The following is a 55,784-nucleotide window of genomic DNA, read 5'->3' on the forward strand; positions in this document are numbered from 1 at the left end:
TGCCGCGCGGCGCTGGTGCCTGCGGGGCGGGGTGCCTTTCACCACCGCTTATCACACGCATTTTCCCGACTATGTCTCGCGCCGGACAGGACTGCCCGCGCGCTGGTTCTGGTCCTACATTCGCTGGTTTCATGGCCCGGCGCGGGCGGTGCTGGTCTCCACCGGATCGGTGCGGCAGCAGTTGCGCGCCCATGGGTTGGCGCAGGTGCGGCCATGGGGCAGGGGAGTGGACCTGTCCGCCTTCACAGCCGAGGCAACGCCGCCAGCGATATTCGCCAATCTCCCGCGCCCGATCCAGCTCTATGTCGGCCGGGTCGCTATCGAGAAGAATCTCGAGGCATTCCTTGCCAATGATCACCCCGGCAGCAAGGTGGTCGTCGGCGATGGCCCGGCGCGGGCGCAACTGGAACGCGCTTATCCCGACGCGCGATTCCTTGGCGCATTGTTCGGCGAGGAACTGGCGGGTGCCTATGCGGGCGCCGACGTCTTTGTCTTCCCCAGCCGCACCGACACATTCGGCCTCGTCATGATCGAAGCGCTGGCATGCGGCGCCCCCGTCGCCGCTTATCCGGTCAGCGGGCCGGTGGACATCGTGACGCCCGAAACCGGCGCGCTATCCGAACGGCTGGAGGACGCCATCGCCGCTGCGTTGCGCTGCGACAGGGTCGCCTGCGCCGCCCATGGCCGCAGCTTCAGCTGGGAACGCAGCGCCGACGAATTCCTGACCGGCCTTCACTGCATCGATCCCGTCGTCAGAGACAGCGCGGCCTGACGCTTTTCCTTGCTCCACCGGGTTTCTTGCACTATCTCAGGACGGGCGTGGCCGCCCTGCTTGGGCGGCCCTTGTTGTTTTTAGTGCCGGAGAATCCTCGTGTCCCAGCCTCTCATGCCCCATGCAACCGCCAGCTGGCTGGTCGACAATACCGCGCTCAGCTTTGATCAGATCGCGGAATTTTGCGGGCTGCATATCCTGGAAGTGCAGGCGATCGCCGATGACACGGCTGGCACCAAATATACCGGCCGCGACCCCGTCCGCGCGCATGAAATCACGATGGAGGAAATCCACAAGGGTGAATCCAACCCCGACTATCGCCTGAAGATGCTGAAAGGCCCTGAACCCGTCCGCCGTACCAAAGGCCCGCGCTACACGCCGGTGTCCAAGCGTCAGGACAAGCCCGATGGCATCGCGTGGATCCTGCGCAATCACCCCGAAATTTCGGACGGCGCGATCGGCAAGCTGATCGGCACCACCCGCACCACCATCGCCGCCATCCGTGACCGCACGCACTGGAACATCTCCAACATCGTGCCCAAGGATCCGGTGACGCTGGGCCTCTGCTCGCAGCGGGAACTGGACGCGCTGGTGACGAAGGCTGCGAAGAAGCTCGGCATCGAAGCCCCGACGGACTCCGCCTGGACGGCGATCGCGAAGCACTGATCGAGGAATTGCGCCGCGAGCGCGACGACGCTGCCCGCCGGGCCGAGCAAGCGTTGAAGAGCGAGGCGGAGCTGATCTCGGGCGTTGCCACGATCCTCGACCCGTTCAGCAACAATCAGGGCCAGGTCTGATTCTGCCCTGACGCGCCCTGCTTTACGCTTGCGTAAAGCAGGGGCCTGACATACATCTCCGTTAATGGAGAGCATCGAGACGGTCTGGAAAGACCATTATAATCATCCTTTCCCCTGGGATCAGTCCTTCCCTCCCATGTCGATGGTGGACATGGTCGTGGACAGCGCGACGGCCAATCCCGATGCCGTGATGATCGACTTCCTCGGCCGCAAAACGACCTATGGCGACATGCTCCATGTCATCCGCCGGGTCGCAAAGGGGCTTCAGGATCTGGGCGTGCGGAAGGGTGATCGGGTAGGTCTCTACCTTCCCAACGTCCCCCATTATGTCGCGGCTTATTATGGAGCGATGATGGCGGGCGCGACCGTCGTCAATTTCTCCCCCCTCTACACCGCCGCCGAACTGGAACATCAGGTCGAGGACAGCGGCACCAAAATCCTCTTCACCCTGTCGGCCAAAGCGTTGCTGCCCACCGCGCAGGAAGTGCTGGACAATAGCAGCCTCGAACGGCTGATCGTCGGCTGCATCGCAGAGGTGCTGCCGCCCGCCAAATCGCTGCTGTTCCGCCTCTTCAAGCGCAAGGAGACCGCGCCGGTCCCCCATGACCCGCGCATCACCAGCTATGCCGATCTGCTGCGCGACGGCGAGGACTCCGCGCCGGTCGCGATCGATCCGGTCAACGACGTCGCCCTGCTGCAATATACCGGCGGCACCACCGGCCGACCCAAGGGCGCGATGCTCACTCATCAGAACCTGACCGCCAATGCCCGTCAAATCAGGCTCATCGATCCGCATCCCGAAGCCATCGACCGCATCCTCGCGGTCCTGCCCTTCTTCCATGTCTTCGCCAACACCTGCGTCCTTAACCGTACGGTCCTCAACGGCGGCGAAATGGTGATGCTGCCCCGGTTCGAAGCCGTACAGGTACTCGCCGCCATTCAGCGAACCAGCCCCACCTCGATGCCCGGCGTCCCCACCATGTTTCAGGCGCTGCTCGATCATCCGGCGACGCCGAACATCGATTTCTCCTCACTACGCCTGTGCATTTCGGGCGGCGCGCCGCTGCCGCTGGAACTCAAGAAACGGTTCGAAGCCGTCACCGGCGCCAAGCTGTGCGAAGGCTATGGCCTTACCGAAAGCAGCCCGGTCGTCTGCTCCAACCCCTATGAAGGACTGAACAAGCCCGGCACCGTGGGGCAACCCGTCCCCGGAACCCAAGTAAAGCTCGTGGATCGCGAGGACCCGACCCGACCGCCACCGCCCGGCGAACCGGGCGAACTTGTCTTTGCCGGTCCTCAGATCATGAAGGGCTATTGGCAGCGTCCCGACGCTGACAAGGAAGTCTTCATCGACGGCTGGCTGCGCACCGGCGACGTCGGCCTGATCGACGCCGACGGCTATGTGAAGATCGTCGACCGCCTGAAGGACATGATCGCGGTCGGCGGCTTCAAGGTTTTCCCCAGCCAGGTGGAAGAGGTGCTCTACCACCACCCCGACGTGAAGGAGGCGCTGGTTATCGGCATCCCCGACCCCTATCGCGGCGAGTCCCCCAAAGCGTTCGTCACGCTTCAGGAAGGCGCGAAGACAGATGGCGAGGCACTGAAGGCATGGCTTAATCCCCAACTCGGAAAGCATGAAAAAGTCTGCGAGGTCGAGGTCCGTTTGAACCTTCCCAAGACGCTGGTCGGCAAGCTGTCGCGCAAGGAACTGGTCGCCGAAGAACGCGCCAAGGCAGAGGCAGCCGCGGGGCAGGCTGGAACGGCCGCCTGAACATAACTATCTTGTGCCCCACACAGGATAAGGAACAGGCGAATGGCCGAACAAATCGCGACGCTGGCAGGTGGCTGCTTCTGGTGCACCGAGGCGGTGTATCAAAATTTGAAAGGCGTCCGGTCGGTCGAAAGCGGCTATCTCGGCGGTCAGTTGCCCAATCCCAGCTATGAGCAGGTCTGCTCCGGCGCGACCGGCCATGCCGAAGCGATCCGCATCGCCTTTGACCCGGAACTCATTTCCTATGGCGACCTGCTCGACATCTTCTTCGCGACGCATGATCCGACGACGCTCAACCGGCAGGGCAACGACATCGGCACCCAATATCGCTCCGCCGTCTTCCCCCATTCGCCGGAGCAGGAAGCGGAAGCCAAAGCCGCCATCGCCCGCGCGCAACTGGATCATGGCAACCCGATCGTCACCACGATCGAACCGGACGCCCCCTGGTATCCCGCAGAGGATTACCACCAGAAATATTGGGACCGCGTCGGCGACCGCAACCCCTATTGCATGGCGGTCATTCCGCCCAAACTCGCCAAGCTGCGCAAGGGATTTGCGGAACGGATCGAGGGCTGAAAGCCGAAGATATAAGCCCCTCCCTTTCAAGTTCAAACGAGGCACGTGACTCGTTTGAAGGGGAAGGGGTGGGTAGCGAGCGCCAGCGAGCCTCAGCCTCTCCGGCCTCGCCCACTCGACCAAAGTCAACCCCACCAATACCGCTTAGGCTAAGGTTAATCCTGACCATGCCAAGCACGCCAGCAGTTCACAGGGGAATATCCATGCGCCCATTTACGACGATCGCCGCCGCCGGAATAATGCTGACCCTCCCGGGCTGCATCGCAAAGACGGCGCTGGACGTAGCCACCCTGCCGGTGCGCGCCGGATCGCAGGCCGCAGATTGGGCCACCACCAGCCAGGAAGAATCCGACCACAACTATGGCCGCCGCATGCGCAAGCAGGAGGCCAGGGAAGCGCGCGACCGCAAGAAAGCCGAAGAACAGCGCCGCCGCGAATGCAAACGGGCTGGCTATCGGGATTGCGATTGAGGACGGTTCGACGTTCCGCTGACGTTGTATGATCAAATCTAGAGTGTGACCGTCTATACGGAAGTATCCACACTAATGCCCTTTTTCCGTCACCCCGGGCTTGACCCGGGGTCCCGCTGCCTCAGCGGCGCCAGATAAGAAGTGGGACCCCGGATCAAGTCCGGGGTCACGATCACTCAAACATGATCATGCCCTAGGGTGTGTGGGGATTCAGCCCATGACGGGCTGCAAATGGCGACTTTCTGCGCTTCCGGTGCTCACATACTGAAGTACGCTGCGTCGAAGCGAGGCACGTGACTCGCTTCGAGGTTCTCGAAATTCACCATTTTCGCCTCGCCCTGAACTGAATCCCCACACACCCTGGGTTCCGTCCGCACTTAGCCTGTCAAAAGGCTCCACCCGAACGGCGCCAGAGTCCTTGAACCCTCAAGCCGCCGCCCGCCGCAACCGGTCGTTGATCGCCGCCCCAATCCCCACATCCGGGATTGGCGCCACCGCAATATGCGTCGCCGCGCTCGCATCCGCGACATGCAGAGCCGCGAACAGATTGGCTGCGGCCTCCTGCACATCGGCATCCGGGCTCAAATTGATATTGCACGGCATCAAGCCAAAGCCGATCAGATATTCGTCCTTCTCCGCCCGCAGCGCGTTCAGTCGCACCGGCTTGGATGGCGCATAATGGCTTTCCAACTGACCCGGCGCCTCGATCTTCGCATCGGCCGCGCCCGTCACGACCGGAAGGCCCGTCGCCTGCTCCAGCATCGCCGCCGTTACCGGACCCGGTCGCAACAGTCGGATACGGCCATTCTCAGGCGCGACGATCGTCGACTCCAGCCCCTCGCTTGTCGGCCCCTCATCCAGGATCAGCCGCACCTTGCCATTCAGGCTGGCGAGCACATGCTCGGCCCGTGTAGGGCTGATGGCCCCGCTGCGATTGGCCGATGGCGCGGCGAGTGGTCGCCCGCTTTCCCGGATCAGCGCGCGCATCGCTGGGTGGGCGGGCAGGCGCAGGGCGACCGTCGGCAAGCCCGCCGTCACCAGCGACGAAAGGCCGCTGTCTTCCCGTACCGGCAGCACCATGGTCAGCGCGCCCGGCCAAAATCGCGCCGCCAGCTTGTCCGCCACGGGCGAAAAGACCGCCAGCCGCTCCGCCATCTCCTTGTCCGAAACATGCACGATCAGCGGGTTGAAGCTCGGCCGCCCCTTGGCGCTGTAGATCGCCGCGACCGCGCTTTCGTCCGTCGCGTCGGCGGCCAGCCCATAGACCGTTTCTGTCGGCACCGCGACCGGCTCGCCCGCGCGGATCAGCAGCGCGGCCTCGCGCAGGGCTTCGGCGCCATAGCGGCTGATCCGGGTGGAATAGGCAGGATTTGGGATGGTCACGGCCCCGCGATATAAGCTCCAGCGCCGCAGAGTAAAAGTCCATTACGACAGAAGAATGACAGGGCCACGCGGCTTGCCGGGGCGGGGGAGGGGGATTAAGCCCGGCGCATGAACAAGGAAACTCTCAGCCGCATCGCGCAAGCGCTGGAACGGATCGCGCCGCCACCGGCCATTTCCGCCGACCTCGCCGCCGCGCCCGCCTATGTCTGGGACGGCGCCGCGATTCAGGCGGTGGATGCTTTCATTCCGGTAAATTACGACCTTTTGACCGGCATCGACGCGCAAAAGGCGACGTTGCTCGAAAATACCCGCCGCCATGCCGTGGGCCACGCTGCGCATGACGCGCTGCTCTGGGGGGCGCGTGGAACGGGCAAGTCCGCAGTGGTTGCCGCCGTCATCGACCGGCTCCAGCGGGAGGGCGCTGACATCGCGTTGCTGCAATGCGCGATCGATGAACTGAATAGCCTGCCGCGCCTCTTCTCCATTTTGCGCACGACGCAGCGCCCCTTCATCCTTTTTCTCGATGATCTTGGTTTCGACGAAAATGGCGTGGGCGACGCGCGCGCGCTGCGGTCGCTGCTTCAGGGCGGCACGGCGGCCCGGCCCGCCAATGTCCGCCTCTATGTCACCTCGAACCGCCGCCACATCGTCCCGCGCCACCTGTCGGAGCAGGATGATCCCGTCAATCCGCGTGACGTGATCGATGACAAGATGGCGCTGTCCGATCGCTTCGGCCTCAGCCTCGGCTTCCATGCCATTGACCAGCAGGCCTATGTCGACATCGTCACCAGCTATGCGGACAGCCTCGGCCTCAGCTTCGACCCGCTAGAGGCCATCCAGTGGGCAACCCAGCGCGGCAGCCGTTCAGGCCGCGTCGCCTGGCAATATGTGGTTGAACTGGCGGGCCGCAACGGCCGTTCGCTCTGATCCTTTGTTTGCCGCGATTTCGACCAGCACTCGGTTCCGAGCGCTTGGAAATCGCTCATGAGCATGATCATGTTAGTGTTGTCGTCACCCCGGACTTGATCCGGGGTCCCGCTTTTTATCTTACGCCGCCCAGCCAGCGGGACCCCGGGTCAAGCCCGGGGTGACGGAAAAGGAGCCTTGATGCGGATGCGCCCGCGTAATGCGATCACGCTCTCAATCACTTCGCGCCAGTCACCCGCCAGATCACGCCGCCGACATCGTCGCTGACCAGCAGCGCGCCCTTCGCGTCGCCCGCGACATCCACAGGCCGCCCCCGCGCGTCGCCCTTCGCATCCAGAAAGCCGGTCAGCACATCGACCGGCTTGGCCTTGCCCACCTCGCCATTCGCCTCGAAGGGCACGAACACCACCTTGTAACCGGCGGCAGGCTTGCGGTTCCAGCTGCCATGCAGTCCGACAAAGGCGCCGTTCGCGAACGCCCCGCCGATCTTCACCTTGTCGGCAAAGGCCAGCCCCAGCGGCGCGACATGATTGCCCAGCGCATAATCGGGCCGCTTGGTATATTCGCGCACTTCGGGCCGTTGCGGCTGCACGCGGCGGTCCTCATAACCGCCCCAATAATTCCACGGCCAGCCATAGAAGCCACCAAACTCCACCCGCGTCAGATAGTCGGGCACCAGATCGCTGCCGAGCATGTCGCGCTCATTCACGACGCCCCACAGCGCCCCGCTATTGGGCTCGAAAGCCAGCCCCACCGGATTGCGCAGCCCTGAAGCGTAGATGCGATAGTCACCCGTCCTGGGATTGACCTCCAGCACCGCCGCGCGGTTCGCCTCCCCATCCAGGCCGTCTTCCGCGATATTGCTGTTCGACCCGACACCCACATAGAGCAGCCCCGTGGGGCCAGCCACCAGGCTCTTGGTCCAGTGCATGTTGGGCGCGTTCGCGGGCAGGTTCAGGATCTTGCGCCCCTTGGCGGTGATCCGCGTCTCGCCCTCCTTATAGGGAAAGGCCATCAGCGCGTCCGTATTGGCGACGTAAAGCGTCCCGTCCACCAGCGCCATGCCATAGGGCGAGTTGAGCCCGGTCAGGAACGCCGTCTTCACCTCCGCGCGCCCGTCGCCATCCGCGTCGCGCAACAAGGTAATACGGTTGGCCGAAGGAACGCCCGCGCCAGCCTTGTCCATCAAATAGCTCATCACCCGATCGACGATCCCACCGGCTGGGCGGGGCGGGCTGTTCGTCTCGGCCACCAATATGTCGCCATTGGGCAGCACCAGCATCGATCGCGGATGTGCCAGCCCCTCGGCAAAGCGCGCGACGGCAAGGCCCTTCGCCGCGACGGGCTTCTCGCCCGCCGTCCAGGCCTTCACTTCGGCGACGTTGATGGTAGGGATCAGCTCGCTGCGCGGGGCGCTGAAAACCGGCTCCTTGCCCGTGTCCGCACCCGCCGCCAACTGCGCCGTATTCCCTTGCGCCAGATAGAAAATGACGCCCCCCGCGATCAGCAGGAGGATAAGGGTGATGGCGATCAGATGCTTCTTCATGTCGCCTGTCTATGCTGCGAATTCTCGCGCGGCAAGGCGCCCCGTCAGCCCCGTTCGCGCAACCACAGCAGCAGCGCGATTATGCCCCCCAGCGCCGCGCCGGTCAGCAGGCCCGCGCTCGGTTGCCCCATCATGCCGCCGATGATCGCGCCGCCCAGGATCAGCAGCGCGATGATGGCGCCCGCGCCGGTCGGATTCTTCTTGCCATTGGTCATCGGCACCGCCCTTGCCACGGCCCGCCCGCCAAGGCCAGAGTCTTTGCGGATCGCCCCGTCGCGGGACAGCCCAGTCCCGTCGGGAGACAGCCCAGTCCCGTTGCAGGACGACTGTACCGCAACGGGACTTGGCTAACGTCCCATTCACCCTCGAAAGCCGCCGCTACCCGTGGAAGCGGGAAACTGGCATGGCAATTGAACCCTTGGTTTCCATCGCGGCGAGAAATTTTCGGGGGTTCACATGCAGTTGCCATATCTTTCCGACCGCAAAAGCTATGACGACGCGGCGGAGCTGATGGCGGCCTTCGGTGACAATGCGGGCTATGAAGCCGCCGCGCGCGCCGATCGCAGCCGCGACCTCGGCAACTATATCCATTTCTGCCACTGGCGTCAGATTGAGCGGCTGATCGTGCTGCTCACCTACGACGCGCCACTCGGCACGGTTCATTAGAGACTGATCGTCACCCCGGACTTGATCCGGGGTCCCGCTTCTTATCTGAAACCGCCCAGGCAGCGGGACCCCGGGTCAAGCCCGGGGTGACGGAAAGGAGCCTGGATGCGGATGCTTGGGTGCAAGACGATGCGCTTAAACCATCAGCGAGCGCGCCCTAAAGCCGCAACCCAGCCGTCTCGGGCAACCCGGCCAATATATTGAGGTTCTGCACTGCGGCCCCGGCCGCGCCCTTGCCCAGATTGTCGAGCGCCGCCACCAGCCGCACCTGACCAGCATCCTCATTGCCGAACACGAACAGCGCCAGCCGATCCGTCGCGCCGACATGCTCGATCGCGACCTGACCCATCGCCGCGCTGTCCTCAAGCGAAGCAACGCTCACGATCGGCGATCCCGCATAAGCATCAGCCAGCGCCGCATGAATGTCCGCAACCTTCGGCGCCCCCGTCATCGCGCGCAGCTGCAACGGCACTTCAACGATCATGCCGCGATAGGCATTGGCCACCGCAGGCGCGAAGATCGGCGGATGCGACAGCCCCGAATAGCGCAGCATCTCCGGAATATGCTTGTGCGTCATGCTGAGCCCATAGGGCCGGAACGCACTCGGCGCGCCGCTTGTCCCTTCAAACTCCGCGATCATCGCCTTGCCGCCGCCGGAATATCCCGACGCGCCCGACACCGTCACCGGCCAGTCGGCAGGCAGCAGTCCGCCCAGCACCAATGGCCGCACCAGCGCCAGGAAGCCGGTGGGCCAGCACCCCGGATTGGACACGAACCGCGCGTTCGCCAGCTTTTCCCGGTGCCCCGGTTCCAGCTCGGCAAAGCCATAGGTCCAACCGTCCGCAACCCGATGCGCGGTCGATGCATCGATCACGCGCGTCCGGTCATTGTCGATCAGCGCCACAGCTTCCCGCGCGGCATCGTCGGGCAGGCACAGGATGACGATATCGGCGGCGTTCAAAGCCTCCCGCCGCGCCGCCGCATCCTTCCGCTTGTCCTCGTCCAGCGTGATGAAGGACAGCTCGGGCCGCTCCGCCAACCGCTCGACAATCTCAAGCCCCGTGGTGCCGACGCCGCCGTCGATGAAAATCTTTTGGGTCACGCGCCGATCCTCCGCCGCGAAATTATCGGTTCCGCATGGTCCGCCGTCAGCCGGGCGACCACGTCTGCCAAAGGTTCGACAACCACGGCCATCCAATGCGCATTGGCATGCAGCAGATTTTCGCCGTCCGTCATGATGCCGACATGGCCGGGGAAAAAAACGAAGTCGCCGCGCTTCAACGGCTCGTCGGAGGGCAGGGGGTTGCCGATGCCTTCCCGCTGCAAGTCCGTATCGCGCGGTGCCTTGATCCCGCACTGACCCAGCGCGACCTGCACAAGTCCCGAACAGTCGATACCGCGATGGCCCCGTCCGCCCCACACATAGGGCTGGCCAAGGTAGCGCAGCGCCACGGCGACCCAATCGCTTTCCGTCGCGTCGGCGCTGACGGCATGTCGCTCATGGACATATCCTTCGGCACAAGCCACGAATCCGTCCGCCGCCTGCCCGGTGAACAGCGCGCCGCCCGGCCAGTAATCGCGAATGGGCGACTTGATGTCGGCCGCGCTGAATAGTGGCGCGGTGCCAGCAAAAATCCGGTGGTTAGTTTCTTCATGCGTGTCCAGCGCCTCGCGCCGCACATAGCCGACATAGCCGTCATGCCCGCAAAAGCCCCAGGCCCAATCCGTGGTCATGTCCAGCGCATGGAAGCTTTCGCCGCGCAGCAATTCGCTGACGGCCGTAGATGTGACGGCGGGCGAGGACAGCAGCGGCGTGCCCGCCGCAACGCAGGTCAGTTCAATCGAGCGGGCATAATGCGCGGAAAACAGCACGCCTGCCAGCGACAGGTCAGCCAGGTCGCCGCGCGCGGCGTGGATGCGGCTGTCCAGCTTGACGGAGCGGCCGTCAAGTTTGAACCGGATACGTTCAGGCGGTGCGTTCCGCGGAGTTGAAGTCGTGGCGTTCATCGCGGCCGGTTCCTGCGATGAAATGGTGAAACGCGTCAAGGAATTCCGCCCCTTTGGGGGTGCGAGTGATGAAAATATTACGCCGATCGGCCGCATCCCGCTCCCGGCGAAGATATCCGAGCGCCGAAAGCTTGTTCAGCGCGCGGGTAATAACCGGCTTCGATACATGCAGCGCCTCGGCGAGTCCCCGCACGGTATGCGGCCCCGCGCTGATGTAAACGGTCATCATCAACGCCATTTGCCGGTTGGTAAGGTCGGGCCTGCCGGATCGCACATAATCGACCAGCGTGCGCATCCATTGGGCAAGTTGTTTCAGACCTGGGCGGTTCAGCTCAGTCGTCTGTTCCTGTGCAGAAGCGGCATCCATGCCCCCGTAACGCACGATGCACGATCCGGTTGCGTAACGGCCCCGTACCAAAGGTCATTTCTGCCCTGATTTTTCATAACGTTGTTCCAGCATGCGGAAAACAGCGCGGAGGCCCAATGCCTCACCACCCTTCGGCCGCCCCGGCTTTGGCGACGGCCGCCAGGCGAAGGTGTCGAGATGCAGCCACTTCGCCTTGTCCGGCACGAACCGTTTCAGAAACAGCGCGGCGGTGATCGCGCCGGCAAAGCCGCCTTCGCCCGCGTTATTGATATCGGCGATGTCCGACTTCAGCATGTCGGCATAGCCATCCCATAATGGCAGGCGCCAACTCGGGTCGTCCACTTCGCTACCCGCCGCGTCCATCTGAGCTGCCAATGCGTCATCATTGGTGAAGAGGGCAGGGAGGTCGGGGCCGACCGCCACTCGCGCCGCGCCGGTCAACGTCGCATAGTCGATGACGAGTTCGGGCTCATCCTCGCCCGCCAGCGCCAAGGCGTCGGCCAGCACCAGCCGCCCTTCCGCATCGGTATTGCCAATCTCCACCGTCAGCCCCTTGCGGCTGCGCAATATGTCGCCGGGGCGGAAGGCATTGCCTCCCACCGCATTTTCCGCCGCCGGGATCAGCACATGCAACTGCACCGGCAGGCGCGCGCCCATGATCAACCGGGCGAGCGCGATCGCATGGGCCGCGCCGCCCATATCCTTCTTCATCAGGCGCATGGCCGACGATGGCTTGATGTCCAGCCCGCCGCTGTCGAAACAAATGCCCTTGCCGATGATGGCGACGCGCGGATGCTTGGCATCGCCCCACCGCAATTCGATCAGGCGCGGGGCAAAGTCCTTGCCCGCTGCCCGGCCCACGGCATGGATCATCGGGAAACCCTGCTCCAGCGGGTCGCCCTTCGTCACCGTGAAGCGCGCGCCAAAGGCTTCGGCGACCTTCGCCGCTTCCTCCTCCAACTGTTGCGGCCCCATGTCGCCAGCGGGAATGTTGACGAGGTCGCGCACTAGCGCCACCGCCTCCGCCAGCCTGACCGCCGGGTCGATTTGCGCAACCTCGCTGGTCAGCAGCACGCGCGGCCCTGCGCTATTTTCATCGCGGCGATAGCGGTCGAACCGATATTGCGCCGTCAGCCAGCCGAGCATGGCTGGCCCGGCCGTCCCCTCCGCCAGCCGATATTGACCCTCGGGCAATGTTTCGCCCAGCTTGGCGAGGCACCAGCTGCTGAGCTTCGCTTTGTTCGCGACCCCCGCGACCACCGACCAGTCCGAAGGATCATCTCCCGGAATGATCGCATGCTCATATCCCTTGCCCGCGAACTTCTGCGCCGCGACGATCGTCCGGACGCGCTGCGGCTGCGCGGAAAGCCAGTTTTCGAAGCTTTCCGCATCGACGATCTGGATCATATGAGCGGGCTGATTGTTGTCTGCTTTCAGCAGGTCGGAATAATCGGTCATGGGCGGGATTCTGGACAAGGATGATGGGGTTGGAAAGCCCCATTTTTGCGATGTCGGCGCCTCGGCCCGGCCATCCCGCATTTGCCCCTGACCGGCAAAGGGTTTAGATTGACGCCAACGCAAACTGGCAAGGAGAGAGACATGGTAATGCATGGCGATAATGCGCGGCAGCAGGCGCTTCGTGCGCGTGCCTATCAACTCGCCGAAAGCGGGCGATTTGACGGCGCGCATCAGGTTGAACAAGCCCTGATCGCGGAAGGCTGGCCCAACGCCGCCGCCGTTCTTCAGAGCAGCTATGCCCGCAAGGCGATCAGCGAGCGTTGTCTGGCGGCCAAGCCGCACTGATGCAGCGCTTACCAATGCGAATGAAGGCAGGGCCGGTCGCAGGACTGGCCCTCTTTCTCTGTGCCTGTTCTCCCTCGGCTGGCGATCAGGCGACGGATAATGTCGCTGACACCGGCAATGATGTCGCCACGGCGAATTTCGTCAACCGGATGGCGGGCGCGGAACAGCCAAAGCCGCCGTCCCAGCCTTTCCAACAGGCTGAAAAGACCGACCTGCTGGAATTCCTCTACGCTTGGCCTGCGCAAGCCTCCGCCGTGCCACAGATCGCTGAGAAGTTGCGCAAGGACATGGAAAGCGGAAAGGCCGACGCGCTCAAGATGGCGGCTGACGACCGCAAATCGGCGCAGCAGTCCGGCTTTCCCTTCCACGCTCACAGTCTTGAGACTCGTTGGACCGTAGCCGCCGACACGCCGCGCTTCCTGTCGCTACGTTCCAGCCGCTACACCTATACCGGCGGCGCGCATGGCATGACCGGCTATGACGTGCTGCTCTGGGACAAGGCGCGCAAGCGAGAAACGAGCGTGCAGGCGCTCATGACCTCACCCGCAGCCTTCGCCGCCGCGATCCACGATTCCTTCTGCGATGGTCTGGACAAGGCCCGCGCGAAAAAGCGGGGCGGGCCGATCATGCGCGGCGACGATCCTTTCACCCAATGCATCGACCCGATGAAGGAAGTCCTCGTCCCCACCTCGCGTGGCGGCAAGCTGATCAACCGGATCGTCGTCGTTGTCGGCCCTTACAGCGCCGGGCCTTATTCGGAAGGGACCTATGAAGTCCCGCTGCCCGTCGATGCCGCTATGCTGAAAACGATCAAAACCGAATATCAGGACGCGTTCGTGGGCGCTCCGTAAAGATCATGCTCGTCGGCATCCTCGATCACCACGTCGAGGATGTCGCCAGCCTTCCGCCCCTCACCGACATCACGCAGGAACACATTGCCGTCGATCTCCGGCGCATCAGCCTGACTCCGCGCCGTCGCGCCGACCGATCCGTCCTCGTCGGGTTCGCCAACCTCATCGATGATCACCGGCAGCACGCGCCCGACCTTCGCCTGCAACTTGGCGGCGCTGATCGCAGCCGTTTTCTCCATGATCCGCTGGTAGCGTTCTTCCTTCACCTCTTCCGGCACCGCGCCCGGCAGTTCATTCGCCGCCGCGCCCTCCACGGGCTCGAACCGGAACGCGCCCACGCGATCCAGCTGCGCCTCGTCCAGCCACTCGAGCAGATACTGAAAGTCCGCCTCCGTCTCGCCGGGGAAACCGACGACGAAGCTCGAACGGATCGCGATGTCCGGGCAGATGCTCCGCCACTTGCGGATACGATCCAGCACCTTCGCCTCATTGGCGGGCCGCTTCATCGCCTTCAACACATTGGGCGAGGCATGCTGGAACGGAATGTCGAGATAGGGAGTCAACAGCCCCTCCGCCATCAGCGGAATGACATGATCCACATGCGGATAGGGATAGACATAGTGCAGCCGCACCCACGGCGCCACGCCTTCACTGGTCCGCAACTGCCCCAGCTCACGCGCAAGGTCGGTCATATGCGCCCGTACCTCGCGGCCCTTCCAGCTGCGCGGCTCATGCCGGGTATCGACGCCATAGGCCGACGTGTCCTGGCTGATCACCAGCAGCTCCTTCGTCCCGGCATGGACGAGCTTTTCCGCCTCGCGCAGCACCGCATCGATCCTGCGTGACACCAGATCGCCCCGGATCGACGGAATGATGCAGAAGGAGCAGCGATGGTTGCAGCCCTCCGAAATCTTCAAATAACTATAATGCCGCGGCGTCAGCTTCAGGCCACCCTCAGGCACTAGGTCAACGAACGCATTGGGCACCGGCGGCGAAGCGTCATGCACCGCATTCACCACCTGCTCATATTGATGCGCACCCGTAACGGCCAGCACCTGCGGAAACTTGGCGCGGATCACGTCCGCCTCGTCCCCCATGCAGCCCGTAACGATGACCCGGCCATTTTCCGCGATCGCCTCGCCTATCGCCTCCAGCGATTCCTCCTTCGCCGAATCGAGGAAACCGCAGGTATTCACCAGCACCACGTCCGCGCCCGCATAGTCTGCGGACATCAGATAGCCGTCGGAGCGCAGCTTGGTCAGGATGCGTTCGCTGTCGACCAGGTTCTTGGGACAGCCGAGCGACACCATGCCGACCTTCGGCGCTTCAGGAATTTTGGTTGCCATGATCGGCGCGCACATAGGGATTTTCGCGCCAAATGTCACGCCCGCCCGAAAGAACGCTCGGATTAGCGCGTCTCGCCCGCGCCATCCCCCTGAACAATCTCGATGATAAGATCGCCCGGCTCTAGCTTCTGCGCGCCTTCTTCCCAAAAGCCGATGACCCGCTCACCCCGATAGATTCGCACGCCAAGCCCGGTCCCGATCGCCGACAAAGGCCCGCCAATCTCCTCCGCCAGCACCGCCCGCTCATGCAGCTTCACCGCGCCACCTGACGCGGCAAGGTCCGCCATATAATCGGCGATATGCCGCCCGCTCGTGCTCCCCGCCAGCAGCAGCCCGGCAAAGCTCACCGGATTGATCACCGTCGTCGCCCCCGCCTGCCGCGCAGGCAGCTCGTTATCCTCGTTGCGCACGACGATGCTGATCGGCAGGCGAGGGGCCAGATGCCGCGCAGTCAGCGTGATCAGGATCGACGTATCGTCCCGCCCAGCCGACACGATCATCGCCCGCGCGCGGCTGATCGCGACATCCTTCAGCGTCTTGTCCCGTGTCGAATCGCCGCACATCACGTTGCAGCCCAGATCCTCCGCCTCCACCAGCGGCTTGTCCTGCGGATCGACCACCACGATCTCGCGCGGATCGACACCGCGCGCCAGCAGCTCGCGCACCGCCTCGCCGCCGCTGGTGCCAAATCCGGTGACGATGATATGATTATGCAGATCGGCCTGAATGCGTGCCATGCGCCACCTGTAGAAGATGTTGCGGAAAAACAGATTATAGGCCGTCCCCAGAAAGATCAGCCATACGAACAGCCGGATCGGCGTCACCAGCAGCGCCTCGAACAGCCGCGCTTCCGGGCTGACCGGCACAATATCGCCATAGCCTACCGTCGTTACCGTGACGGTCGTGAAATACAGCACGTCGACGAAACTGATCTGGTCGTCCAGATTGTCCTTCAGCCCATCGCGCCCGACCCAGTGGATCAGCAGCACCAGCGCGATCAGCCCAAAAACCAGCCCCACCCGCCAGACCAGATCGGCCCAAATCGGCATGGACGATCGCCGCCGCAGAAATCCGGTTTGCGCCAGGGGAAGGCGGGCAGGATTGATCCTCATGGGGTGCGCGTTTAGCCCTCCAAATCCCAACCCATCACCGTCATCCCAGCGACCCGTAGGGCGGCGTCCGCCAACGCTGGAATCTCAGGAGATGTCGCACAACCTCGCCCGAGACCCCAGCGTTCGCTGGGGTGACGAGATACAAGGCTAGCGTTCGACAATCACCGAGGCTCCAACCGCGTCACCCCACCCATATAAGGCGCCAACGCCTCAGGCACGATCACGCTGCCATCCTCCTGCTGGTAATTTTCCAGCACCGCCACCAGCGTCCGCCCCACGGCCAGCCCGGACCCGTTCAGCGTATGCAGGAACCGCGTCTGCTTCTCGCCCTCCGGCTTGAACCGCGCATTCATCCGCCGCGCCTGAAAATCGCCGCAGTTGGAAATGGAGCTGATCTCGCGATAGGTCTGCTGGCTCGGCAACCACACTTCCAGGTCGAATGTCTTCGCCGCCGCAAAGCCCATGTCGCCGGTACACAGCAGCACCTTGCGATAGGGCAGCCCCAGCGCCTGCAACACGCCCTCGGCCGCCGCGCACATGCGCTCATGCTCGGCCTCCGATTCTTCCGGCTTGCAGATCGCGATCAGCTCCACTTTCTCGAACTGATGCTGGCGAATGAAGCCGCGCGTGTCGCGCCCCGCCGATCCCGCCTCAGACCGGAAACAGGGGGTCAGCGCCGTCAACCGCATTGGTAGGCTCGCCACATCGACAATCTGCTCGCGCACCAGATTGGTGAGGGAGACTTCGGCCGTGGGAATCAGCCAGCGGCCATCGGTCGTGCGGAACAAATCCTCGGCGAATTTCGGCAGCTGCCCGGTGCCGAACAGCGCCTCATCCCGCACCAGCAGCGGCGGGTTCACTTCCTCATAGCCATTTTCGCCCGACTGGCGATTCAGCATGAACTGCGCCAGCGCCCGGTGCAGCCGCGCCATCTGCCCACGCAGTGCCGTAAAGCGCGCGCCCGACAAAGCCGCGCCGCCCTCAAAATCCAGCCCCAGCGCCGGGCCGAAATCGGCATGATCCTGCGGCGTGAAGCCAAATTCGCGGGGCTCGCCCCACCGGCTCACCTCGACATTGTCCGCTTCGTCGGCACCCTCGGGCACATCGGCGGCGGGCAGGTTGGGAATGGCGGACAGCAGGGCGTGCAGCTTCTCGCTCACCTCCCGGTCTTCCTCCTCCCGCGCGGGCATGCTTTCCTTGAGCGCCGCGACTTCGGCCTTCAGCGTCTCGGCCTTTTCCATGTCCTTGGCCGCCATGGCCGCGCCGATCGCCTTGCTCGCTTCATTGCGGCGGGCCTGACCCTGCTGCAACTCCGTCTTGATCGCCCGGCTTCGCTCATCCAGCGCCAATATGTCCGCACTCGAGGACGCAAAGCCCCTGCGGGCAAGGCCAGCGTCGAAAGCTGCGGGATTTTCGCGGATAAAACGGATATCATGCATGGGTCCGCCCTATGCCGTTCTGCGACCAGCCGCGCAACCCTATGCGCCCCTGTCCGTTAGGGACTGCAAGTCACAGGAAAGGAGCCGGGAATGTGGATCGATCATGACGCGATGGTGCTGGTTGCCGACGGTCGCAAGATGCTGTTCTTCCGAAACAAGGGCGACCGCATGGCGCCCAATCTGGAAGCAGAAACGGTGAAGGTGCAGGAAAATCCCGCCGATCGGGATCAATCCACCGACCTATCGGGCCGTGCGCCCTATATAATGGGCGCGCAGGCCACCATGGGCAACACCGATTATCATGAACAGGAAGAGGCGCGCTTCGCCATGGAGGCGGCCGACCTGCTCAGGCGGCGCGCGCTCGCCAACGACTTTGAAAAACTCATCGTCGTCGCCCCGCCGACCGCGCTCGGCCACATGCGCAAACATTATCACAAGGAAGTGCAAAGCCGCCTGGTGGGCGAGATTGCCAAGGATCTCGCCAATCACCCCGTGCCCGAGATCGAGAAGATCATCGCGCAGGCCTGACGCGATCGACCGCAAAAAAGGGGCGGCTCCCCCACGAGCCGCCCCTTCTCACGCCCCCGCGTGAAAGGCTGCATCGGCCCGTCGGTCTATCGGGCCACCTGATGCGCCATCATTCAGGCCGGGCCAAATCCCAGCCCTAAAGCCTTCAAGCCACCTTGGCCTTGCGCTCCGCAAAACGCCGCCGCGCCATCAGCGCCACCGCTCCCGCGCCGAACAGCAGGACCATCGGCGGGGCGGGCACATCATGGCCGCCACTGCTGGTGGAACCGCCCGAGCTGCTCGACGACGTGGACGAGGAAGTGCTCGATGACGTCGAACTGGACGAGGACGTGCTGGACGATGTGGAAGAGGAGGTTGAGCTGGACGTCGATGATGACGAGCTGCTCGTCACGTTGCCGCTCGACGTCGATACATTCCCGCTCGAAGTGGACACGTTGCCGCTGGAGGTAGAGACATTCCCGCTGGACGTGGACACGCCGCCCGTGGAGGTCGATACCCCGCCGGTCGAAGTCGAAACGCCGCCCGTCGTGGAGCTGGTCGAGCTGCTGATGCCCCCGGTTGAGCTGCTGGTCGATGAGATGACCACCGAGCCGCCGCTGCTGCCACCACCGCTGCCGCCGAAGAAGCCGCCGATGAACCCGCCGCCGCCAAAGCCGCCGCCGCCCGCCATCACCACAGGAACGCCGCCACCGCCCGACATGATCGGCATTTCAGCGGCAGCCAGCGGCGCGGGCAGGGGGATGGGCGCCGCATGCGTCGTCACCGACACGGTCTGCGGCGCGCAGGATACCGTCTTCACCACCTTGCGCTTGACCGGGCGAACGGCATAGCGCTTGGGCGCGGCCTTCACGCTCTTGTTGCTGTGGACCCCTGCCGGCCGGGCGGTCTCGGCGACATGGACGGCGCCGCCGCCGATGATCGCGCCACCGCATGTGCAGGCGCATAATTTGGCCAGTGCCATCCGTACCGACATAGCTATCCACTCTTGTTCGTCTTCAAGCTTCTGGCCGCGTCAGTTGCCTTCTGAGACCCGGAAGCTGTTTCCTGCCCTGTAACAAGACAAGATAACCGCTAAACTTCAACGCCATTAACCTTGAATATAGGCTATAAGTTGGTGGCGAATATAGAACAGCGCCAATCTTCATGGTTAACGTCTCGTTTTGATACAAAGGGAGTTAACGGCGGGGCTCGAGTTATTCTTTGTGGTCGATGCCGTCGATCGCGCGCGCAAATCGTCGGGACGTGGCGCTGTCAGCTGTTGCAAATTCTCGCCGCCCGGCTCGCTCTCTTGAATGCGCGCTTGTGTCGCCCCGCGCTGCTCGTTATTAGGCGCCGTCAATCATAAGTCACGGGCTACCGGACCTTTTGAACCGGAGCCCTCGAGTCGGAGAGCCAGATGGCATCGGTCCTGAATTCCGATAAAGACGGCCATAATCCGCCGAAATCGGCTGTTACACTTCCCCCCGACTATCGTCCTTCGCCCGACGAAGAGTTTATGAATCCCCTCCAGCTTGAATATTTCCGCCAGCGGCTCTGGGACTGGAAAAAGCAGATCCTGACGGAGGCGGAAGGCACGCTGGCCGTGCTGCAAAATGAACCCTTGCGCGAACCCGATCTCAACGACCGCGCGTCGAGCGAGACGGACTGGTCGATCGAACTGCGCACCCGCGACCGCCAGCGCAAGCTCATTTCCAAGATCGACGCCGCGCTCCGCCGCATCGACGATGGCGAATATGGCTATTGCGAAGTGACGGGCGAACCTATTTCGCTCGGCCGCCTCGAAGCCCGCCCGATCGCGACCATGACTGTCGAGGCGCAGGAGCGTCATGAGCGGCAGGAAAAGGTATCGCGAGACGATTGATTAACGCTTTATCCACTGGTCGCTGGCAATGTCCCGCCAAATAAACGGGTCATTGCAAGGGATTGGGCATGGATAGCGATCAGGAAATGGCGGAACGGGGACCTGCTCGGTCAGGCCCGCGGGACAGCCTGTTCCTGCTTACCAACCTGACTTGCATTGAAGGCACGCCCCTCGGCCGTGCCCGCGTGCGCAACCTGTCGGCTACCGGCCTCATGGCCGACTGCGAACGGCCGGTGCCTGCCGATGCCGCGATCGTCCTTGAACTGCGCGGAGTCGGGCGGGTCAGCGGCCGGGTCGTCTGGGCCAAGGATGGCAAGATCGGTATTGCATTCGATCATGAGATCGATCCCCAGCTCGCCCGCAAACCCATAGCCTCCGGAGCCGCTCACCGCGCCCCCTCCTATCTGCGCCTCCACCAGATAGGCCGCTGACCAAAACGCGTTCTTCTCGCCATTTCCTTCACGAAAAAACGCGCCGCCTCCCAGCGCCGCGTCAATCCCGATTGTCCGGGAAATAAGGGCGGAGCCGCGTTTTCCCGCGGCCCCGTGCCCTCAATCTTAATGCCGGGTCAATTTCGCGACATTTCCTCTTTCACCCGCAACTTCTGCTTCTTGAGCGAGGCAACCAGGATCGCGTCGGGCATGGGCCGACTCGTCTCTGCCTTGATCCGTGCCTCAAGCCCGGCATGTTTGGCTGAAAGAGCTGAAACGTGGCTGTTTTCCATGACATTCTCCTGATGAGGGTGATGGACGAACGAGTAGATCATGATTCGCCCCGCCTGTCTTTCCGGAATCGGTGCTTTGCGATGGGGCGCATGCAAATTTGCGATGGTCCGATAGTGTCCGGGGAGTTATCAGGAGCCTGTCCGCAACATGGCCGAGAAAGTGGGTAGTGGGTGAGCCGGGAAGACATCATGCGACGGCTGGAACTGCTGCGAATCGAACATCGTGATCTTGACGGCGCCATCGAGGCGCTCGTGGACGCGGGAGGGCGCGACCAGATGCAGATCGCCCGCCTCAAGAAACGCAAGCTCCGACTCCGCGACGAGATCGCGCTTTTGGAGGATGCGTTGGTGCCGGACATCATCGCCTGACCACCCCTGCGTGGCGATTGTTGGTTAACAACGGCCCTGAATGATACAATCTGCCCTCCGATGTCTGCATCGGGACTGACAAGCAGCCGCTTTTATGTCAGTGATTCGGCCTATGTCTCCTGCTGTCACTTTGGACCGTGGCTTGCATCGACGTCTTGTCGATGGCCTCTATCTTGAAGCCATGGTTATGGCCGATGAGGCGCGCGCCTATTTCGACCGCCGCGATATGACGGAAGCCGAGATCGAAGACCCCCTCCGCCGCGTCTCGTTCGCCTGCGAATCCCTCAAGGTGACGACCCGGCTCATGCACATCATCGCCTGGCTATTGAGCCAGCGGGCGTGGCAGCGGGGCGAGTTATCAGATGCCGACTTGATGGACGAGAAATACCGGCTGGGTCGCGCGACGGAAACTGACCCGGATATTGCGGCAGCTTTTCCCTTCGCAGCCCGCGCCTTGATCGAGGCCAGTCAGGAACTGTACGGGCGCGTCGCGCGCCTGCAGGACAGGATGGATCATATGGCTCGTCCGCACGGCCGTGTGGACAGCAGCCCCGCTCGGGCCTTGATGGATCGCCTGAACACCGCCTTCTGACGTCGGCTTGTGAAAGGCGTTTCGTCGCTTCTTCCTGCGGAGGATCATCGTACGGGCTGGCGCTTCCTTTCCCAAATGGGCTAGACCGTTGATATGAACACGGGCTTGCGGACTTTTCGCCGCGTATCAGCCATGTCGCAAGCCTCCCGGCTTTTGATCCTGCCTCTGCTTTTGGCGGCTCCCGCCGTGCATGCGCAAATCGTGGAACCGCCGGCGGATGTGGCTGACCAGGAGCTTCCCCTGGACCCCATGCCTGACCTGGGCGTGGCATGGCCTGACCTGGGGCAGCCCGACGCGGTTGCCTCACTGCCTCCCGATCCGGCCGATACGCCCGACCTTGCTGAGGATGCCACAAGCCCCGCGCTTCAGGATTCCGATGTCGATTTGCCTGATGAAGCTGCGGCCTTCGCGGATTCGGGTGAGGAAAAGCGTTATTCCGTTCAGCTCAATGGTTTGGACGGGATAGCGGACACACAGTTCGATAGTCGCTTCAAACAATTATCCGTGTTGCGTGAAGGAGAAGGGAAGCCCGCAAATCTCGCGCAGATAAACCGACGGATCAAGGAAGATAGCGAGCTGCTCGACCGGTTGCTGCGTGCGAAGGGCTATTATGCGGCCCGCGTTCGTAGCGCCATTTCCGTCTCGCCTGAAAAGGAAGGCAGGCTGGCCGTGCGGTTCGAGATAGTGCCGGGGACGCGCTATCTGCTTTCCTCGGTCGATCTCCAGGGCTTGGCCGAAGCGGGCGAACAGCAGACGACGCTGCGTGAAACTTTCCCTCTCCATGCGGGCGATCCCATCGATGCCGACGCGATTCTGGCGGGGCAAGCTTCTCTTTCGCTTGCCATGAGTGAAAATGGCTTCCCGTTCGCACAGGTTGGCGAGCCGGAGGTGCGGATCGACCATGAAGAACGCAAGGGCGATCTGGATATCATCGTGACGCCGGGTGCCTACCGCACCTTTGGATCGGTCATCCTTAAGGACAACAAGCTGTTCAATGCGCGCCATGTTGAGAGCATCGCCCGCTTCGAGCGTGACGATCCTTACAAGGCGTCGGATGTCGAGGATCTACGAAGCGCGATCGTTGCCACCGGTCTGGTATCGTCGGTCACGCTGACGCCCAAAGACGCTGGTGACGGGAAGCATGTCGATCTGGCCGTCGATGTCCGGCCCGCGCCACTGCGGACCATTGCTGGCGAGTTGGGCTATGGCACCGGCGAAGGCTATCGCGCCGCCGTAAGCTGGCAGCACCGCAACCTGTTTCCGCCAGAAGGCGCCGTCACATTGCGCGGGGTGCTTGGAACGCAGGAACAAACCGCGTCCTTCACCTACCGGCGCAACAATTTCCGGGAGCGTGATCATGTGCTGACCGGGCTCGTGTCGATCAGCAATATCAAGCGCGATGCCTATGACGCGCGTACGATTACCCTTTCGGGGGCGCTGGAACGACAAACGAACATATTGTTTCAGAAAAAATGGGTCTGGCGGGTTGGGACGGAGTTCATCGCGTCGGATGAAAAGGATGCTTTCAGCGGCGGCAACAGACGAACCTTCCTGATCGGCGCGGTGCCGCTCAGCCTCACTTATGATGGCAGCGACGACCTTTTGAACCCGAGCCGGGGCTTCCGGCTGGGCGGTCGTTTCAGTCCCGAACTGTCCTTCCAGAATGGGACCTTCGGCTATTCCCGCGTGCAGTTGGACGGCCGCGTTTATCAGCCCGTGACCGACCGGATCGTGCTGGCGGCGCGCGCCCGCTTCGGTACGATCCTGGGCTCGACGGTGGATCAGATCGCGCCGTCGCGGCGCTTCTATGCCGGTGGCGGCGCTTCGGTCAGGGGCTATGGCTATCAGGACATCGGCCCGCGCGACGCGAACAATGATCCGATCGGCGGCAAAAGCCTTGCTGAATTCTCACTGGAAAGCCGCGTTCGTTTCGGGAACTTCGGTGTCGTGCCATTTGTGGATGCAGGCAATATCTCCACCAGCTTCCTGCCACGTTTTAAAGACATGCGCATCGGCGCGGGCATGGGGCTGCGCTACTATAGCAGCTTCGGCCCGATCCGGATCGACGTCGGCACGCCATTGAACCCGCAGAAGGGTGATCCGCGGGTTGCCGTATATGTTTCTCTCGGGCAGGCCTTCTGATGGCCGAGGATGAGGTACAGCGGCCGCAGCGGCGTCATCGGGCCTGGGATGGGCGATGGCAGCGGTGGATAGTGGGCATGCTTGCCCTGCTCCTGGTCGTCGCGGCGACGGCGCTGGTGTGGCTCGATACGTCGGCCGGGCACCGTTTCCTGGTAGCGCGTGTTGAAAAGATCAACCCGCCGTCCGGCCTGCGTATCCATGTCGATAGGATTGAAGGCAGCATTTACCGCCGCGCCATCCTTCATGGCGTGACGCTGTCCGATCCTAAGGGCGCCTTTCTAACGGCTCCGCGCATAGAACTGGATTGGTGGCCGCTGGCCTGGCTTTCAAACCGTCTGGACATCGACCGGCTGAACATTCCCGTGGCGACGCTGCACAAGCTGCCACGCCTTAACCCCGGCAAGCAGAAGGGGCCGATTCTTCCCGGCTTTGACATCCGCTTGATGCAGTTTTCGGTAGGCCGACTGGTCATAGCCAAAAATATCAGCGGACGTGTGCAGCAGGCGACGATTTCCGGTGACGCCGACATACGTGACCGAAGAGCAGTCATCGACCTTTCCGCGCGGGTTCTGGGGCAGGAGGATGCGATCAACCTCGCGCTCGACAGTCGTCCGGATGACGATCAGTTCGACCTGGATGTAACCGTCAATGCGCCCGCTGGCGGCGTCCTGGCGACCATGGCCGGATTGCGGCAGGACGGCAACCTGCGGATTCGGGGGGAGGGCAGCTGGACTCGCTGGGATGGCAGGCTGGCTGGTACGCTGGACAGTGACCCTGCGGTCGACATGGTGCTTGCAGCCCGCAGTGGCACCTATTCCGCGACCGGATCGGTCGAAGCATCGGCCATAGCAGGAAAAGGGCTGGTACAGCGTCTAGCTTCGCCGCGCCTTTCGCTGGAAGCGCACGGAGAGCTGAAGGACCGCGTGCTGGACGGCAAACTGTCCCTGCGTTCGGAAGCCGTCGCGCTGAGTGCTGATGGCGCCCTCGATCTGCGTAACTCCGCATTTGATAATCTGCTGATCGATGTGAAGGTTGCGCGGCCCCAAGCCTTGCTCAAGTCGATGCGGGGACGCGACGTCACCGCGCGGGTGCGGCTGGATGGCGCCTTTTCCAGCGTCGGCTACGAATATTTGCTGAGAGCCAGACAGCTTGCGTTCGACCGTACCGTGATCAGCGATGTGCGCGCAGAGGGTAAAGGACGCAAGGTCGGCAATGGGCCGTTGCTGATCCCCTTGCACCTGCGTGCGCGGCGGTTGGATGGGCAGGGCGACCTTGTCGAGGGCATCATCCGCAATTTCGTGCTGGATGGCGTGTTGCAGATCAAGGGACAGCAGCTCCTTACCAATCCCATGCCGATCCGGTCGGACAAGCTGAGCGGCAAACTGGTCATGCTCGCTGATCTCAGGACCGGTCGTTATGATTTCGGTCTGGATGGACAGATACGCGGCCTTGCCATTCCTGGTCTCGGCATCGTGGATCTGACGTCCAAGTTGCGGGCAGTGCCGGGAAAAAGCGGCGCGTTCAGCCTCAGCGGCACGGCAATGGCGCGCATGCGCCGGTTGGACAATAGTTTCCTGCGGGGCCTGGGCGGTGGCCTGCCGGTGGTGAAGAGCAATCTTTCGCTTGGCGCCGACAAACGCCTGATGTTCACGGGGCTGCGCCTGGAAGCGCCGCTGCTCAGTCTTTCCGCTGATGGGTATCGTCGGCCCGACCGAAGTTTCCATTTTGAAGGCAGCGGCACGCATAAGCGATATGGACCGGTACGCCTGACGCTTGACGGTAAGATTGAACAGCCGACGATTGACCTGTTGCTTCAGCGACCCCTTGACGCATTGGGCGTCGCCGACATGCGTGTGCATCTGGTCCCGGACGACGCCGGGTATCAATTCACAGCTCTAGGCGGATCGACGCTGGGCGCCTTCAATGGCGAGGGCCAAATCCTGTTGCCGCGCGGCGCTCAGGCGGTGGTGAGGGTGGCGAAGCTCGCCGTGTCAGGAATAACCGCCAGCGGTGATCTGCGTCCTGTGACGGGCGGCCTTGAAGGGCAGCTGAATGTTGCTGGCCCCGTCAATGGAAGCATCGCATTTGTCCGCGTAAATGACATTCAGCAACTGGTCCTGAAACTCGACGCCACGGACGCCAGCTTCGATGGCCCCACGGCAATTGCGGTGCGTCGCGGCAAGCTGGATGCGACGGTTCTGCTCGATCCCGCCGGGACGTCGATCAATGCCGTGGCGCAGGGCAGAGGCTTGCGGGTAGGGGGCATCCTGATCGGCAGACTGGCGGCCAATGCTGATCTGACAGGCGGTCGCGGGACGGTGAAGGCCAGTCTTTCGGGCCAGCGCGGTCGTCTTTTCGACTTGCAAGGTGAGGCGCAAGTCGAACCCGATCGCATCCGCGTCGCAGCGCGAGGTACGGTGGACAAGCGAGCGATCCGGCTGACGCGGCCAGCCCTTTTGACCCGCAGTGCTGACGGTTGGCGACTGTCCCCGGCGACCATCAGCTATGCTGGCGGCTCCCTGCAATTGGGTGGAGAGCTAAGCGGCCAGACGACGCGCATCGAAGGTCGCGTGCAGAAGCTGCCGCTTTCCCTTCTGGATATCGCTTATGATAATCTGGGCTTGGGCGGCACCGCCACAGGATCGCTCAGCTATGTGCATAGCCGGGGCGGCATGCCCACCGGGAAGGCGGAACTACGCGTGCGCGGCCTGTCGCGTTCGGGATTATCGCTCAGTTCCCGGCCCGTCGATGCCGGGGTGAACGCGGTTCTGACCAATGACCGGCTTGCTTCGCGTATGCTATTCGCCGCCGATGGCCAGACGATCGGGCGGGCGCAGGTCTTGTTGACGCCGCTTGGCACGCAAGGGAGCCTGATCGAGCGGCTGAACCGGGCGCCTCTATTCGGTCAGCTGCGATTCCGAGGGACTGCGGATACGCTCTGGCGCCTGACCGGGGTGGAGATAATCGACATCTCCGGCCCCGTGAGTGTGTCCGCCGACGCGCGCGGTACGCTTGGTAATCCGGTGATTTCCGGCGCGCTCGCGACTGACACGGCGTCAATCAACAGCGCCGTGACCGGTATGCGGTTGCACAATGTGAAGGCGCGTGGACGGTTTTCCGGCGCACAATTGGTTATGTCGAGCTTCACCGCCAATGCCAAGAATGGCGGAACGGTCAGCGGGACGGGCAGCTTCACCTTCGCCGGAATTGCCGGGGTCGGCATGGACTTGCGTTTGCAGGCAGATGACGCTGCCCTGCTGGACCGCGACGACATAGCCGCTACGGTCACCGGCCCGATCACCTTGCTTTCGGACGGCGTCAACGGAACCATTGGTGGCGACCTGCTGCTCAATCGCAGCCGTTTCACCTTGGGTCGTGCAGCCGCAATCGCCCAGATTCCGGAGCTTCGCGTCACAGAGATCAACCGTAACGGCGAAGAGATCGAACGGCCCCGCACAAATAGGCCGTGGGCTCTCGCTATCAAGACGCGGGCGCGTAATCGCCTGACGGTCACAGGTTTGGGCCTTGATAGTGAGTGGCGTGCCAATCTGGATATCGCTGGCACCGTGACCAGTCCTGCAATCTCCGGAACGGCAGAGCTCGTTCGTGGAGGCTACACCTTCGCCGGGCGCCGTTTCGAACTGCGTGAGGGCAAGATTCAGTTTGATGGCCGAACTCCTGTAAATCCCACGCTCGACATCGATGCGGAAGCCAACGTCAACGACCTCACCGCGATGATCCATGTGGGTGGTACAGGTCTCAGGCCCGACATCAGCTTCACCAGCGTGCCCGCCCTGCCGCAGGACGAACTGCTTTCCCGCATATTGTTCGGCACATCGATAACCAATCTTTCCGCGCCCGAGGCGTTGCAACTCGCCTCGGCCGTCGGATCGCTCCAGGGTGGCGGAGGGCTTGATCCGATCAACGCCGTGCGCAAGGCTGCCGGACTTGACCGGCTGCGCATTATCGCTGCCGATCCTACGCAGGGGCAGGGAACCTCAGTTGCGGCCGGAAAATATCTGACGCGCAAGACCTATGTTGAACTCATAACCGATGGCCAAGGCTATTCCGCGACGCGGATGGAATATCAGATCACCCGTTGGCTTTCTCTGCTGGCGTCGATTTCCACTCTCGGTCGGGAAAGTGCAAACGTCCGCATATCCAAAGATTACTGACCTTGCCTGCGTTCCTGTTCGTTGCCGAAATACCACAATTTCAGCTGTTTATCTCAGGTTCATGAAACCATTGCCTGCCGTGTGACTTCCACCACTTCCTCCTCAAGGAGGTAAGTGACAATGGAGTATCCTATGCGGAAAATAATGGTCGCAACCCTGCTGGCTGGATCGGCCGTCGCCTCTCCCGCACTGGCACAGGATGCCGGCGCCACTTTCACCGGTCCAAGGGTCGAAGCCATTTTGGGCTATGATCATACCGGCGCAGGTAGCAGCGTGGACAATGACAATAGCAGAGATGATCAGTCGATCGACGGGCTGCTGTATGGCGTAGGCGCAGGCTACGATGTCAATCTCGGCAGCGCTGTCGTAGGTGTCGAAGGCGAATTCACGGATTCGACCGCCAAGAGCAGCAGAAACCCCTTCACCAGCCAGTTTGGTTTCGGCCGTGTCAGCCAGGGCCGTGACCTCTATGTCGGCGCCCGGGCTGGCATCCTCGCCAGCCCCAACACCCTTGTCTATGTGAAGGGTGGCTACACCAACACCAAACTGAACGTGCTTGCAGGCGACACCGACGAAACGACCGATACCGCCTTCAAGCTCGACGGCTGGAGGATTGGTGGCGGCGTTGAACGCGCCTTCAACCAAAATATGTTCGGAAAGCTGGAGTATCGCTACTCAAAATATGACAGCGCGCACATCGACTTCATGAATGGCGCGACGAGCAGCGAATTCGACATCGATACCGATCGTCATCAGGTCGTGGCCAGCGTAGGCTGGCGCTTCTGACGGGACGGGGGGGATCGGTTTTGCTGATCCTCCCGTCACGCCTTTCCCTCTATAAAGTCGCTTCGATTTGCCGTGCGGCCATATCAGGGTTTTCCGCGAGGCTAATCGGCCGGCCCACGACAAGGATGGATGCGCCCCGGTCCAATGCTTCCCGAGGTGTGACCGCGCGCTTCTGATCACCCAGGGCGCCGCCTTGTGGCCGGACGCCAGGCACAACGAAAAAGCCATCGGGCCAGGCACGTTTGGCTAGTGCGACTTCTTCCCCGGAACAGACGATGCCGTCCAGTCCGGCACTCCGCGCCAGGTCGGCAAGCCGTGTCACCTGATCTTCAGCCTTGCCGCCCACCCCTATATCCACAAGGTCGCTATTATCCAGGCTGGTAAGTACAGTTACCGCCACGACCTTTGTATTGACGCCGGCAGCTGCTTTTGCATCCTCCAACATGGCGCGCCCGCCTGCCGCATGCACGGTGAGGATCGCTGGTTCGAGACCATGGAGCGCCTGAACGGCCTTCGCGACCGTATTAGGGATATCGTGCAGCTTCAGGTCGAGAAAGATCGGCAGATCGAATTTCATCATTTCCCGCACGCCGTGGTGGCCATGTGCACAGAAGAATTCGAGCCCCAATTTCAACCCGCCTACATGTCCGCGCACACGCCGGGCCAGATCCTGGGCTTTGGTGAGGTCGGGCGTATCAATGGCGACGTAAATGGGGCTGCTCATGCTGTTCCTGTAGCGGGTAGGGAAGGAGAAGAAATGGAAAGGTCGTCGGCGATGCTGGCAGGCGGTAAGGTGGGAGCAGCCGTGGCGGTTGCCGCGATCAGCGCCCGCTCCGTGCTTTCCAGCTTCCTCTTCATCCGCCAACGCGTGGTGCGGGCCATGATCCAGAAGGGAACGGCACCCACCAGAAAGGCGATGAGTATGGGAAACCAGATACGCGTCTCCCACACGATATCGCCCCATATCTTGATTTCGGTAGGCCGGTTGTTCGCCTTGCAGAACAGGGCAATCGCGACGGCCAAGACAACCCAGAAGGCAGTCCGCAGGAATTGCATTCGGCATGTCCTCTAGCTGATAATCGAACCAGCTTAGGCCATTTCGGCGTAGTTCGGAAGCGCCTCGTCGGATTTGCTGGTGTCGGGAGGACAGAAAGTCGCCGGATTGCATGCCGGAACCCTTGTGCCCGCCTGCGCATTTTCCTTGCGGCAAGGAGGTTCAGGACATGGCGGCTCGCGCATATTGGCAGGGGCAAATCAGGCTGGCGCTCGTGTCCATTCCCGTCGAAATCTACGCGGCGACGAAGTCCGGCGCCCAGATAGCCTTCCACCAGATTCACGAGCCAAGCGGCAAGCGCGTGCGCTACGAAAAGACCGTTCCCGGCCTTGGTCCGGTGAAGCCCGAGGACATTGTGAAGGGCTATGAAGTCAGCAAGGGCGACTATGTCCTGCTTCAGCCCGAGGAGATTGATGCGGTCAAGCTGGAGAGCAAAAAAACGCTCGAACTCACGCAATTTGTGGACGCTGACGAGATCGACGTCCTCTATTATGAGCGGCCCTATTATGTCGTGCCCGCGGATGATCTTGCCGAAGAAGCGTTTATCGTCCTGCGCGAGGCATTGCGGCGCGCGAAGAAGGTTGGATTGGGCCAACTCGCCATGCGCGGCCGGGAATATATCGTTTCGCTAAAGCCTTGCGGGCGGGGCATGGTGCTGGAGACGCTTCGCTATGCCGATGAAGTCAATCGCGCCCAGTCCTACTTCCGCGAAATTGAGGATGTGAAGCCCGATCCGGAACTGCTCGACCTTGCCGAAGCGCTCATCGAAAAGAAGACGGCGCCTTTTAAACCCGACAGCTTCCACGACCGCTATGTCGATGCGCTTGAGCGGCTGATCGAAAAGAAGAAGAAGGCCAAGGGCCGCCGCATCATCGAGGATGAGGATGAGACCCCGGTCAAGCGCAGCGGCAACGTTATCGATTTGATGGCGGCGCTGAAGAAATCCGTCGATACCGGGACGAAAAGCACATCCGCCAAGAAACCGGCCGCGCGCCGCGCCGCCAGCAACAAGGCTGTCACGCGCAAGCGGGCATGACATATGGCCGAAGCCGACCCCCTCAAGGAATATAATCGCAAGCGCGATTTCACCCGAACGAAGGAACCGGCGGGCAAACGGACGCGCACGAGCGGCAACAGCTTCATCGTGCAGAAGCATGATGCCACGCGTCTACATTATGATTTCCGGCTGGAAGTGGATGGTGTCCTGAAAAGCTGGGCGGTGACACGCGGCCCTAGCCTCGATCCCGCCGACAAGCGCCTCGCCGTTCGCACGGAAGATCATCCGCTATCCTATGCGAGCTTTGAGGGCACGATCCCAAAGGGGGAATATGGCGGCGGCACCGTGATGCTGTGGGATGAAGGTAGTTGGGAACCGGTCCCCGGGAAAAGCGCGAAGGATCTGGAGAAAGGACATCTTCACTTCATTCTTCACGGCAAGCGGATGAAGGGAGAGTGGCTTCTGATCCGCCTGAAACCCCGGCCCGGCGACGGGAAGAGGGAGAATTGGCTCCTCCGCAAGATCGACGATGCCTATGCTGGCCCCGCCGAGGATCTGGTCGGGCGTGAACTGACCAGCATCACGAGCGGCAGGACCATGGGCGAGATTGCCGCCAACGCGCCAGCCATCTCGTTAAAGGGCAAGCGCGGAAAGGCTTTCGATGCCGCCATGGACCAAGCGAAGAGGGCGACGCCGGTTCAGCCTTCCGCCAAGCGCCGCCGACAGGAAAAAGTACCGCCATTTCAGGCGCCACAGCTCGCTACGCTGGTCGATGCTGTCCCCACGGGCAATGGTTGGCTGCATGAAATCAAATATGACGGTTATCGCACCTTGGTCAGTGTTTCCGGCAGCCGCGTTCAGCTGTTCACGCGCACCGGTCTCGACTGGACTGACCGCTTCGCCCCACTAGCGAAGGAAATTGGCGGCATGAACCTTCCGCCCATGCTGATCGATGGAGAAGTCGTTGCACTGGGGGCGGACGGAAATCCGGACTTTTCCACATTGCAGCAGGTGTTGAAGGGCGAGGGTAAAGGCGCCCTCCATCTCTTCGCCTTCGATCTTCTTTCACTGGAAGGAGAGGATCTGACATGGCAGCCCAACATCGCCCGTAAGGAAGAGCTAGCGGCACTGCTAGGTCAGGGGAGCGCACATGTACATTTTTCCGATCATATTATCGGCGCTGGCGAAAAGCTGTTCCGGACGATGTGCGAGGCTGGACAGGAAGGCATAATCTGCAAACGAGCGGATGCTCCTTATCGGGGTGCCCGAACGAAGAACTGGCTCAAGGTCAAATGCACCCGTCGGCAGGAATTTGTGATTGTCGGATGGACTCCCAGTTCTGCAAGCGGGCGCGCGATCCGCAATATCCTCCTGGCGCAGAATGATGATCAGGGACTCGTTTACGCGGGCAAGGTCGGGACGGGTTTCAATGCGCGGAACAGTGATCAACTGCTTGGCCAACTGAAGGCACGAGCCCGCCAATCCCCTGCCTTGAACGTACCACGCAGCGAGACGCGGGGTGCCAAATGGGTGCGCCCTGACCTGATCGCCGAAATCGCTTTCGCGGAATTCACCAGCGACAATGTCGTGCGCCACGGCAGCTTCCTTGGGCTTCGCGAGGACAAGAAGGCGGGCGAAGTAGCTCGGGAGAAGGTGATGGCTGTACCTGAACAGGGAAGCGACGTTCATGTCTCAAACCGTGACCGGCTGATCTTTCCGGAGGCGAAGGTGACCAAGGGGCAGTTGGCTGACTATTATGAAGCAGCCGGGGCGATCATGCTGCCCTGGATTGCGCATCGCCCGATCAGCCTGGTGCGCTGCCCACAGGGAAGGGCGAAGAAATGCTTTTTCCAAAAGCATGACAGCGGCAGTTTTGGTGACCATGTGAAGCACGTCCCCGTTCGCGAGAAGGACGGTGATGAGCAGGACTATCTTTATGTGGACGACATCGATGGGCTAATAGCTTGCGTTCAAATGGGTACGATTGAATTCCATGGCTGGGGTTCCCGGGTGGAGGATGTCGAAAAGCCTGACCGACTGATCTTTGACCTCGATCCGGACGAAGGTCTCGACTTTGAGGATGTGAAGAAGGCCGCCCGCGACATTCGCCGCACGCTTGAGGACATAGGGCTCACCAGCTTTCCCATGTTATCCGGTGGGAAGGGCGTGCATGTGGTTGTCCCGCTCACGCCCGAAGCCGAATGGCCGCAGGTCAAGGATTTCGCAGACCGCTTCGCAAGGGCACTTGCCGCCGCCGAACCCGATCGTTTCACGGCAACGATGAGCAAGGCCAAGAGGAAGGGCCGGATCTTCATCGATTGGCTGCGCAATCAGCGGGGGGCTACGGCGGTGCTTCCCTATGTCGTCAGGGCGCGCGAGAATGCTCCGGTGGCGGTGCCCGTCAACTGGAACGAACTGGAGGATATTGATCGGCCGGGGGCTTTCACTATCGCGGACGTGGATGAATTGGTCGTCCGCGCGGCGTCACGAGAGATGCGGGGATGGGGAGAAGCGCGGCAGACGCTGCCCGATTATTGAACTGATATCTGACAGCTATCTTTTCTCCGGCGCGACCTTGTTGCATAAGCCGATTCACCATGACCAAGTCCGACAAAGACGCGCCCGATGCGGGCGCCCCCGAACAGGCAACAGAAGCAAAGCCCGATCTCGCAACGGCTGCACGAAAGACAGCGGGCCGAGGCGTGTGGATGGGCACCGCAGTCGGCATAGGATCGGCTGCCATCGTTGCAGCGCTTCTGTATACGAATAAAAAACGCGGCTGATTGCTTGGCTAAAAGGGAGGCGGCATGGCCTTCGCTCCACGCCGCCTCATGCTGTGACCCATAGACCGGGTTCTTGTCCGCTTCGATAATAGTGGCGCGGTGATTAAGCGGCGCCGCGGCTCAGATAAGTGATGAGTTCGGGCTTGCTCACTGATGTGCTTTTGTCCGCATCGGCTGTCTTGAATGCCCCATCGGCCCAAAGTGTGACGTCAGCGGCGGATAGTTTTTCACCGCTGCTTTTCATCTCCTGATCCTTGAGCGCAACCATCCAACGCGAAAACTCGGCTTTGTCGAGTTGACCGTCACCATTGGCATCATAGGCCGGGAACTCGCTATCGACGATGGATGCGACGGTATCTGTCTGTGTTGCCGCCGGGCTTTGAGGAGATATGCTCGCACCTGCCTGTGGGCTACCGGGCACAGAGCCAACCTGTCCGATGGCCGGAACGGCGGCAGTCAGCGCAACAGACAATATAAGGCCGCGTAACATCACTTTCTCCCTCGGCAGCGGTCGAGCAGGTCAGTTGCTCGATAGCTTGACCCATGAATACATGAGTGACGACTGTGTTTCCTGAATATCCATTCAGAGTCGGCAATTCGCCTGCGAAACCGGCTCATCCCGTCCTTGAACGCTGCGATATTCGGGGTAAAAAGTTGCTGGTACAGACGCGCGAACCAAATGAGGGCGCGATTTGCCCTTGAATGGCTGGACTGCTAGGCGGCGCGCGAACTTTTATCAGCAATCAGGATTCGTTCGATGGTCCCGCGCTACGCCCGCCCGAAAATGACAGCTCTCTGGGAGCCTGAGGCTCGATTTCGCATTTGGTTCGAGATCGAGGCGCACGCCACCGAAGCGCTCGGTGAATTGGGCGTGGTGCCCAAATCAGCTGCTAAGGCGCTGTGGGACTGGTGGGCGACCAATCCGACCATAGATGTGCCAGCGATCGACGCCATCGAGGCCGTCACCAAGCATGACGTCATCGCCTTCCTGACCTGGGTTGCTGAACAGGTCGGCGACGAAGCGCGCTTCATGCATCAGGGCATGACCTCTTCCGACGTGCTGGACACCTGCCTTGCCGTGCAGCTTTCCCGCGCGGCCGACATCCTGCTCGAGGATCTGGATCAGCTGCTCGACGTCATCAAGCGTCGGGCGTTTGAACATAAATTGACGCCGACGATCGGACGCAGTCACGGCATCCATGCCGAGCCAGTCACCTTCGGTCTCAAGATGGCCGAGGCCTATGCCGAGTTCAGCCGGTGCCGGACCCGCCTTGTCGCGGCGCGTGAGGAAATTGCGACCTGCGCTGTTTCCGGCGCGGTAGGCACGTTTGCGAATATTGATCCGCGTGTCGAAGAACATGTCGCGGCCAAGCTGGGCCTGGCGGTCGAACCTGTTTCGACCCAGGTCATTCCCCGTGATCGCCACGCCATGTTCTTTGCCACCCTGGGCGTTATCGCAAGCTCGATAGAACGGCTGGCCGTCGAGGTCCGGCATCTGCAACGCACCGAAGTGCTGGAGGCGGAGGAGTATTTCTCCCCCGGCCAGAAGGGCAGTTCGGCAATGCCGCACAAGCGCAATCCGGTTCTGACTGAGAATCTGACGGGCCTTGCGCGCATGGTGCGCAGCTATGCGCTGCCCGCGATGGAAAATGTCGCCCTGTGGCATGAGCGCGACATCAGCCATTCGTCGGTTGAACGCTACATCGGTCCTGATGCTACCATCACGCTCGACTTTGCCCTGGGCCGTATGACCGGCGTCATCGACAAGCTGCTCGTCTATCCCGAACGCATGATGAAGAACCTCGACAAGATGGGCGGTCTTGTTCATTCGCAGCGGGTGTTGCTGGCGCTGACGCAGGCGGGCGTTTCGCGCGAGGACAGCTATCGCTATGTCCAGCGCAACGCGATGAAGGTCTGGGAATCGGATGGCCAGCTTTCGCTTCTCGAACTGCTGAAGGCCGATCCCGAAGTATCCGCTGCTCTCACCGCTGAGCAGATCGAAGAGAAATTCGACCTCGGCTATCACTTCAAACAGGTGGACACCATCTACCGCCGAGTGTTTGGAGAGGCCTGACGGGCCTTTAAAAGCTCATATGATAAAAGGGCGCGGAAACGCGCCCTTTTTTATGTGCTGTCGGGATGCAGCAAAAAACTACGGGCGGTCGGCAGCAGCGTATATTGCGCGGCTGACGCCTCTATGGTTGAAGTCTGTTGTCAACGTGACCTAGAATCGATCGCGCTGTCGCTAGAACCGCTTCGTCTACGGGTCTAAATGACACCCCCGTCAGTTCGGACACATAGTCGGCATTAGCAATGGAGCGAATACCAACTTCCGCGCGAATAGTTCGCACGCCCGGCACGAACAACTTCGTTAACCTGACCAAAAAGGGAGAAAAGTCTGACTGCGGTATTTTATCCTTAAGCTCTGGATACTCCTTACTAAGAAGCTGGGCTATCTCCCCGAACGACAGGGTTCCGCTGGTTCCAATCAGGCGTCGCCCACCCGCCTCTTTCAATTCCATGGCAACGACATGCAATTCTGCAAGGTCGCGGACATCCACCAGAGGGTTGGCTATCGGGAGCGTCTTCGGCATGGTGCCTTCCAGCATCATCTTGATGATCTCGGTCGATGTGCTGCCATCCTTACCCATAATAGGCCCAACCACGACTCCGGGATTAATGACCACTAACTTTTCTCGCCCTGCCTTCTCTACCCAGTCCCATGCCGCAAGTTCGGCCCTGGTCTTGGAAACACTATAAGGGTGAGTTCCAGACCACTCTGGATCGGTCCAGTCGTTCTCAGAAAAGTGAAACTCCGTTTTCGGGCGTCCGGCACGATACATCATCGCGGCGATTGATGACGTCAATACAACGCGTTTGACATTTGCCTTAAGCGCCGCATTCAACACACGCATTGTTCCGCCAAGCGCCTCTGGCACCAATGCTTCTTTGTGACGGGGCTGATCAAGCGGGAAAGGCGACGCAACATGCTGTACATAATCGCAACCTTCTACCGCAGCCTCCCATCCATCATCTGATGTCAAATTGGCAATAGCAAAGCTGAGATTGTCGACATTCGCTCCAGCTTCAAGCAAATCATTGCGAACGCGATCTTCCTTTGTCGATGAGCGTAAGGTTCCTCTTACTTTATAGCCCTTACGCAGCAAAGCTAATGCCACATACTTGGCAACAAACCCGCTTACTCCGGTAACAAGTACTGTTTCTCTCACTTCACTCTCCGGCCATAATATTGTGGGCCATACCCGCCGTTAACAACATGATTCGACGATAAAGCAGTAAACCGCAATAAAGTCGCTTTACCCCATTCCGTGTTAGGCGGCGTAGCCAAACTGGCTACTTCGCCAACTTCCAAATTAGGTGGCCTGTGAGGAAGTAGGTCGCGATGATGCCGATCGCCGCAAGCAAGCCTGTAAAGCCAGAAACGACCGTGCTGCGGAACGTCCACGCCCGGAAGCGAGCAGGCGCCGCTGCACGATTGCGCTCGTCATGGCTATCGAGACCACCGCGACGATCATAACGAGGATTGCCAGCACTTCCATATATTCATGCTCGCACTGAACCCCGTTCCGACAATGATTGCTGCACGGGTTAGCGGTTGACGTGGTAAACTTCCCCTAATTCAGGCTGCTTTTTGGAGGCCGACTTGAGCCGTGGCGATCTCAACGAGGCGGAGTGGCGCGTACTGAAGGACTTGCTGCCGATCGAGCCTGACAACCGTGGACGGCTCGCTTGCTGATCGAAGTGGATTGTCGGGCGAGCGAGACCGGAACTGGGGGTTGGGCATATGTCAGGGATATGCCGCTGCCATCGCCAACAGATGCTTAATAGAAGGAAGTGCGTGGCTGTCGCTGCATCTGTTTAAAAATAAACAGAAAAAAGAATGTGGTCGGGGAGAGAGGATTCGAACCTCCGGCCCCTGCCTCCCGAAGACAGTGCTCTACCAGGCTGAGCTACTCCCCGACCGATAGCGGCATTGCTTGCAACGCCGCTGGGCAGGCGGGGTCTATAGAGGGGGCTTTTCGGGCTGGCAAGCGGCTGGGGGTGCTTTTTTTGACATGGTCATAATAGGCCTGCCGCGCGAAAGCTGAACTGGTTCGCGGTGCCCCGGATTATATGATCGGCAAGCTTGACCTCCATGGGCCGGAAGCGGCGAGCAATGGTTCGTGACAGGCGAATGTCGCTCCAACATGGATAGGGGGAGCATTGGTCGGGGCGATGCTGTTCGATTGCCAGCCAGTGGCTACCGCGCAGCAGCAGTTCCTGCACGATACAACGCCAATCTTCATTGCCATCCACGCGGTGCACGGGGCGCCAATCATTGTCGAGGAGCAGGAATTGCATGCTTGAGGTTATAGTCATCGCATCAGGATGCGGCCGGGCTGATCAGTGATCACTGCCAACTGTCTCCACTGTGGAGGGGAAGGCGGGTAGAATGATCCGAAGCGAAAGCAAGATTGGCTAGCGGCTGTTCGCTCGGCTAAAGCGGGGGCGGCGAGTTTGGAATCGTCGCAGCAGGAAAGAACCCCCGTTGATCAGTACCCTTACCCCGGCCGAAGCGCATTATGAACAGCAATATCTGGACCTGATGCGCCGTATCTGGACGGAGGGGGACGAGCGGATCGACCGGACGGGAGTGGGCACGCGATCTCTGCTGGGCGCGAGCATGCGTTTTTCGCTGGCTGATGATGCGGTGCCGTTGCTGACGACCAAGCGCGTTTACTGGAAAGTGGCGGCGCGGGAGATGCTGTGGTTCCTGACGGGCGACACCAATATCCGTGAGCTTGTGCGCCAAGGGGTGCATATCTGGACGGACTGGCCGCTGGATGCCTATCGCAAGGCTACAGGCGAGGACATTAGCCGGGACGATTTTGAAGCGCGGATTATCGAGGATGCGGCCTTTGCGGGACGGTGGGGCGATCTGGGGCCGGTCTATGGGGCGCAGTGGGTGAACTGGCCGCGCTATGAAGCGGTTGGTGACGGGCTCTTCCGGCGGGCGGAGAAGGGGCATAACCAGATTGCCGAACTGGTCGAGGGGATCAGGAACAACCCGGGATCGCGGCGCTTGCTTTTTACGGGGTGGAATGTTGCGGAGGTGGCGCAGATGGCTCTGCCGCCTTGTCATATGACCTATCAGTTCCAAGTGTCGAATGGGCGGCTCAACGGGCTGCTGTTCCAGCGTAGTTGTGACCTTGGCCTTGGATTTGCCTTCAACATTTTCGGGCTGTCGATGATCACGCGGATGTTGGCGCAGCAATGTGATCTGGAGCCGGGGGAAGTCGTTTGGCACGGTGGTGACGTGCATCTTTACCTGAATCATGCCGCACTGGTTGAGGAGCAGATCGGCCGGACGCCGGAAGGTGCCCCGAAGCTGAAGATAAAGAGGCGGCCGGAAAGCATTTTCGATTATCGGATCGAGGATTTCGAAGTGGTGGATTATGCGCCGCAGAGTCACATTGCGGCGCCGGTGGCGGTTTGAATTCAAGAAGGAAATAGCGGGAAAACGGAACTCTTGCTTTCCGCAAGCGTTGTAATATAATAATTGCTACAAGCAATAATATTGCAAATGCGAGTAGGAGGCAGGATGGGCGACCGGAACGGTTCGGGCGCTGGAAAGGCCGGGACTCAGGGCGGCAAGAATGCCGGAGAGCAGCTTTCGGCGGGCGGCCGGAACCTGCCGCCATTGCGGTTGCATGTGCCGGAACCTCAATTTCGGCCAGGCGATGAAGCCGATTTCAGTCATTTCGACATTCCCCCCGCCGGAACCTCGCGCAGGCCCGATGAGGCCGCGGACGCGGGCACGATGCGGGAAATGGCCTATGACCTTGTTCGCGTGCTGGATGAGGAAGGGCGCGCGGTGGGGCCGTGGGACCCCAAGTTGCCACCCGAGATTCTGCTCCGCATGCTGCGCGGCATGGCGCTGACGCGGGCGTTCGACGGGCGTATGTTCCGCGCGCAGCGGCAGGGCAAGACCAGCTTCTACATGAAATCGACCGGGGAGGAGGCGGTGTCGATCGGCGCGGCGGCGGCGCTGGCGAGCGATGACATGTGCTTCCCCAGCTACCGCCAGCAAGGCATATTGATCGCGCGCGGCTGGCCGCTCGTGGACATGATGAACCAGATTTATTCGAACAAGGGCGACCGGCTGAAAGGGCGGCAGCTGCCGATCATGTATTCGGCGCGGGAAGCGGGGTTCTTCTCGATATCCGGCAACCTGGCCACCCAATATCCGCAGGCGGTGGGCTGGGCCATGGCGAGCGCGGCACGGGGCGACACGCGGATCGCGGCGACATGGTGCGGGGAAGGATCGACGGCGGAAGGGGATTTCCATTCCGCTTGCACCTTCGCCAGCGTGTATCGTGCGCCGGTGATCCTGAACGTCGTCAATAACCAGTGGGCGATCAGCAGCTTCTCCGGCTTCGCGGGCGCGGAGGCGACGACCTTTGCGGCGCGGGCGATCGGCTATGGCATTGCGGGGCTGCGGATCGATGGCAATGACGCGTTGGCGGTCTATGCCGCGACGCGTTGGGCAGCGGACCGGGCGCGGGCCAATCATGGGCCGACGCTGATCGAGCATTTCACCTATCGCACCGAGGGGCACAGCACGTCCGATGATCCGAGCGCATATCGGTCGGCCGACGAAGGGAGCCACTGGCCGCTGGGCGATCCGATTGCGCGGTTGAAGCAGCATTGCATCGCGATCGGCATCTGGGACGAGGAACGGCAGGCGGCGATGGACAAGGAACTGGCCGAGCAGGTGCGTGAGGCTGCGAAAGAAGCGGAGAAGAACGGGATTTTGGGGCATGGGCTTCATCAGCCGATGGAGAGCATGTTCGAAGATGTGTTCGAGGAGATGCCCTGGCATCTGCGGGAGCAGCAGCGGCAGATGCTGGATGAAGCGAAGGCGGCTGGGTTGTGAGGGGGGAAGCGCTTTTTGATCTCGTCATCCCAGCGGAAGCTGGGATCTCGTTTGGTTACGTTCAGCCTGATGGCGAAGAGATGCCAGCTTTCGCTGACATGACGAAGAGAGAGATGGGCGGGGCGCCTGCCCCTCTCCAAGCTTCGCTAGCCAGCTGGCTGGCAAGCTTCGCTATCTCGGCCAGAGTCACGTGCCTCTGGCCGACCCCTGAAGGGGCGAGGAGATGAGCCAAGACACCCGCCAGATGAGCATGATCCAGGCGATCAACAGCGCCTTGGACGTGATGATGGAGCGTGATCCCGATGTCGTCGTCATGGGGGAGGATGTCGGCTATTTTGGCGGCGTTTTCCGGGCGACGGCGGGGTTGCAGAAGAAATTTGGCAAGAATCGGGTGTTCGACACGCCGATCACTGAGACCGGGATCATCGGCGTCGCAGTGGGGATGGGGGCCTATGGGTTGCGGCCGGTGCCGGAAATCCAGTTCGCCGACTATATCTACCCCGCGCTCGACCAGTTGGTGAGCGAGGCGGCGCGGCTGCGTTATCGGTCGGCGGGGGAGTTTATCGCCCCGATGACGGTGCGGTCGCCCTTTGGCGGGGGGATTTTCGGGGGGCAGACGCATAGTCAGTCGCCCGAAGGCATCTTTACCCATGTGTCGGGGATCAAGACTGTCATCCCGTCGACCCCCTATGACGCCAAGGGGCTGCTGATCGCCGCGATCGAGGATAATGATCCGGTGATCTTCTTTGAGCCTAAGCGCATCTATAATGGGCCGTTCGATGGCCATTATGACCGGCCTGCGAAAAGCTGGGCCGGGCACCCCGGCGCGATGGTGCCGGAGGGCTATTATCGGGTGCCGCTGGGGCAGGCGCGCACGGTGCGGGCAGGCGAGGCGCTGACCATCCTCTGCTATGGTACGATGGAGCATGTGATCGAAAGCACCGTCACGGAGATGGGCGTGGACGCGGAGATCATCGATCTGCGTACGCTGGTGCCGCTGGATATCGAGGCGATCGAACAGTCGGTGAAGAAGACCGGCCGCTGCCTCATCGTGCATGAGGCGACGCGGACCAGCGGCTTTGGCGCGGAGTTGAGCGCACTGGTGCAGGAGCGGTGCTTCTATCATCTGGAGGCGCCGATCGAACGAGTGACGGGTTTCGACACGCCCTATCCGCATAGTTTGGAATGGGCCTATTTTCCTGGGCCGGTGCGGATCAGGGAAGCGATCAACAAGATCATGAGGGATTGAGCGATGCCCCTGTTCACGTTCAGGCTACCCGACATTGGCGAAGGCATTTCCGAGGCGGAGATTGTTGGCTGGCATGTGAAGGTCGGCGACCGGGTGGAGGAAGACCAGCCTATCGCCGACATGATGACTGACAAGGCTACGGTCGAGATGGAGAGCCCCGTCGCGGGGGTGGTGACGCGGTTGGCCGGGGAGGCGGGTGAGCAGGTCGCGATCGGGGCCATGCTGGTGGAGATTGAGGTTGAGGGGGAGGGGGAGGTCGCTTCCGGGGCGGAGGCTCCCATGCCTTCGGAAGAGGTGATTGAAGCCGAGACACCGGGAGGACGTGAGGTAGCGGGTTCGTCGGTGAACGGGATTGTTTCGTCGGTTGAGCGGGTTGAAGCTGCGGGGGAAGGATCCTCTTCGCAGGATAAAGCTGAAAAGCCCCTCCCCTTCAGGGGAGGGGTTGGGGTGGGGGATCAGAGGGATTTGCCCAGTTCGCAGGGCAGCCCCCTCTCCCCAACCCTCTCCCCTGAAGGGGAGAGGGAGCAGGGCGGTCCATGCCTCCCAACGGTCCCGGAAGGGGAGAGGGAGAAGGTGCTCGCCTCGCCCGCCGTCCGTGCTCGCGCCAAGGAACTCGGGATAGACCTGTCCCAAGTGAAGCCTACCGGCGATCATATCCGCCACTCGGACCTCGACGCTTTCCTGCTTTACGGTGCGGGGCAGGGCTATCGGCCTGCCGGGCAGCGCGCGCGGCGGGAGGATGAGGTGGTGAAGGTCATCGGCCTGCGCCGCCGGATCGCGGAGAATATGGCGGCGTCGAAGCGGCATATTCCGCACTTTTCCTATGTAGAGGAAATCGACGTCACCGAGCTGGAGCGCATGCGCACGCAGTTGAATGGCGAGCGTGGGGATCGGCCGAAGCTGACGATGTTGCCGCTGTTGATCGTGGCGATTTGCCGGGTGCTGCCGGACTTTCCGATGCTGAACGCCCGCTATGATGACGAAGCGGGCGTGGTGACGCGTTTTGGCGCGGTGCATATGGGGATCGCGACGCAGACGGACTCGGGGTTGATGGTGCCGGTGATCCGGGACGCGCAGGATCGGAATATCTGGCAATTGGCGAGCGAGATCGGGCGGCTGGCAGAGGCCGCGCGGTCCGGCAAGGCGAAGGCAGAGGAGCTTTCCGGATCGACTCTGACGCTGACGTCGTTGGGTGCGCTGGGCGGGGTGGCGACGACGCCGGTGATCAATCGGCCGGAGGTGGCGATTATTGGCCCAAATCGGGTGATCGAGCGGCCGGTGTTTCGTGGGCGGGAGGTTGTGGCGGCGAAGCTGATGAACCTGTCGATCAGTTGCGATCATCGGGTGGTGGATGGATGGGATGCGGCGAGCTTTGTGCAGGCGGTGAAGCAGTTGTTGGAGACGCCGGTGTTATTGTTTGCGGAGTGAGTGAATATACGCCCCTCCCTTTCAAGGGAGGGGTTGGGGTGGGTGCGAGCGAAGCGAGCCAGCAACCGATCGAAAAGGCAGAACGCCGCTGGCGCGGCGACCCACCCCCGTCCCCTCCCTTGAAAGGGAGGGGCTATTTTTTGGTTACCGCATTGTCGCCCGGTAGCTCAGACGCGCGGTCTCGCCCGGCGACAGACGCGTCGGGCTGGTCCAGCGTATATGGGTGATGTCGGCGGGAACAGCCCTGCGGACGCCGCCTAGCGGGGTGGGCAGCCAAAGCTCGTCCAGGCGGCCCCAGCGTTGGCCGCCGTCCACCGATACTTGCATCGATGGATCGGGCGCCGTGAGGAGGGTGCCACGGGGAACGGCGTTGGTGAGGGCTATGCCCTGAACTGGTCCGCGCCCTTCGTTTCGACAGTTGACGACGAAGAGCAGCTGGTCGCCCGGCGCCGCGCGCGTGGCGCTGGCGAGGGTGCGGCGGGCGCGGCCGTTGATGTCGGTATGGACGCGCTCCACAAACATCTGGGTTTCCATGCGCAGGTCCGTACGGGCCAGTGATGTGGCGGGCAGCATCGCCCATCCAGCCATGCCCAGCAGCGCCAGTTTACGCATCATCCGTTCAAAGCCTCGATCCCCGTTTCGCTATTGCTTAGGACAGGGGAGCGAAAATTTGGTTAATGGGCCTTAGTCATGTCAGGGCAGATGAATGAAATTGACGGGCTGTGGCGGGCCGGTACACATTGTCGACATGCGGGCAGGATCGATCGTTCAGTGACACCTCATGAACAGCTGGAAATCAACCGGCGGCGGGATCGGCTGCTGGCGTCCATCGCGTTGACGACGGGTGTCGGGCTGCTCCTTGCCTTGCCGTTCGCCCTGCGCGAGGGGGCGGAGTTTTTCCTGCCACTGACGGCAGCGATCGTGATCGCCATTGCGCTGGTGCCGTTCCTGGAATGGATGGAGCGGCGGGGTGTGCCTTCGGCCGTGGCGGCGCTGGCGGCGGTGATCGCGTTTTTGGTGGTGGCGAATACCGCGCTGGTGCTGATCGTGGTGCCGGCGACCGACTGGTTCAGGCTGCTGCCGCAGCGGTTGCCCAAGATTCAGGATAATCTGGCGCCGCTGATCGACTTTTATTCCCAGTTGCAGCATTTCGTGGACGAGACGGTGCAGATGCTGGCGACGGGGCCTGTTGCTGCGGCCCAGACGGCGGCGGTGGATGCGCCGCGATCGCTGTTGCAGTTCGCGGCGACCTCTGCGCCGTCGGCGATCATCCAGATGGTGTTCGCGCTGCTCATCATCTATTTTTTCCTCGCCGGTTGGACGCGGTTGCGACGGCGGACGATCAACAGCCGCGGCAGTTTCGACGGCGCGATGGCGGTGGCGCGGGTAATCCAGAATGTGGTCGATGCGACGTCCGCCTATGTGCTGACGATCGCGACGATCAACCTGTGCCTGGGGCTGGCGGTTGCGTTTGCGCTGTGGCTGATCGGCATGCCTTCGCCGCTGATGTGGGGCGGGATCGTCGCGCTGCTGAATTTCGTGCCCTATTTCGGGCCGATGCTGGCTGCGGCATTGCTGGCGCTAGGTGGCCTCATGGTGTTTGACGACGTGTGGCGGGCGCTGGCGCCTGCGGTGACGCAGATCGGCTTTCATCTGGTGGAGGCGAATGTGATCACGCCGATGGTGCTGGGGCGGCGGTTGACGATGAACCCGCTGCTGATTCTGGTGTCACTGACCTTTTGGGGATGGGTGTGGGGGACGCCGGGCGCGCTGCTGGGCGTGCCGTTGCTGATCATCATCCAGACCGTGGTGGCGGCTGCTGGGACCCCGGATATCGCAGGTTTCCTGTTTGAGCGGGGGACGCTGACGGTGGCGCTGCGCGAAGAAAATGACGAGAAAGAAGAAAGTGGCGAAAGAGCCGGTTGACAGGTCCGGCGGTCCCGCATAGATGCCCGCCCACACCGAACGCGGGTGTAGCTCAGTTGGTTAGAGCGCCGGCCTGTCACGCCGGAGGTCGCGGGTTCGAGCCCCGTCACTCGCGCCACTCTTTTTGAAGAGTGGATGGTCCTTAAGGGCCGAAAATTCCTGAAAATTATGACGGTTGTCATGCCAGCGGAAGCTGACATCTCAAGCCTTTACGTGCGGCCTGGCCTCACGAGATCCCAGCCTGCGCTGGGATGACGAAGTGGGCGCTACTAACGATGGAGTTGGATGCCTTGGCGGCGCCGAAAATATGGCGCGTCAGCCGCGCCGCCAGCGGCCCGTTTCCATCCAGGCGAGCAGGCGCTTCAGCGGCAGAACCCAGATCCAGACGATGCCGAGGAAGACATAAACCGGCACCTGCACGATCATCGGCAGGCTGCCGATGAGCCCCGACAGGCTGCCGACGAGGACTGCCCAAAGCGTGATGAGCCCGACGATGGCGAGCATGCCGACAGGCTTGCGCCAGCTGGGTTCGTAGGGAGCGGGTTGGCGGTTCACGCGTCGGGTCCTTCGATCAATTCGACTTCGGTGAGGATGATGTGGAGCGGCAGGTCCCACGGGTCGGCAGGCAGGGCGTCCTGTTCCTGCACCGACCAGGCGAGGCCGATCCGCAGCGCATCGGGGTGGCGAGCGAAGGCGCGGTCATAATAGCCGCCGCCCTGGCCCAGCCGGTTCATCGCACGGTCGAAGCCGAGCAGCGGGGCGATGATGACATCCGGTGCGACGGGCGGGCCGCTGGGTTCGGGATGGTGCGTGCCGTAGAGGCCGGGGTGAAGCTGATCCTCGGGCGTCCAAGCGAGGAATTCCATGCTGCCGAGCCGGTCGATGACGCGGGGGAGGGCGAGGGTCTTGCCCAGCCCTGCGAGTTGCGGGGCGAGGCGCTGGGCGGGCGCTTCGTCGTCCAGGCCCATGTAGAGCGCGACCGTCTGCGCATTATCCAGCCTGCGGGCGAGCGGCGAGGGGAGCGCCTTGAAGGCTAGCCTGTGCGCCAGCGGATCGAGCGATTGCACGAAGGCGCGGCGGTGTGTCCGGGCGAGGGTGCGCAGGGCGGTCTTGTCGAGGTCTTCGCTCATGGGGCCGCGTTTAGACCTGGAGGAGGGGGCTGGAAACCGGTTTCTCGACTGCGCTCGAAACGAACGGAGCTTAGGGAACGAGGAGGGTGACGGGACCGCCTTGGCCGTTTGCTGGAATATCCTCTGACGCCTCAACGTCAGGTGGGGACCATGTAGATCGGGCCTGGACCCGCCCAGGGACAGCCCCCTTGGATGTGATTATCGCCTCAGGGATGTTCGCTAAAGCTCGTACGAGGCAGTACCCGTCGTCCCTTATCTAGGCGTCCGGCGGCGGTGCGGCAAGCCTGTCGCTCAGCTTTTCTATGCGGGCAGCGAGCGCCTCGATCGCGCGGGCAGCCGCGTCATCGTCGTCATCGAGGGCCAGGCTCTGCTGGCGGCCGATCGCTTCCCGCTTCAGGTCGTTGAGTTCATCGGCGAGGAAGAGCGCCGCGAACAGCAGGGTGCGTACCTCAGTAAGGCCCGGCGTGTTCTGCTGCGCAAGGCGTGCCTTGCGTTCGATCAGGCTGGCGAGATGGGCAAGATGGGCTTCCTCCCCATCGCGGCATCGGATCGCATAATGACGCCCGGCGATCTGAAGGTTCGTTTCAGCCACGCGAGTCCCCTTTAAGATCGGCGATCAGTTCATCGAGCGAGCGGAGCGCCGCGCGCGCGGCGGCCGGGTCCATGCCCGGGGAGGCGGAAGAGGCCGGACCCGCAACCGCGAGATCCTGCACATCCTGTTCCAGCCGACTTACCGCGCGCTCCAGTGCGCCGATAGCCTGCATCATGCGATCGCTTGCCATGACCCACGCATAAACAAAGTTTTCGCCTTGCAAAAGCCGTGATTGGACGGCTTGGCGTGTCCCGAGGTCCTGCCACGGTTGACGCTTTGGGTGCAACGCGACAAAGGGGACCGGATTTCGATTCGTCGGCTCAGCAGGGGGCCGCTTAGTCAAGCAGGAAAGAAGCCAGCCTAGATGACCGTATCCGAAAAGTCGCTCGCCAGCGCCATCCGGGCGCTTTCCATGGACGCAGTGCAGGCGGCGAACAGCGGCCATCCGGGCATGCCGATGGGCATGGCGGACGTCGCGACGGTATTGTTCAAGGACTATATCAAGTTCGATCCGACCCAGCCCAAATGGGCCGACCGCGACCGTTTCGTATTGTCGGCGGGCCATGGATCGATGCTGATCTACTCGCTTCTGCACCTCACCGGCTATGCGCGCCCGACGATTGAGGACATCCGCAATTTCCGTCAGTTGGGCAGCCCCTGCGCCGGGCATCCCGAGAATTTCGAGCTGGCGGGCGTTGAGGCGACCACCGGGCCGCTGGGTTCGGGCCTCGCCACCGCAGTCGGCATGGCGATTGCTGAGCGGCACCTCAATGCGCAGTTCGGTGACGATCTGGTCGATCACCGCACTTGGGTGATCGCGGGCGACGGGTGCCTGATGGAAGGCATCAACCATGAGGCGATCGGCCTTGCAGGGCATCTGAACCTGAGCCGTCTGATCGTGTTGTGGGACGATAACAAGATCACCATTGACGGCGCTGTCGATCTGTCGAGCAGCGAGGATGTGCGGGCGCGCTATGTCGCGACCGGCTGGCATGTCGTGTCCTGCGACGGTCATGATGTCGCCGATGTACGCCGCGCCATTGATGAGGCGCTGGCTGATCCGCGCCCGTCGCTGGTCGCCTGCGCCACCAAGATCGGCTATGGCGCGCCTAACAAGGCAGGCACGTCGGGCGTTCACGGTTCGGCACTCGGTGAAGCGGAAGTCGCGGCCGCCCGCGAGTTTCTGGGCTGGACGGCCGAGCCCTTCGTGATCCCTGAGGATATTGCCGCCGAGTGGCGCCGCATTGGTTCGCAGGGCTCGGACGTGCGCGCAGCCTGGGAAGGTCGTCTGTCCGGCAATGGGCAGAAGGCGGAATTTGAGCGCCGGATGGCTGGCGAGTTGCCCGCCGACTTCTCGCTCAATAGCTATATCGACACGTTGATCGCCAATCCGCAGAAGGTCGCGACGCGCCGGGCAAGCGAGCTGGCGCTGGGCGCGATCAATGATCTGCTGCCCGAGACGTTGGGCGGTTCGGCGGATTTGACCGGGTCGAACAACACCAAGACCAAGTCGACGGGGCCGCTCACCAAGGATGATTATTCGGGCCGCTATGTTTATTATGGCATTCGCGAGTTCGGCATGGCCTGTGCGATGAACGGCATGGCGCTGCATGGCGGCGTCATTCCCTATGGCGGCACTTTCCTTGTCTTTTCCGACTATATGCGTGGCGGCATCCGTCTGGCCGCGCTTCAGGAGCAGCGCGTCATCCATGTGCTGACCCATGACTCGATCGGTCTGGGCGAGGATGGTCCGACCCATCAGCCGATCGAACATGTCATGTCGCTGCGCATGATCCCCAATCTGGATGTCTATCGCCCGGCGGATATTGTCGAGACGGCGGAATGCTGGGAATTGGCGCTGAAGGACCAACAAGGTCCTTCGGTGTTGGCGCTGACCCGCCAGAATCTGCCGCAACTGCGGACGGAAAAGAGCGAAAATCTGTCGGCGAAGGGCGCCTATCGCCTGCGCGCCGCGACGGGCAGCCGCAAGGTGGTGCTGATCGCGACCGGCTCCGAAGTTGAAATCGCCGTGGCGACCGCAGACCTGCTCGAAGCACAGGGCATTGGCGCGGACGTGGTTTCGATGCCGAGTTGGGCGCATTTCGATGCGCAGCCGCAGGCGTATAAGGATGATCTCCTTCCGCACCATGTGCTGCGCTGCTCGATTGAGGCAGGGACGACCTTCGGCTGGGAACGCTATGTCGGCATCGCTGGCTTGCGTTTCGGCATCGACACATTCGGTGCTTCGGCTCCGGCAGACGCGCTTTACGACCATTTCGGCCTGACGGCCGCCAAGATCGCGCCGCAGGTTGCGGCCGCGCTCGATCATTAAGAACAACTACCAATCAGGAGGCTAGTGCAGTGGCAACGAAGGTCGCAATTAACGGTTTCGGACGTATCGGTCGGCTGGTGGCGCGCGCCATATTGTCGCGCACCGACCATGATCTGGAACTGGTCAGCATCAACGATCTGGGCGATGCCAAGGCGAACGCCCTGCTGTTCAAGCGGGACAGCGTTCATGGCAACTGGGCTGGCGACGTCAGCGTCGATGGCGATGCGCTGATCATCAATGGCAAGCGCATCGCGGTGACTGCCGAACGCGACCCCGCCAAGCTGCCGCACGCGGCGCAGGGCGTGGAAATCGCCCTGGAATGCACCGGCATCTTCGCCAGCAAGGAAAAGGCGAGCGCCCATCTGACTGCTGGGGCCAAGCGCGTCATCATTTCCGCCCCCGCGACCGGCGTAGACAAGACCATCGTGTTCGGCGTGAACCACGATGCCCTGGGCGCTGACGATATCGTCATTTCGAACGCCAGCTGCACCACCAACTGCCTGGCGCCGCTCGCCAAGGTCCTGCACGACGCCATCGGCATCGAAAAGGGCTTCATGACGACGATCCACAGCTACACCAACGACCAGAATACGCTGGACCAGCTGCACAGCGACATGCGCCGCGCCCGCGCCGCTGCACTGTCGATGATCCCGACCACCACGGGCGCCGCGCGCGCCGTGGGTGAGGTTCTGCCTGAGCTGAAGGGCAAGCTGGACGGTTCGTCGGTGCGCGTGCCGACCCCGAACGTCTCGGTCGTGGACCTCAAGTTCATCGCCAAGCGCGGCACCACCAAGGATGAAGTGAACCAGCTGTTGAAGGCTGCTTCGGAAGCTGGTCCGCTGAAGGGCGTGCTCGGCTATTCCGACGAGCCGCTGGTGTCGATCGATTATAATGGCGACGCGCGTAGCTCGACTGTCGACAGTCTGGAAACCGCCGTTATCGACGGTAATCTGGTTCGCGTGCTCAGCTGGTACGACAATGAATGGGGTTTTTCGAACCGCATGATCGATACGACCGGCGTGGTCGCCGGGCTGCTGTAAGAGAAGCGGGGCGGGCCTTAAAAACCCGCCCTTTTTCGTGATTCCGGCGAACGCTGGGATCTTGTTTATCAAGTCCCTGCCTGGAGGCATGAGATCCCAGCTTTCGCTGGGATGACGGGTAGGGTGGCTGGGAGCATATTGGTGGCCAAGCCCTTCAAGACGCTGGACGATATGGGCGACATCCGCGGCAAGACCGTGCTGGTGCGCGAAGATTTGAACGTGCCGATGCAGGATGGATCGGTGAGCGACGACACGCGCCTCCGCGCGGCGATGCCGACGATCCTGGAGCTGGCGGATCGCGGTGCCAAGGTGCTGATCCTGGCGCATTTCGGCCGACCCAAGGGACAGAAGAACCCGGAATATTCCTTGTCGAAGATCACGCGTCCGCTGACCCAGGTGTTGGGCCGCGACGTGCAGTTCATTCCCGATTGCTGCGGCGAAGCGGCTGTCGATGGCATCGCTGTGATGCGGCCGGGCGATATTTCGATCCTGGAAAATACGCGTTTCCATCCCGGTGAAGAGAAGAATGATCCCGCTCTCGTCGAAGCAATGGCGGCGATCGGTGATCTTTATGTGAACGACGCTTTCTCCGCCGCGCACCGGGCGCATGCCTCGACTGAGGGTCTTGCGCACAAGCTGCCTGCTTTTGCGGGCCGCTCGATGGAGAAGGAACTGGACGCGTTGCAGGCGGCGCTCGGCGAGCCGGTGAAGCCGGTCGCGGCGGTCGTCGGCGGGGCAAAGGTTTCGACCAAGCTCGATGTGCTGAACAACCTGGTCGCCAAGGTCGATCATCTGATCATCGGCGGCGGCATGGCCAACACCTTCCTCCACGCGCGCGGCGTCGATGTCGGCAAGTCGCTGTGCGAGAAGGATCTGGCGGAGACGGCCGAGGCGATCTTTGACAAGGCCGAGGCTGCGGGTTGCACCATTCACCTTCCCTATGATGTGGTGGTGGCGAAGGAATTTGCGGCTAATCCGCCATCGCTGCGGACATGCAATGTGCATGAGGTCGCCGCCGATGAGATGATCCTGGACGTTGGGCCTGCTGCTGTCGAGGCGTTGGGCGACGCGCTCAAGAACTGCCGGACTTTGGTGTGGAACGGGCCGCTTGGCGCGTTCGAGATCGCTCCGTTCGACAAGGCGACGGTGGCGCTGGCCAAGACGGCGGCGGCGCTGACCAAGGAAGGTGGCCTGATATCGGTGGCGGGCGGCGGCGATACCGTCGCGGCGCTCAACCATGCGGGCGTGGCGGGCGACTTTACGTTCGTGTCCACGGCAGGCGGCGCTTTCCTCGAATGGATGGAAGGCAAGGACCTGCCGGGCGTCAGCGCATTGATGGTGTGAACTTCGAAGGCCGCTGTCCAAAAAGGATGGCGGCCTTTTCCTCTTTCCGATGCCGCCGATGGGGCGGTGCAACCCTACAGAGAAAGTATGTGCAGATGCTGGATCAGGACATGATGAACAAGATTGCGGGCGGCAACGGCTTTATTGCCGCGCTCGACCAGAGCGGTGGATCGACGCCCAAGGCGCTCAAAGGCTATGGCATCGAAGAGGGTGCCTGGTCGAATGACGAGGAGATGTTCGGCCTCATCCACGACATGCGCAGCCGCATCATCACCTCGCCCTGCTTTAGCGGCGAAAAGGTGATCGGTGCTATCCTGTTCGAGCGTACGATGGATGGTCAGGCGGGCGGCAAGTCCGTGCCGCAGGCGCTGATCGAGCGGGGCGTCGTGCCTTTCATCAAGATCGACAAGGGCCTGGAAGACGAGGCGAACGGCGTTCAGATGATGAAGCCGATGCCGGAACTCGATGCGCTGCTGAAGCGGGCAAAGTCGCTCGGCGTGTTCGGGACCAAGGAGCGTTCGGTTATCAATCTCGCCAACCGCGAGGGCATTGCCGCGATCGTCAAACAGCAGTTCGAGGTAGGCGCGCAGGTTCTCGCCGCCGGCCTGATGCCGATGCTGGAGCCGGAGATCAACATCAAGAGCCCCGAGCGCGCGGACGCCGACCAGATCCTGCTTGAGGAACTGCTCAAGGGCCTGGACGCGCTGCCGGAAGGCCAGAAGGTGATGCTGAAGCTGTCGCTCCCGGCAAAGGCTGGCCTGTTCGACGCGCTGGTCGACCATCCCAAGGTGCTGCGCGTCGTCGCGCTGTCGGGCGGCTTCTCGCGCGCCGAGGCTTGCGTCGAACTGGCGAAGAATCGCGGTATCATCGCCAGCTTCAGCCGCGCGCTGCTGAACGACCTGCGCCACCAGATGAGCGAGGATGAGTTCAACGCTTCGCTGGGTCAGGCGATCGACGAAATCTACACCGCTTCGACCAATAAGGCGGCGTGATGTGAGATGAGGGCTGCTGGCGATATGCGCCGGGCAGCCCTCATTCGCCTGACGGGCTAAGGCTTCTTCATCCGATCATGTCCTTGAGCGCCAAGGCGTCGTGGATGGCGTCGGCATTGATGTCATTGTTGAAATAGGCCCAGACGGCGCGGCCCTGGTGAGCCTGATCCCTCATCCAACCCGCCCATTCGCGCAGATCATCTTCGGCATAGCGGCCCCAATATTTGCCTTGCCCGCCATGGAAGCGGACATAGGCGGCGCGGCCCGTCGCCATCCGGGGGCTGGATGATCCGGGCATGTCATGGACGCAGAAGCTGGCGCCATGCCGGTCGAGCAGGTCGTAAGTGGCGTCTTCATACCAGCTGCGGTGGCGGAACTCGAAGACGGGGACGACGTCGGCGGGTTGCAGCTTGAGGAAGCTTTCGAGCCGAGTGAGATTGAGGGTGAGCCTAGGCGGGAGCTGGTAGAGGATGGGACCCAGCGTTGGGCCGAAATGGCGGAAGGACGCCATCATCCGTTCCATCGGCTCCTCGCAGTGGGTGAGCTTCAGTGCCTGGGTGAGATAGCGGTTTGCCTTGACCGCATAGCAGAATCCGGGCGGGGCCTGGCCGCGCCAACCGTCGACGGTCTCCGGCTTGGGGACGCGGTAGAAGCTGTTGTTGATCTCCACCGAGTTCGAAATGGTCGGCGTAGAAGGCGAACCAGCGCTTCATCGCCAGTTTTTCCGGGTAGAAGGCGCCGCGCCAGTGGCGGTAGTTCCATCCTGAGCAGCCGATTCTGATCATGACAGGACAAGCCGCCGCGGCCGAACGAGGTTCCATTCTTTTCCTTGGGCGGCGAAACGCGCTAAGGGCTGCGCATGACCGATTTTACTGACGAAGAGCTGGCGCTCGATCCGCATTTTGCCGACCAGTTCGACAAGGGCTTCCGCCCGGCCTGCCAGCTTTACCTCATATCGCCGCCCGCGATCGACGAGGGTTTCGGGGCGCAGTTGGCCGAGGCTCTGGATGGCGGCAAGGTTGCGGCTTTCCAGTTGCGGCTGAAGGGCGTGGATGAGGACGCGATCGCCCTCGCGGCAGAGCCGTTGCAAAAGCTGTGCGCGGAGCGGGAGGTCGCCTTTATCATCAACGACAGTATAGCGCTGGCCAAGCGGCTGGGCGCGGATGGCGTGCATTTGGGGCAGGGGGATGGCGACCCGCGAGAGGCGCGCAAGATATTGGGGCCGAAGGTGCAGATTGGCGTGACCTGCCATGACAGCCGCCACCTGGCGATGGAAGCGGGTGAGGCGGGGGCGGACTATGTCGCGTTCGGGGCCTTCTATCCCACGACGACCAAGGAAACGCATCACCGGCCGGAGCCGTCGATCCTTGGCTGGTGGACGACCCTGTTCGAGCTGCCTTGCGTGGCGATCGGGGGGATTACGGCGGATAATGCCGCGCCGCTGGTCGAGGCGGGCGCGGACTTTCTGGCGGTGAGCAGCGCGGTGTGGGCGCATCCGGACGGGCCGCGCGCGGGCGTTGCGGCATTTTCGGCTGTGCTGGGAGGGGCTTAGAGGAGCGTGGCTTTATAGATCAGCGCCACCCTAATGCTGTTCGCCCGAACGGATTTAGTGATCTAGATCGAACATATTGTGCTCTAAATAGGTCTCGCCGGATGCTAGTTCATGGCGGGAGGCAGCTTTCCTGAGCTTTGCGCGTTTCTCTCCCCAAACATCGGGAGAGTATCGCCTTGAAGACATATCTGCTTGCGCTCACGCTGCTCTGCACGGCTTGTAAGGTTGCCGTCACCGACGCCAATGAAAGCGGGACAACGGCTCCCGGAGATCAGAAGGAGGTAGCGCAGGGTGCGGCGGTTAAGCCCGGCAGCGATCCTTATGCCTTCTCCATAGTGCCCGAGCCGGGCGGTGCGCCTGCTCGCGCGGACTCCATCTTGCAGGCGCAGGTGGCGCTTGACCGGGCGGGCTTTTCTCCCGGCGTGCTGGACGGGAAGGAGGGCATGTCCTTCACCGCCGCGCTGAAGGGATTTCAGGAGGCGAAGGGCTTACCGGAAACCGGCAAATATGATGAGGCGACTGCGAAGGCGTTGCTGGGGGACAAGCCACCGCCAGCGACATGGCTGGTGACGATCCCTGAGGGCTTTGCCCGTGGTCCGTTCACTACAATCCCCAAGGAATATGCTGATCAGGCGAAGCTGCCTGCGCTTGGCTATCGCAATTTGATCGAGAAGCTGGCCGAGCGCTTTCACACCAAGCCTGAAGTTTTGGTGGCGTTGAACGCGCCCAATACAAAGCTTGGACCGGGGGCTACGGTGCGGGTGCCAGCCGTGGGCAATCAGCCGGTGGCGAAGATCGAGGGCGATGAGCGCGGTTGGGGCAATACGCTCGCCAGCCTGGCTGTGGCCAAGGACCAGCCGCAGGCCGATCATATCGTGGTCGACAAGTCCGAAGGCGTGCTGCGCGTTTTTGACAAGGCCAACAAGCTGATCGCGCAATTCCCGGCGACCATGGGATCGGAACATGATCCGCTGCCGCTTGGCACTTGGGAGATCAAGGGCATCAGCCGGAATCCCGATTTCCATTATAATCCCGACCTGTTCTGGGACGCGGATGCCAAGGATGAGAAGGCGGTGTTGAAGTCGGGGCCGAATGGTCCGGTGGGCGTCGTTTGGATTGATCTGTCCAAGCAGCATTATGGCATCCACGGCACGCCCGAACCGCAAACCATCGGGCGTACTGAAAGCCACGGCTGCATTCGCCTGACCAACTGGGATGCAGCAAGGCTGGCGCAGATGGTGAAGAGCGGGGTCAAGGCGGTATTCCAGGCATGAGGAGGCCAGGGCGGCGAGGATGGGTGGGAATCATAGTCGCCGTCCTGCTGCTGCTCCTGTTCCTGAAAATGTGCGTGCGGATCGTTCCGGGTGGCCCGGAAAGGACGGCTTTGCCGCCTGAGCGTCCGGCTGCGGCAGAGGCTG

At 62.0% G+C, this 55,784-nt stretch carries 55 protein-coding genes, 2 tRNA genes, 1 other RNA gene and 1 pseudogene (2 of these 59 only partly in view); 35 read left to right on the plus strand and 24 right to left on the minus strand.

The genetic code is table 11. The features are described from left to right. The 5 genes and pseudogenes from ACWNC0_RS10595 to ACWNC0_RS10615 form a co-directional block, all read left to right on the plus strand. Positions 1–772, plus strand: partial view of a glycosyltransferase family 4 protein gene (locus ACWNC0_RS10595; protein WP_449471484.1) — the 3' portion only. The gene continues 257 nt to the left of window position 1, outside the view; only the last 772 of its 1,029 coding nucleotides appear in the window; the start codon falls outside the window, past its left edge; its stop codon occupies positions 770–772. A 114-nt stretch (positions 773–886) separates the two neighbouring features. Continuing rightward, a pseudogene (locus tag ACWNC0_RS10600) lies at positions 887–1,569 on the plus strand (DUF1013 domain-containing protein). A gap of 64 nt (positions 1,570–1,633) precedes the next feature. Beyond that, a complete protein-coding gene (locus tag ACWNC0_RS10605; protein ID WP_449471485.1) occupies positions 1,634–3,340 on the plus strand; it encodes a long-chain-fatty-acid--CoA ligase in 1,707 nt (568 codons plus the stop codon). Between the two features lie 42 nt (positions 3,341–3,382). Then, complete coding sequence (gene msrA / locus ACWNC0_RS10610; RefSeq protein WP_449471486.1) at positions 3,383–3,916, plus strand: peptide-methionine (S)-S-oxide reductase MsrA; 534 nt, start codon at positions 3,383–3,385, stop codon at positions 3,914–3,916. Positions 3,917–4,119: 203 nt separating this feature from the next. Continuing rightward, a complete protein-coding gene (locus ACWNC0_RS10615; protein ID WP_449471487.1) occupies positions 4,120–4,386 on the plus strand; it encodes a hypothetical protein in 267 nt (88 codons plus the stop codon). Between the two features lie 426 nt (positions 4,387–4,812). Here ACWNC0_RS10615 and ACWNC0_RS10620 read toward each other — a convergent pair whose 3' ends face one another. Then, the gene (locus tag ACWNC0_RS10620; protein WP_449471489.1) at positions 4,813–5,769 is read right to left on the minus strand and encodes an L-threonylcarbamoyladenylate synthase; all 957 of its coding nucleotides are present in this window, start codon (positions 5,767–5,769) and stop codon (positions 4,813–4,815) included. Between the two features lie 108 nt (positions 5,770–5,877). Here ACWNC0_RS10620 and ACWNC0_RS10625 point away from each other — a divergent pair, with 108 nt between their 5' ends. Continuing rightward, positions 5,878–6,696, plus strand: a complete 819-nt coding sequence (locus ACWNC0_RS10625) for an ATP-binding protein (protein ID WP_449471490.1) — start codon at positions 5,878–5,880, stop codon at positions 6,694–6,696. 217 nt (positions 6,697–6,913) lie between these two features. Here ACWNC0_RS10625 and ACWNC0_RS10630 read toward each other — a convergent pair whose 3' ends face one another. Continuing rightward, entirely contained in the window at positions 6,914–8,242 is a 1,329-nt protein-coding gene (locus ACWNC0_RS10630) for a PQQ-dependent sugar dehydrogenase (protein ID WP_449471492.1), read from the minus strand. A 44-nt stretch (positions 8,243–8,286) separates the two neighbouring features. After that, positions 8,287–8,457, minus strand: coding sequence for a hypothetical protein (locus ACWNC0_RS10635; RefSeq protein ID WP_449471494.1), 171 nt, complete (start codon positions 8,455–8,457; stop codon positions 8,287–8,289). Between the two features lie 241 nt (positions 8,458–8,698). Between ACWNC0_RS10635 and ACWNC0_RS10640 the strand changes: the two genes are divergently transcribed. Then, complete coding sequence (locus ACWNC0_RS10640; RefSeq protein WP_196225688.1) at positions 8,699–8,908, plus strand: hypothetical protein; 210 nt, start codon at positions 8,699–8,701, stop codon at positions 8,906–8,908. Between the two features lie 157 nt (positions 8,909–9,065). On the opposite strand, the gene argC is transcribed toward ACWNC0_RS10640, so the two are convergent. From argC to ACWNC0_RS10660, 4 genes are read right to left on the minus strand one after another with little or no spacing between them, the layout of a single operon-like run. Next, complete coding sequence (gene argC, locus ACWNC0_RS10645; protein WP_449471496.1) at positions 9,066–10,010, minus strand: N-acetyl-gamma-glutamyl-phosphate reductase; 945 nt, start codon at positions 10,008–10,010, stop codon at positions 9,066–9,068. Continuing rightward, a complete protein-coding gene (locus tag ACWNC0_RS10650) occupies positions 10,007–10,915 on the minus strand; it encodes a C40 family peptidase (protein ID WP_449471497.1) in 909 nt (302 codons plus the stop codon). Before ACWNC0_RS10650 ends, argC begins: the two co-directional genes overlap by 4 nt. After that, the gene (locus tag ACWNC0_RS10655) at positions 10,875–11,282 is read right to left on the minus strand and encodes a MarR family winged helix-turn-helix transcriptional regulator (protein WP_196225691.1); all 408 of its coding nucleotides are present in this window, start codon (positions 11,280–11,282) and stop codon (positions 10,875–10,877) included. The genes ACWNC0_RS10650 and ACWNC0_RS10655 overlap by 41 nt, the downstream gene beginning before the upstream one ends. Positions 11,283–11,336: 54 nt before the next feature. Continuing rightward, complete coding sequence (locus ACWNC0_RS10660) at positions 11,337–12,740, minus strand: leucyl aminopeptidase family protein (RefSeq protein WP_449471498.1); 1,404 nt, start codon at positions 12,738–12,740, stop codon at positions 11,337–11,339. A 141-nt stretch (positions 12,741–12,881) separates the two neighbouring features. Between ACWNC0_RS10660 and ACWNC0_RS10665 the strand changes: the two genes are divergently transcribed. Next, a complete protein-coding gene (locus tag ACWNC0_RS10665) occupies positions 12,882–13,085 on the plus strand; it encodes a hypothetical protein (RefSeq protein WP_196225693.1) in 204 nt (67 codons plus the stop codon). Next, on the plus strand, positions 13,085–13,936 hold the full coding sequence (locus tag ACWNC0_RS10670) for a DUF4163 domain-containing protein (protein ID WP_449471500.1): 852 nt from the start codon (positions 13,085–13,087) through the stop codon (positions 13,934–13,936). The genes ACWNC0_RS10665 and ACWNC0_RS10670 overlap by 1 nt, the downstream gene beginning before the upstream one ends. Here the strand turns inward: ACWNC0_RS10670 and rimO are convergent. The 3 genes from rimO to serS all read right to left on the minus strand — a co-directional run bounded on the left by rimO (position 13,909) and on the right by serS (position 17,833). After that, positions 13,909–15,297: a 30S ribosomal protein S12 methylthiotransferase RimO gene (gene rimO / locus ACWNC0_RS10675; protein WP_449471501.1), complete on the minus strand. Its 1,389-nt coding sequence runs from the start codon at positions 15,295–15,297 to the stop codon at positions 13,909–13,911. The two genes, ACWNC0_RS10670 and rimO, sit on opposite strands and share 28 nt — an antisense overlap. Positions 15,298–15,344: 47 nt before the next feature. After that, positions 15,345–16,394: a potassium channel family protein gene (locus tag ACWNC0_RS10680; RefSeq protein WP_449471503.1), complete on the minus strand. Its 1,050-nt coding sequence runs from the start codon at positions 16,392–16,394 to the stop codon at positions 15,345–15,347. 161 nt (positions 16,395–16,555) lie between these two features. Next, positions 16,556–17,833 carry a serine--tRNA ligase gene (gene serS, locus ACWNC0_RS10685; protein WP_449471504.1) on the minus strand — a complete coding sequence of 426 codons (1,278 nt, stop codon included), beginning with the start codon at positions 17,831–17,833 and terminating at the stop codon, positions 16,556–16,558. Positions 17,834–17,923: 90 nt separating this feature from the next. On the opposite strand from serS, the gene ACWNC0_RS10690 reads away from it, so the two are divergent. The 4 genes from ACWNC0_RS10690 to ACWNC0_RS10705 all read left to right on the plus strand — a co-directional run bounded on the left by ACWNC0_RS10690 (position 17,924) and on the right by ACWNC0_RS10705 (position 20,653). Beyond that, the gene (locus tag ACWNC0_RS10690; RefSeq protein WP_449471505.1) at positions 17,924–18,361 is read left to right on the plus strand and encodes a host attachment family protein; all 438 of its coding nucleotides are present in this window, start codon (positions 17,924–17,926) and stop codon (positions 18,359–18,361) included. Positions 18,362–18,516: 155 nt separating this feature from the next. After that, entirely contained in the window at positions 18,517–19,191 is a 675-nt protein-coding gene (locus ACWNC0_RS10695; protein WP_449471507.1) for a hypothetical protein, read from the plus strand. A gap of 566 nt (positions 19,192–19,757) precedes the next feature. After that, the gene (gene dksA / locus ACWNC0_RS10700; RefSeq protein ID WP_449471508.1) at positions 19,758–20,222 is read left to right on the plus strand and encodes an RNA polymerase-binding protein DksA; all 465 of its coding nucleotides are present in this window, start codon (positions 19,758–19,760) and stop codon (positions 20,220–20,222) included. A gap of 68 nt (positions 20,223–20,290) precedes the next feature. Then, positions 20,291–20,653, plus strand: a complete 363-nt coding sequence (locus ACWNC0_RS10705; protein ID WP_449471509.1) for a PilZ domain-containing protein — start codon at positions 20,291–20,293, stop codon at positions 20,651–20,653. Positions 20,654–20,790: 137 nt separating this feature from the next. Here ACWNC0_RS10705 and ACWNC0_RS10710 read toward each other — a convergent pair whose 3' ends face one another. Continuing rightward, complete coding sequence (locus ACWNC0_RS10710; protein ID WP_196225701.1) at positions 20,791–20,946, minus strand: YdcH family protein; 156 nt, start codon at positions 20,944–20,946, stop codon at positions 20,791–20,793. A 189-nt stretch (positions 20,947–21,135) separates the two neighbouring features. On the opposite strand from ACWNC0_RS10710, the gene ACWNC0_RS10715 reads away from it, so the two are divergent. The 5 genes from ACWNC0_RS10715 (at position 21,136) to ACWNC0_RS10735 (ending at position 29,010) form a co-directional block, all read left to right on the plus strand. Then, entirely contained in the window at positions 21,136–21,315 is a 180-nt protein-coding gene (locus ACWNC0_RS10715) for a YdcH family protein (protein ID WP_449471510.1), read from the plus strand. Between the two features lie 112 nt (positions 21,316–21,427). Continuing rightward, positions 21,428–21,907: a DUF1465 family protein gene (locus tag ACWNC0_RS10720; RefSeq protein ID WP_449471512.1), complete on the plus strand. Its 480-nt coding sequence runs from the start codon at positions 21,428–21,430 to the stop codon at positions 21,905–21,907. 93 nt (positions 21,908–22,000) lie between these two features. Next, a complete protein-coding gene (locus tag ACWNC0_RS10725) occupies positions 22,001–24,049 on the plus strand; it encodes an autotransporter assembly complex protein TamA (protein WP_449471513.1) in 2,049 nt (682 codons plus the stop codon). Next, positions 24,049–28,224 carry a translocation/assembly module TamB domain-containing protein gene (locus tag ACWNC0_RS10730; protein WP_449471514.1) on the plus strand — a complete coding sequence of 1,392 codons (4,176 nt, stop codon included), beginning with the start codon at positions 24,049–24,051 and terminating at the stop codon, positions 28,222–28,224. Before ACWNC0_RS10725 ends, ACWNC0_RS10730 begins: the two co-directional genes overlap by 1 nt. A 132-nt stretch (positions 28,225–28,356) precedes the next feature. Further along, complete coding sequence (locus ACWNC0_RS10735; RefSeq protein WP_196225706.1) at positions 28,357–29,010, plus strand: outer membrane protein; 654 nt, start codon at positions 28,357–28,359, stop codon at positions 29,008–29,010. A 49-nt stretch (positions 29,011–29,059) separates the two neighbouring features. On the opposite strand, the gene pyrF is transcribed toward ACWNC0_RS10735, so the two are convergent. Beyond that, the gene (pyrF, locus tag ACWNC0_RS10740) at positions 29,060–29,734 is read right to left on the minus strand and encodes an orotidine-5'-phosphate decarboxylase (RefSeq protein WP_449471516.1); all 675 of its coding nucleotides are present in this window, start codon (positions 29,732–29,734) and stop codon (positions 29,060–29,062) included. After that, positions 29,731–30,066, minus strand: a complete 336-nt coding sequence (locus ACWNC0_RS10745; protein WP_449471517.1) for a hypothetical protein — start codon at positions 30,064–30,066, stop codon at positions 29,731–29,733. Before ACWNC0_RS10745 ends, pyrF begins: the two co-directional genes overlap by 4 nt. 167 nt (positions 30,067–30,233) lie before the next feature. Here ACWNC0_RS10745 and ku point away from each other — a divergent pair, with 167 nt between their 5' ends. Genes ku through ACWNC0_RS10760 form a run of 3 tightly spaced genes read left to right on the plus strand, consistent with a single transcriptional unit; the run spans position 30,234 to position 33,844 of the window. Beyond that, entirely contained in the window at positions 30,234–31,100 is an 867-nt protein-coding gene (gene ku / locus ACWNC0_RS10750) for a non-homologous end joining protein Ku (RefSeq protein ID WP_449471519.1), read from the plus strand. A gap of 3 nt (positions 31,101–31,103) precedes the next feature. Further along, a complete protein-coding gene (gene ligD / locus ACWNC0_RS10755; protein ID WP_449471521.1) occupies positions 31,104–33,599 on the plus strand; it encodes a DNA ligase D in 2,496 nt (831 codons plus the stop codon). A gap of 59 nt (positions 33,600–33,658) precedes the next feature. Then, positions 33,659–33,844 (plus strand): hypothetical protein, encoded by a 186-nt coding sequence (locus ACWNC0_RS10760; RefSeq protein WP_449471522.1) that lies wholly within the window; start codon positions 33,659–33,661, stop codon positions 33,842–33,844. Positions 33,845–33,947: 103 nt separating this feature from the next. Here the strand turns inward: ACWNC0_RS10760 and ACWNC0_RS10765 are convergent, their stop codons facing one another. Next, on the minus strand, positions 33,948–34,334 hold the full coding sequence (locus ACWNC0_RS10765; protein ID WP_449471523.1) for an EF-hand domain-containing protein: 387 nt from the start codon (positions 34,332–34,334) through the stop codon (positions 33,948–33,950). 267 nt (positions 34,335–34,601) lie between these two features. On the opposite strand from ACWNC0_RS10765, the gene purB reads away from it, so the two are divergent. Further along, entirely contained in the window at positions 34,602–35,918 is a 1,317-nt protein-coding gene (purB, locus tag ACWNC0_RS10770) for an adenylosuccinate lyase (protein WP_449471524.1), read from the plus strand. Positions 35,919–36,039: 121 nt separating this feature from the next. On the opposite strand, the gene ACWNC0_RS10775 is transcribed toward purB, so the two are convergent. From ACWNC0_RS10775 to ACWNC0_RS10785, 3 genes are all read right to left on the minus strand, one after another. After that, a complete protein-coding gene (locus ACWNC0_RS10775; protein WP_449471525.1) occupies positions 36,040–37,074 on the minus strand; it encodes an SDR family oxidoreductase in 1,035 nt (344 codons plus the stop codon). A gap of 674 nt (positions 37,075–37,748) precedes the next feature. After that, positions 37,749–37,825: transfer RNA gene (locus ACWNC0_RS10780), tRNA-Pro, on the minus strand. Between the two features lie 99 nt (positions 37,826–37,924). After that, positions 37,925–38,206 carry a JAB domain-containing protein gene (locus tag ACWNC0_RS10785; protein ID WP_449471526.1) on the minus strand — a complete coding sequence of 94 codons (282 nt, stop codon included), beginning with the start codon at positions 38,204–38,206 and terminating at the stop codon, positions 37,925–37,927. A 187-nt stretch (positions 38,207–38,393) separates the two neighbouring features. Between ACWNC0_RS10785 and thyA the strand changes: the two genes are divergently transcribed. The 4 genes from thyA to ACWNC0_RS10805 all read left to right on the plus strand — a co-directional run bounded on the left by thyA (position 38,394) and on the right by ACWNC0_RS10805 (position 43,458). Further along, positions 38,394–39,341, plus strand: a complete 948-nt coding sequence (gene thyA / locus ACWNC0_RS10790) for a thymidylate synthase (protein WP_449471527.1) — start codon at positions 38,394–38,396, stop codon at positions 39,339–39,341. Between the two features lie 105 nt (positions 39,342–39,446). Further along, complete coding sequence (locus ACWNC0_RS10795; RefSeq protein ID WP_449471528.1) at positions 39,447–40,781, plus strand: thiamine pyrophosphate-dependent enzyme; 1,335 nt, start codon at positions 39,447–39,449, stop codon at positions 40,779–40,781. 244 nt (positions 40,782–41,025) lie between these two features. Continuing rightward, the gene (locus tag ACWNC0_RS10800; protein WP_449474599.1) at positions 41,026–42,030 is read left to right on the plus strand and encodes an alpha-ketoacid dehydrogenase subunit beta; all 1,005 of its coding nucleotides are present in this window, start codon (positions 41,026–41,028) and stop codon (positions 42,028–42,030) included. Positions 42,031–42,033: 3 nt separating this feature from the next. Then, the gene (locus ACWNC0_RS10805; protein ID WP_449471530.1) at positions 42,034–43,458 is read left to right on the plus strand and encodes a dihydrolipoamide acetyltransferase family protein; all 1,425 of its coding nucleotides are present in this window, start codon (positions 42,034–42,036) and stop codon (positions 43,456–43,458) included. A gap of 144 nt (positions 43,459–43,602) precedes the next feature. Here ACWNC0_RS10805 and ACWNC0_RS10810 read toward each other — a convergent pair whose 3' ends face one another. Beyond that, on the minus strand, positions 43,603–44,070 hold the full coding sequence (locus ACWNC0_RS10810; protein ID WP_449474600.1) for a hypothetical protein: 468 nt from the start codon (positions 44,068–44,070) through the stop codon (positions 43,603–43,605). Between the two features lie 159 nt (positions 44,071–44,229). On the opposite strand from ACWNC0_RS10810, the gene ACWNC0_RS10815 reads away from it, so the two are divergent. Both ACWNC0_RS10815 and ACWNC0_RS10820 read left to right on the plus strand, forming a co-directional pair. Continuing rightward, positions 44,230–45,384 carry an AI-2E family transporter gene (locus ACWNC0_RS10815; protein WP_449471531.1) on the plus strand — a complete coding sequence of 385 codons (1,155 nt, stop codon included), beginning with the start codon at positions 44,230–44,232 and terminating at the stop codon, positions 45,382–45,384. Positions 45,385–45,425: 41 nt separating this feature from the next. Beyond that, positions 45,426–45,502, plus strand: a tRNA-Asp gene (locus ACWNC0_RS10820). 197 nt (positions 45,503–45,699) lie between these two features. On the opposite strand, the gene ACWNC0_RS10825 is transcribed toward ACWNC0_RS10820, so the two are convergent. The 5 genes from ACWNC0_RS10825 to ACWNC0_RS10845 form a co-directional block, all read right to left on the minus strand. Further along, a complete protein-coding gene (locus ACWNC0_RS10825) occupies positions 45,700–45,939 on the minus strand; it encodes a DUF2842 domain-containing protein (protein ID WP_449471532.1) in 240 nt (79 codons plus the stop codon). Further along, the gene (locus tag ACWNC0_RS10830; protein ID WP_449471533.1) at positions 45,936–46,514 is read right to left on the minus strand and encodes a 5-formyltetrahydrofolate cyclo-ligase; all 579 of its coding nucleotides are present in this window, start codon (positions 46,512–46,514) and stop codon (positions 45,936–45,938) included. The genes ACWNC0_RS10825 and ACWNC0_RS10830 overlap by 4 nt, the downstream gene beginning before the upstream one ends. 88 nt (positions 46,515–46,602) lie before the next feature. Beyond that, positions 46,603–46,759, minus strand: a non-coding RNA gene (ssrS, locus tag ACWNC0_RS10835) — 6S RNA. Between the two features lie 11 nt (positions 46,760–46,770). Then, positions 46,771–47,106, minus strand: a complete 336-nt coding sequence (locus ACWNC0_RS10840; protein WP_449471534.1) for a cell division protein ZapA — start codon at positions 47,104–47,106, stop codon at positions 46,771–46,773. Beyond that, entirely contained in the window at positions 47,099–47,296 is a 198-nt protein-coding gene (locus tag ACWNC0_RS10845) for a hypothetical protein (RefSeq protein ID WP_230463287.1), read from the minus strand. Before ACWNC0_RS10845 ends, ACWNC0_RS10840 begins: the two co-directional genes overlap by 8 nt. A gap of 174 nt (positions 47,297–47,470) precedes the next feature. Between ACWNC0_RS10845 and tkt the strand changes: the two genes are divergently transcribed. The 4 genes from tkt (at position 47,471) to ACWNC0_RS10865 (ending at position 52,814) form a co-directional block, all read left to right on the plus strand. Then, positions 47,471–49,438 carry a transketolase gene (tkt, locus tag ACWNC0_RS10850; protein ID WP_449471536.1) on the plus strand — a complete coding sequence of 656 codons (1,968 nt, stop codon included), beginning with the start codon at positions 47,471–47,473 and terminating at the stop codon, positions 49,436–49,438. A gap of 29 nt (positions 49,439–49,467) precedes the next feature. Further along, complete coding sequence (gap, locus tag ACWNC0_RS10855; protein ID WP_449471538.1) at positions 49,468–50,478, plus strand: type I glyceraldehyde-3-phosphate dehydrogenase; 1,011 nt, start codon at positions 49,468–49,470, stop codon at positions 50,476–50,478. Between the two features lie 111 nt (positions 50,479–50,589). Beyond that, positions 50,590–51,822, plus strand: coding sequence for a phosphoglycerate kinase (locus tag ACWNC0_RS10860; protein ID WP_449471540.1), 1,233 nt, complete (start codon positions 50,590–50,592; stop codon positions 51,820–51,822). Positions 51,823–51,917: 95 nt separating this feature from the next. Continuing rightward, positions 51,918–52,814: a fructose bisphosphate aldolase gene (locus tag ACWNC0_RS10865; RefSeq protein ID WP_449474601.1), complete on the plus strand. Its 897-nt coding sequence runs from the start codon at positions 51,918–51,920 to the stop codon at positions 52,812–52,814. A gap of 67 nt (positions 52,815–52,881) precedes the next feature. On the opposite strand, the gene ACWNC0_RS10870 is transcribed toward ACWNC0_RS10865, so the two are convergent. Next, a complete protein-coding gene (locus ACWNC0_RS10870; RefSeq protein ID WP_449471542.1) occupies positions 52,882–53,484 on the minus strand; it encodes a DUF72 domain-containing protein in 603 nt (200 codons plus the stop codon). A gap of 189 nt (positions 53,485–53,673) precedes the next feature. Between ACWNC0_RS10870 and thiE the strand changes: the two genes are divergently transcribed. From thiE to ACWNC0_RS10885, 3 genes are all read left to right on the plus strand, one after another. Beyond that, a complete protein-coding gene (gene thiE, locus ACWNC0_RS10875) occupies positions 53,674–54,366 on the plus strand; it encodes a thiamine phosphate synthase (protein ID WP_449471544.1) in 693 nt (230 codons plus the stop codon). A gap of 176 nt (positions 54,367–54,542) precedes the next feature. Then, a complete protein-coding gene (locus ACWNC0_RS10880) occupies positions 54,543–55,640 on the plus strand; it encodes a L,D-transpeptidase family protein (RefSeq protein ID WP_449471545.1) in 1,098 nt (365 codons plus the stop codon). After that, positions 55,637–55,784, plus strand: the 5' end (the start) of a protein-coding gene (locus ACWNC0_RS10885; protein ID WP_449471546.1) for a M23 family metallopeptidase. Its footprint extends 437 nt past the window's final position; the window shows 148 of its 585 coding nt (coding positions 1–148); it begins with the start codon at positions 55,637–55,639; its stop codon lies off the right edge, out of view. The genes ACWNC0_RS10880 and ACWNC0_RS10885 overlap by 4 nt, the downstream gene beginning before the upstream one ends.

The organism is Sphingobium chungangianum, assembly GCF_977014255.1.

What these genes read in the sequence shown, in the direction of transcription:
- ACWNC0_RS10605 (WP_449471485.1), top strand. Translation starts at nt 1,634, where the DNA reads ATGGAGAGCATCGAGACGGTCTGGAAAGACCATTATAATCATCCTTTC.
- msrA (WP_449471486.1), top strand. Translation starts at nt 3,383, where the DNA reads ATGGCCGAACAAATCGCGACGCTGGCAGGTGGCTGCTTCTGGTGCACC.
- ACWNC0_RS10615 (WP_449471487.1), top strand. Translation starts at nt 4,120, where the DNA reads ATGCGCCCATTTACGACGATCGCCGCCGCCGGAATAATGCTGACCCTC.
- ACWNC0_RS10625 (WP_449471490.1), top strand. Translation starts at nt 5,878, where the DNA reads ATGAACAAGGAAACTCTCAGCCGCATCGCGCAAGCGCTGGAACGGATC.
- ACWNC0_RS10630 (WP_449471492.1), bottom strand. Translation starts at nt 8,242, where the DNA reads ATGAAGAAGCATCTGATCGCCATCACCCTTATCCTCCTGCTGATCGCG.
- ACWNC0_RS10635 (WP_449471494.1), bottom strand. Translation starts at nt 8,457, where the DNA reads ATGACCAATGGCAAGAAGAATCCGACCGGCGCGGGCGCCATCATCGCG.
- ACWNC0_RS10640 (WP_196225688.1), top strand. Translation starts at nt 8,699, where the DNA reads ATGCAGTTGCCATATCTTTCCGACCGCAAAAGCTATGACGACGCGGCG.
- ACWNC0_RS10650 (WP_449471497.1), bottom strand. Translation starts at nt 10,915, where the DNA reads ATGAACGCCACGACTTCAACTCCGCGGAACGCACCGCCTGAACGTATC.
- ACWNC0_RS10655 (WP_196225691.1), bottom strand. Translation starts at nt 11,282, where the DNA reads ATGGATGCCGCTTCTGCACAGGAACAGACGACTGAGCTGAACCGCCCA.
- ACWNC0_RS10660 (WP_449471498.1), bottom strand. Translation starts at nt 12,740, where the DNA reads ATGACCGATTATTCCGACCTGCTGAAAGCAGACAACAATCAGCCCGCT.
- ACWNC0_RS10665 (WP_196225693.1), top strand. Translation starts at nt 12,882, where the DNA reads ATGGTAATGCATGGCGATAATGCGCGGCAGCAGGCGCTTCGTGCGCGT.
- ACWNC0_RS10670 (WP_449471500.1), top strand. Translation starts at nt 13,085, where the DNA reads ATGCAGCGCTTACCAATGCGAATGAAGGCAGGGCCGGTCGCAGGACTG.
- rimO (WP_449471501.1), bottom strand. Translation starts at nt 15,297, where the DNA reads ATGTGCGCGCCGATCATGGCAACCAAAATTCCTGAAGCGCCGAAGGTC.
- ACWNC0_RS10680 (WP_449471503.1), bottom strand. Translation starts at nt 16,394, where the DNA reads ATGAGGATCAATCCTGCCCGCCTTCCCCTGGCGCAAACCGGATTTCTG.
- serS (WP_449471504.1), bottom strand. Translation starts at nt 17,833, where the DNA reads ATGCATGATATCCGTTTTATCCGCGAAAATCCCGCAGCTTTCGACGCT.
- ACWNC0_RS10690 (WP_449471505.1), top strand. Translation starts at nt 17,924, where the DNA reads ATGTGGATCGATCATGACGCGATGGTGCTGGTTGCCGACGGTCGCAAG.
- dksA (WP_449471508.1), top strand. Translation starts at nt 19,758, where the DNA reads ATGGCATCGGTCCTGAATTCCGATAAAGACGGCCATAATCCGCCGAAA.
- ACWNC0_RS10705 (WP_449471509.1), top strand. Translation starts at nt 20,291, where the DNA reads ATGGATAGCGATCAGGAAATGGCGGAACGGGGACCTGCTCGGTCAGGC.
- ACWNC0_RS10710 (WP_196225701.1), bottom strand. Translation starts at nt 20,946, where the DNA reads ATGGAAAACAGCCACGTTTCAGCTCTTTCAGCCAAACATGCCGGGCTT.
- ACWNC0_RS10715 (WP_449471510.1), top strand. Translation starts at nt 21,136, where the DNA reads ATGCGACGGCTGGAACTGCTGCGAATCGAACATCGTGATCTTGACGGC.
- ACWNC0_RS10720 (WP_449471512.1), top strand. Translation starts at nt 21,428, where the DNA reads ATGTCTCCTGCTGTCACTTTGGACCGTGGCTTGCATCGACGTCTTGTC.
- ACWNC0_RS10725 (WP_449471513.1), top strand. Translation starts at nt 22,001, where the DNA reads ATGAACACGGGCTTGCGGACTTTTCGCCGCGTATCAGCCATGTCGCAA.
- ACWNC0_RS10730 (WP_449471514.1), top strand. Translation starts at nt 24,049, where the DNA reads ATGGCCGAGGATGAGGTACAGCGGCCGCAGCGGCGTCATCGGGCCTGG.
- ACWNC0_RS10735 (WP_196225706.1), top strand. Translation starts at nt 28,357, where the DNA reads ATGCGGAAAATAATGGTCGCAACCCTGCTGGCTGGATCGGCCGTCGCC.
- pyrF (WP_449471516.1), bottom strand. Translation starts at nt 29,734, where the DNA reads ATGAGCAGCCCCATTTACGTCGCCATTGATACGCCCGACCTCACCAAA.
- ACWNC0_RS10745 (WP_449471517.1), bottom strand. Translation starts at nt 30,066, where the DNA reads ATGCAATTCCTGCGGACTGCCTTCTGGGTTGTCTTGGCCGTCGCGATT.
- ku (WP_449471519.1), top strand. Translation starts at nt 30,234, where the DNA reads ATGGCGGCTCGCGCATATTGGCAGGGGCAAATCAGGCTGGCGCTCGTG.
- ligD (WP_449471521.1), top strand. Translation starts at nt 31,104, where the DNA reads ATGGCCGAAGCCGACCCCCTCAAGGAATATAATCGCAAGCGCGATTTC.
- ACWNC0_RS10760 (WP_449471522.1), top strand. Translation starts at nt 33,659, where the DNA reads ATGACCAAGTCCGACAAAGACGCGCCCGATGCGGGCGCCCCCGAACAG.
- ACWNC0_RS10765 (WP_449471523.1), bottom strand. Translation starts at nt 34,334, where the DNA reads ATGTTACGCGGCCTTATATTGTCTGTTGCGCTGACTGCCGCCGTTCCG.
- purB (WP_449471524.1), top strand. Translation starts at nt 34,602, where the DNA reads ATGGTCCCGCGCTACGCCCGCCCGAAAATGACAGCTCTCTGGGAGCCT.
- ACWNC0_RS10785 (WP_449471526.1), bottom strand. Translation starts at nt 38,206, where the DNA reads ATGCAATTCCTGCTCCTCGACAATGATTGGCGCCCCGTGCACCGCGTG.
- ACWNC0_RS10795 (WP_449471528.1), top strand. Translation starts at nt 39,447, where the DNA reads ATGGGCGACCGGAACGGTTCGGGCGCTGGAAAGGCCGGGACTCAGGGC.
- ACWNC0_RS10800 (WP_449474599.1), top strand. Translation starts at nt 41,026, where the DNA reads ATGAGCATGATCCAGGCGATCAACAGCGCCTTGGACGTGATGATGGAG.
- ACWNC0_RS10805 (WP_449471530.1), top strand. Translation starts at nt 42,034, where the DNA reads ATGCCCCTGTTCACGTTCAGGCTACCCGACATTGGCGAAGGCATTTCC.
- ACWNC0_RS10810 (WP_449474600.1), bottom strand. Translation starts at nt 44,070, where the DNA reads ATGCGTAAACTGGCGCTGCTGGGCATGGCTGGATGGGCGATGCTGCCC.
- ACWNC0_RS10830 (WP_449471533.1), bottom strand. Translation starts at nt 46,514, where the DNA reads ATGAGCGAAGACCTCGACAAGACCGCCCTGCGCACCCTCGCCCGGACA.
- ACWNC0_RS10845 (WP_230463287.1), bottom strand. Translation starts at nt 47,296, where the DNA reads ATGGCAAGCGATCGCATGATGCAGGCTATCGGCGCACTGGAGCGCGCG.
- tkt (WP_449471536.1), top strand. Translation starts at nt 47,471, where the DNA reads ATGACCGTATCCGAAAAGTCGCTCGCCAGCGCCATCCGGGCGCTTTCC.
- ACWNC0_RS10860 (WP_449471540.1), top strand. Translation starts at nt 50,590, where the DNA reads ATGACGGGTAGGGTGGCTGGGAGCATATTGGTGGCCAAGCCCTTCAAG.
- ACWNC0_RS10865 (WP_449474601.1), top strand. Translation starts at nt 51,918, where the DNA reads ATGCTGGATCAGGACATGATGAACAAGATTGCGGGCGGCAACGGCTTT.
- thiE (WP_449471544.1), top strand. Translation starts at nt 53,674, where the DNA reads ATGACCGATTTTACTGACGAAGAGCTGGCGCTCGATCCGCATTTTGCC.